Origin of the sequence: Comamonas sp. MYb69, from assembly GCF_037479315.1 — a bacterium.
In the GTDB taxonomy this organism is placed as follows: domain Bacteria; phylum Pseudomonadota; class Gammaproteobacteria; order Burkholderiales; family Burkholderiaceae_C; genus Comamonas.
This window is the reverse complement of record NZ_JBBGZG010000003.1, coordinates 55697-113367: the sequence shown is the minus strand read 5'-3', so window position 1 is coordinate 113367 and position 57671 is coordinate 55697. Positions and strand designations below refer to the sequence as shown.

General features: G+C 64.2%; 47 protein-coding genes (2 of these 47 running past the window's edge). 19 read left to right on the top strand and 28 right to left on the bottom strand.

Going from position 1 to position 57671, the window contains the following annotated elements:
• Positions 1–1758 carry the 5' portion of an Hsp70 family protein gene (locus WH303_RS04810; protein ID WP_339517228.1) on the bottom strand. Its footprint begins 1116 nt before the window's first position, so 1758 of the gene's 2874 nt are visible here — the first part of the coding sequence; the start codon lies at positions 1756–1758; the stop codon falls past the left edge of the window.
• A gap of 468 nt (positions 1759–2226) precedes the next feature.
• Between WH303_RS04810 and WH303_RS04805 the strand changes: the two genes are divergently transcribed.
• Positions 2227–2688 carry a hypothetical protein gene (locus tag WH303_RS04805; protein ID WP_339517227.1) on the top strand — a complete coding sequence of 154 codons (462 nt, stop codon included), beginning with the start codon at positions 2227–2229 and terminating at the stop codon, positions 2686–2688.
• Positions 2689–2806: 118 nt separating this feature from the next.
• Here the strand turns inward: WH303_RS04805 and WH303_RS04800 are convergent, their stop codons facing one another.
• The 13 genes from WH303_RS04800 to WH303_RS04740 all read right to left on the bottom strand — a co-directional run bounded on the left by WH303_RS04800 (position 2807) and on the right by WH303_RS04740 (position 17643).
• On the bottom strand, positions 2807–3073 hold the full coding sequence (locus WH303_RS04800) for a hypothetical protein (RefSeq protein ID WP_339517226.1): 267 nt from the start codon (positions 3071–3073) through the stop codon (positions 2807–2809).
• A gap of 59 nt (positions 3074–3132) precedes the next feature.
• Entirely contained in the window at positions 3133–3342 is a 210-nt protein-coding gene (locus WH303_RS04795; protein WP_116924526.1) for a DUF4287 domain-containing protein, read from the bottom strand.
• Positions 3343–4081: 739 nt separating this feature from the next.
• On the bottom strand, positions 4082–4573 hold the full coding sequence (locus WH303_RS04790; protein ID WP_339517225.1) for a hypothetical protein: 492 nt from the start codon (positions 4571–4573) through the stop codon (positions 4082–4084).
• A 91-nt stretch (positions 4574–4664) separates the two neighbouring features.
• Complete coding sequence (locus tag WH303_RS04785) at positions 4665–5249, bottom strand: TetR/AcrR family transcriptional regulator (protein WP_339517224.1); 585 nt, start codon at positions 5247–5249, stop codon at positions 4665–4667.
• Between the two features lie 107 nt (positions 5250–5356).
• Positions 5357–6133, bottom strand: a complete 777-nt coding sequence (locus tag WH303_RS04780; protein ID WP_339517223.1) for a hypothetical protein — start codon at positions 6131–6133, stop codon at positions 5357–5359.
• 295 nt (positions 6134–6428) lie between these two features.
• Positions 6429–7307, bottom strand: a complete 879-nt coding sequence (locus WH303_RS04775) for an alpha/beta hydrolase (RefSeq protein ID WP_339517222.1) — start codon at positions 7305–7307, stop codon at positions 6429–6431.
• A 990-nt stretch (positions 7308–8297) separates the two neighbouring features.
• Positions 8298–9194, bottom strand: coding sequence for an NAD(P)H-binding protein (locus WH303_RS04770; RefSeq protein WP_339517221.1), 897 nt, complete (start codon positions 9192–9194; stop codon positions 8298–8300).
• Entirely contained in the window at positions 9191–10291 is a 1101-nt protein-coding gene (locus tag WH303_RS04765; protein ID WP_339517220.1) for an ABC transporter substrate-binding protein, read from the bottom strand. The genes WH303_RS04770 and WH303_RS04765 overlap by 4 nt, the downstream gene beginning before the upstream one ends.
• A gap of 22 nt (positions 10292–10313) precedes the next feature.
• Positions 10314–11936 (bottom strand): ABC transporter substrate-binding protein, encoded by a 1623-nt coding sequence (locus WH303_RS04760; RefSeq protein WP_339517219.1) that lies wholly within the window; start codon positions 11934–11936, stop codon positions 10314–10316.
• A 34-nt stretch (positions 11937–11970) separates the two neighbouring features.
• Entirely contained in the window at positions 11971–13200 is a 1230-nt protein-coding gene (locus tag WH303_RS04755; RefSeq protein ID WP_339517218.1) for an acyl-CoA dehydrogenase family protein, read from the bottom strand.
• The gene (locus WH303_RS04750) at positions 13197–14750 is read right to left on the bottom strand and encodes an amidase (RefSeq protein WP_339517217.1); all 1554 of its coding nucleotides are present in this window, start codon (positions 14748–14750) and stop codon (positions 13197–13199) included. Before WH303_RS04750 ends, WH303_RS04755 begins: the two co-directional genes overlap by 4 nt.
• Positions 14747–16336, bottom strand: coding sequence for an ABC transporter substrate-binding protein (locus WH303_RS04745; protein ID WP_339517216.1), 1590 nt, complete (start codon positions 16334–16336; stop codon positions 14747–14749). The genes WH303_RS04750 and WH303_RS04745 overlap by 4 nt, the downstream gene beginning before the upstream one ends.
• Positions 16337–16458: 122 nt before the next feature.
• Positions 16459–17643: an LLM class flavin-dependent oxidoreductase gene (locus WH303_RS04740; RefSeq protein ID WP_339517215.1), complete on the bottom strand. Its 1185-nt coding sequence runs from the start codon at positions 17641–17643 to the stop codon at positions 16459–16461.
• Between the two features lie 88 nt (positions 17644–17731).
• Here WH303_RS04740 and WH303_RS04735 point away from each other — a divergent pair, with 88 nt between their 5' ends.
• The 8 genes from WH303_RS04735 (at position 17732) to WH303_RS04700 (ending at position 26723) form a co-directional block, all read left to right on the top strand.
• On the top strand, positions 17732–17980 hold the full coding sequence (locus tag WH303_RS04735) for a hypothetical protein (RefSeq protein WP_339517214.1): 249 nt from the start codon (positions 17732–17734) through the stop codon (positions 17978–17980).
• 99 nt (positions 17981–18079) lie between these two features.
• Positions 18080–19066, top strand: a complete 987-nt coding sequence (locus tag WH303_RS04730; RefSeq protein WP_116924882.1) for an ABC transporter permease — start codon at positions 18080–18082, stop codon at positions 19064–19066.
• Positions 19066–20091 (top strand): ABC transporter permease, encoded by a 1026-nt coding sequence (locus tag WH303_RS04725; RefSeq protein ID WP_339517213.1) that lies wholly within the window; start codon positions 19066–19068, stop codon positions 20089–20091. Before WH303_RS04730 ends, WH303_RS04725 begins: the two co-directional genes overlap by 1 nt.
• A complete protein-coding gene (locus tag WH303_RS04720) occupies positions 20092–21087 on the top strand; it encodes an ABC transporter ATP-binding protein (RefSeq protein WP_339517212.1) in 996 nt (331 codons plus the stop codon). It begins immediately after the preceding gene.
• A gap of 7 nt (positions 21088–21094) precedes the next feature.
• Entirely contained in the window at positions 21095–22075 is a 981-nt protein-coding gene (locus WH303_RS04715; protein ID WP_339517211.1) for an ABC transporter ATP-binding protein, read from the top strand.
• 21 nt (positions 22076–22096) lie between these two features.
• Complete coding sequence (locus tag WH303_RS04710; protein ID WP_339517210.1) at positions 22097–23137, top strand: aldo/keto reductase; 1041 nt, start codon at positions 22097–22099, stop codon at positions 23135–23137.
• Positions 23138–23156: 19 nt separating this feature from the next.
• A complete protein-coding gene (locus tag WH303_RS04705; RefSeq protein WP_339517209.1) occupies positions 23157–24383 on the top strand; it encodes an acyl-CoA dehydrogenase family protein in 1227 nt (408 codons plus the stop codon).
• A gap of 540 nt (positions 24384–24923) precedes the next feature.
• Entirely contained in the window at positions 24924–26723 is a 1800-nt protein-coding gene (locus tag WH303_RS04700; protein WP_339517208.1) for a DUF5979 domain-containing protein, read from the top strand.
• 87 nt (positions 26724–26810) lie between these two features.
• On the opposite strand, the gene WH303_RS04695 is transcribed toward WH303_RS04700, so the two are convergent.
• From WH303_RS04695 to WH303_RS04675, 5 genes are all read right to left on the bottom strand, one after another.
• On the bottom strand, positions 26811–28667 hold the full coding sequence (locus WH303_RS04695) for an Hsp70 family protein (RefSeq protein ID WP_339517207.1): 1857 nt from the start codon (positions 28665–28667) through the stop codon (positions 26811–26813).
• 3 nt (positions 28668–28670) lie between these two features.
• Entirely contained in the window at positions 28671–29345 is a 675-nt protein-coding gene (locus WH303_RS04690; protein ID WP_339517206.1) for a DUF2760 domain-containing protein, read from the bottom strand.
• A gap of 366 nt (positions 29346–29711) precedes the next feature.
• Positions 29712–31856 (bottom strand): TonB-dependent receptor family protein, encoded by a 2145-nt coding sequence (locus WH303_RS04685; protein WP_339517205.1) that lies wholly within the window; start codon positions 31854–31856, stop codon positions 29712–29714.
• An 82-nt stretch (positions 31857–31938) separates the two neighbouring features.
• Complete coding sequence (locus tag WH303_RS04680; RefSeq protein WP_339517204.1) at positions 31939–34269, bottom strand: ATP-dependent DNA helicase; 2331 nt, start codon at positions 34267–34269, stop codon at positions 31939–31941.
• Positions 34266–36065 carry a VRR-NUC domain-containing protein gene (locus tag WH303_RS04675; RefSeq protein WP_339517203.1) on the bottom strand — a complete coding sequence of 600 codons (1800 nt, stop codon included), beginning with the start codon at positions 36063–36065 and terminating at the stop codon, positions 34266–34268. The genes WH303_RS04680 and WH303_RS04675 overlap by 4 nt, the downstream gene beginning before the upstream one ends.
• A 301-nt stretch (positions 36066–36366) precedes the next feature.
• Between WH303_RS04675 and WH303_RS04670 the strand changes: the two genes are divergently transcribed.
• From WH303_RS04670 to WH303_RS04655, 4 genes are read left to right on the top strand one after another with little or no spacing between them, the layout of a single operon-like run.
• Positions 36367–36852, top strand: coding sequence for a hypothetical protein (locus tag WH303_RS04670; RefSeq protein ID WP_423936475.1), 486 nt, complete (start codon positions 36367–36369; stop codon positions 36850–36852).
• Entirely contained in the window at positions 36849–37343 is a 495-nt protein-coding gene (locus WH303_RS04665) for a hypothetical protein (RefSeq protein ID WP_021028932.1), read from the top strand. Before WH303_RS04670 ends, WH303_RS04665 begins: the two co-directional genes overlap by 4 nt.
• Before the next feature lie 56 nt (positions 37344–37399).
• Positions 37400–38026 carry a superoxide dismutase gene (locus tag WH303_RS04660; RefSeq protein WP_339517201.1) on the top strand — a complete coding sequence of 209 codons (627 nt, stop codon included), beginning with the start codon at positions 37400–37402 and terminating at the stop codon, positions 38024–38026.
• Positions 38027–38086: 60 nt separating this feature from the next.
• Positions 38087–39025 (top strand): ZIP family metal transporter, encoded by a 939-nt coding sequence (locus WH303_RS04655; RefSeq protein WP_445228068.1) that lies wholly within the window; start codon positions 38087–38089, stop codon positions 39023–39025.
• Between the two features lie 362 nt (positions 39026–39387).
• Here the strand turns inward: WH303_RS04655 and WH303_RS04650 are convergent, their stop codons facing one another.
• The 9 genes from WH303_RS04650 to WH303_RS04610 all read right to left on the bottom strand — a co-directional run bounded on the left by WH303_RS04650 (position 39388) and on the right by WH303_RS04610 (position 54309).
• Entirely contained in the window at positions 39388–40878 is a 1491-nt protein-coding gene (locus WH303_RS04650) for a DUF2357 domain-containing protein (RefSeq protein WP_339517199.1), read from the bottom strand.
• A gap of 90 nt (positions 40879–40968) precedes the next feature.
• Positions 40969–43233, bottom strand: a complete 2265-nt coding sequence (locus tag WH303_RS04645) for an McrB family protein (protein WP_339517198.1) — start codon at positions 43231–43233, stop codon at positions 40969–40971.
• A 1361-nt stretch (positions 43234–44594) separates the two neighbouring features.
• The gene (locus WH303_RS04640) at positions 44595–46877 is read right to left on the bottom strand and encodes a TonB-dependent receptor (RefSeq protein WP_339517197.1); all 2283 of its coding nucleotides are present in this window, start codon (positions 46875–46877) and stop codon (positions 44595–44597) included.
• Positions 46878–47053: 176 nt separating this feature from the next.
• Positions 47054–48094, bottom strand: a complete 1041-nt coding sequence (locus WH303_RS04635; RefSeq protein ID WP_339517196.1) for a siderophore ABC transporter substrate-binding protein — start codon at positions 48092–48094, stop codon at positions 47054–47056.
• 12 nt (positions 48095–48106) lie between these two features.
• Positions 48107–48868, bottom strand: coding sequence for an iron ABC transporter ATP-binding protein (locus WH303_RS04630; protein WP_339517195.1), 762 nt, complete (start codon positions 48866–48868; stop codon positions 48107–48109).
• Positions 48865–49833, bottom strand: coding sequence for an iron chelate uptake ABC transporter family permease subunit (locus WH303_RS04625; protein WP_339517194.1), 969 nt, complete (start codon positions 49831–49833; stop codon positions 48865–48867). The genes WH303_RS04630 and WH303_RS04625 overlap by 4 nt, the downstream gene beginning before the upstream one ends.
• Positions 49830–50780 (bottom strand): ABC transporter permease, encoded by a 951-nt coding sequence (locus WH303_RS04620; protein ID WP_339517193.1) that lies wholly within the window; start codon positions 50778–50780, stop codon positions 49830–49832. Before WH303_RS04620 ends, WH303_RS04625 begins: the two co-directional genes overlap by 4 nt.
• The gene (locus tag WH303_RS04615; RefSeq protein WP_339517192.1) at positions 50780–52540 is read right to left on the bottom strand and encodes an ABC transporter ATP-binding protein; all 1761 of its coding nucleotides are present in this window, start codon (positions 52538–52540) and stop codon (positions 50780–50782) included. Before WH303_RS04615 ends, WH303_RS04620 begins: the two co-directional genes overlap by 1 nt.
• Positions 52534–54309 (bottom strand): ABC transporter ATP-binding protein, encoded by a 1776-nt coding sequence (locus WH303_RS04610; protein ID WP_339517191.1) that lies wholly within the window; start codon positions 54307–54309, stop codon positions 52534–52536. The genes WH303_RS04615 and WH303_RS04610 overlap by 7 nt, the downstream gene beginning before the upstream one ends.
• 235 nt (positions 54310–54544) lie before the next feature.
• Here WH303_RS04610 and WH303_RS04605 point away from each other — a divergent pair, with 235 nt between their 5' ends.
• From WH303_RS04605 to WH303_RS04580, 6 genes are all read left to right on the top strand, one after another.
• The gene (locus WH303_RS04605) at positions 54545–55168 is read left to right on the top strand and encodes a TetR/AcrR family transcriptional regulator (RefSeq protein ID WP_339517190.1); all 624 of its coding nucleotides are present in this window, start codon (positions 54545–54547) and stop codon (positions 55166–55168) included.
• A 397-nt stretch (positions 55169–55565) separates the two neighbouring features.
• The gene (locus tag WH303_RS04600; RefSeq protein WP_021028919.1) at positions 55566–55793 is read left to right on the top strand and encodes a hypothetical protein; all 228 of its coding nucleotides are present in this window, start codon (positions 55566–55568) and stop codon (positions 55791–55793) included.
• Positions 55794–55871: 78 nt separating this feature from the next.
• Positions 55872–56204, top strand: coding sequence for a DUF4148 domain-containing protein (locus WH303_RS04595; RefSeq protein WP_339517189.1), 333 nt, complete (start codon positions 55872–55874; stop codon positions 56202–56204).
• A gap of 56 nt (positions 56205–56260) precedes the next feature.
• Entirely contained in the window at positions 56261–57043 is a 783-nt protein-coding gene (locus tag WH303_RS04590) for a multinuclear nonheme iron-dependent oxidase (protein WP_339517188.1), read from the top strand.
• A complete protein-coding gene (locus tag WH303_RS04585) occupies positions 57016–57297 on the top strand; it encodes an HvfC/BufC N-terminal domain-containing protein (RefSeq protein ID WP_021028916.1) in 282 nt (93 codons plus the stop codon). Before WH303_RS04590 ends, WH303_RS04585 begins: the two co-directional genes overlap by 28 nt.
• Positions 57251–57671 carry the 5' portion of a DoxX family protein gene (locus WH303_RS04580; protein ID WP_312988189.1) on the top strand. The gene runs 44 nt beyond the window's last position, so only the first 421 of its 465 coding nucleotides appear in the window; its start codon is at positions 57251–57253; its stop codon lies beyond the right edge, outside the window. The genes WH303_RS04585 and WH303_RS04580 overlap by 47 nt, the downstream gene beginning before the upstream one ends.

Genomic DNA, 57671 nt, shown 5'->3' with positions numbered 1-57671 from the left:
CAGCTGCACCTCGATCTGGGCCTTGTGCTGGCCTTCGGGCGCGGGCAGCACGGTGGCGAGCGGTGGCAGCTCTACCCAACCGTCCCCCTGCAGAGGCGCCAGTTGCCCGGCCTGGGCCGGCAGGCTGGGCAGGCTGTTGGCCAGCAGGTCAAAGCGCACCGCCTGCCCAAGCTTGAGTGCAAAGCGCCGGCCCGATAAAACAATCCGCACCCCTTCCTGCGTGCCGCGTGGCAGCAGGCACAGGCCCTGGGGCGCTGCGCCTTGGGCGCCGGGCAGCAGCAGCCAGTAACTGCGGGCCGAGCCGCCGCCAATCTGCGGCAAACGGCTGCGCAGGCTGGCCGCAGGTGGCGCTGCTGCATCAGCCGCTGCGGGTAGCGCTGCGGCGGGCTCAGGCTCAGGCGCAAAACGGGTCAGGCCATAGGCGGCCGCGCCCCGGGCCACGGCCCAGTCGGGGTGCGGGTTGTGCAGCACGCGCACCGGCGCGCCGCGCCAGGCTGACAGCTGCTGCGTCAGCCGCTCCACCACCGCATGCGCATGGAACACGCCGCCATTGAGCAGCACGGTATCGGGCAGCGCTTGCGCGCCCCCGTTGTCCGTATGCTGCGCCAAGAACTGCGCCAGATGCCGCGTAATGGCCGCATCGGCCGGGTAGGGCAGGCCAAAGCCGCGCAAGGCGCCCTGGCGTTTGCTGGGCACCGCGCTGCGCTCGGCCAGCGGCAAAAATCCTTCGACCACCCATTGCTGCACCTGGGTGCGGCTCAGGTGGGCGGTCTTGCTTTGGGCCAGCAGGCGGCTGCCGCCACCCAGCAGCGTCACCGCCACTTGCTCGGGCGCATCGGCTGCCAGCAACTGCTCCTTGGCGATACGGCAGCGCTGCACCAGCTGCGCAAAACGGGCAGCGGGCAGACGCTGGCCCTCGGGTGCAAACTGGGGTTCGAGCTGATGCGCCAGGGCCAGGTCCATGTTGTCGCCGCCCAGCATCAGGTGCTCGCCCACGGCCGTGCGCGTCAGGCTGGGCAGGCCGCCATCGGCGGCGGGCTCGACCTGGATCAAGGTCAGATCGGTCGTGCCACCGCCCACATCGACCACCAGCACCAGCCGGCTATCGGCCAGCCGTGCGGCCAGCTGCTCACCCTGCAGCACCAGCCAGTCGTGGAAAGCGGCCTTGGGCTCTTCAAGCAAATGCACCTGGGGCAGGCCCGCCAGCTGGGCGGCCTCCAAGGTCAATGCGCGCGCGCCCTCGTCAAACGAGGCCGGCACCGTCAGCACCACGATCTGGGCGCCCAGCGGCGCCTCTGGATGCGCCTGCTCCCAGGCCGCCTTGACATGGGCCAGGTACGAGGCCGATGCCGCCAGCGGCGAGATTTTGGCGACCTCGTCACCCGCGCCCCAGGGCAGGATGGCCGCGCTGCGGTCCACCCCCGTGTGCGACAGCCAGCTTTTGGCACTGGCCACCAGGCGGCTAGGCACCGCCGTGCCCAAATCCCGGGCCCAGCGGCCCACCACAGCAGGCGCTGCATCGCTCGCGCCTTGCGGCGGCCAGGGCTGCTGCCAGGCATCACCCAGCTCGCCCGCTGCGGCCTGGTAGCGCACCGAGGGCAATAGCGTTTGGGCCTGTATCTCTCCGGCACTGCTGCGCTGGGGAATGGCCAGCAGCGCAATCTCGTCCCCCTCCCCCGTCAGTGGTGCATAGGCCACCACCGTGTGGCTGGTGCCCAGATCGATACCAATGACATAGGAGAGAGACGAAGAATTCATAAACGGCCAAGCGAGACGGCAACACCCGGCAAAGGCCTGCCGGGTAGGCGAATCGTAACAATTCCTGCAAAGACCTGGGGGCCTCTGCAGAACCCTGGCTCATGGGATGGGCGCGGATCGGGATGTGCCGCCACGGGGGCCGCACAGAGAGAGGCGGAGATCGGTGCGGTGAAGGCTGATGGCGTGGGGGCTCAATCCCCGTAGCCCTATGGGTTGCTTCTGACGGTCTCTGAACGACCCACAACAGACTTATCCATCAACCGCATAGCGGTCGGTCATACTCCATGAACAACTATGCCAGCTAGCATGCCGGGTTTCATGGAATTTATACCTGTGTTTTTAAACAGAACCCCAAATACTAACCAGAGCTGCAAGCCGCTTTACAGAGAGAATCATGCCCCAAATATCCCGCACCACCCAGTTTATCCCGCAGGTTCTGTTGAACGCATTGCGTTAGGCGCACCTCTCATGAGCGCTCATCTGCCGACAAAGGAACTCTACGATTCGTTCTCGGAGTTCACAAAGCCTGCTTATTCAACAAACCATGTCCATTGTCCAGAGTGTGCCGAATATGATTCGTTGCTGGAGCACGTGAGACGCGAGGATCTATCAATCGAGCAGATCGGTACAGTGTGTTGGGGGCCTGTAGCATTCCTAGTACCCGATGCCATGGCGTACTACCTTCCACGATTAATGGAGTTGGCTTTAGTCGGGTCCTCCAACAAGGATGGCAAGCCATTCTTCACGCAATTTCTAGTTCAGATTGGCCTACATGCACCAAGCGAACCTCAGTTCTCGCGTCTCAAACCACGGCACGTTGCTCTGGTGCATCGCTGCATTGAGGCAATTGGTAAATCGTATGGAAAAGAGATAGAAGAAGAGTGCTGGGAAGACTGGCTCGAAGAAGCTCTTGGCAAGTGGCGCGCCTAACAATTCATTCAAGTCGCTGCTTCGCGGCGCAGCTTAATTTATCGTGTTGAACGTCAGCATTGGCATTTAGCCAGTGATTGCTTCTAGCCGGATGCAGCCGTGCCCGCAACGCTTGGACTCATGCCCCTATTGGCACAATTAACGCCTGTTGGAGCTGCTCCATCCGCATATGGCTGGTTCCATAGGCTGTAGCAAGCACCTTGAATGCTTTCCGCTTCTCAGTCGCCCAAGAAACGCTTATCTCCAACAACAAATCTTGCCCACTGGCGTGAACCACACGTTCAGTCACTGGTTGATTGATCGCCGCGAGCAGATCCGCGTGCGAAAGCGCACCCCATGACTCCAACTCGGCAGCGAGTGCGGCATAAGCAGTGGCGCGATGCATGTGTGGTGGAAGGGTCCGTTTGTGGCCCAGATGCAGCCTGGTACACGTTTCTTGTCGTGCTACTTCTTCATGAGGAACGCTGCAACCAGGGCATTCGCGTGCCCATGACCGATCTGGTGCTGGGTCTTGAGGCAATTGACCAGCTCCATGTGCTTCAACGGACCCGCATTCTGAAGAATCTCCATCCAATGCGTTATTGGCTTGGCGTAGGTCTTTTCGATGGAAGGAAAGTAAGAGGCAGGTCCTTTTACCTTGGATGTCTCGGCCATGGAGCGCTCCTTTGAAGGGTGAGGGTAGTGTCCCCGTGCAATGCCTAGTTCGGCATTCTGACCGAGTTGCATGAACCTGCCTAGATAACGAAGTTTGGCCAGTTTCTGCCGCAGTGACAAAGAGCCGCTCCTGGCTGGCCGTAGACGCGCTGAACGTCTGTTCGGCCCACCCTCTCCGCTTAATCTCCACCATGTGCACAGTCCGTGGGGACTGCGCTGAAAACGGTTGCGCGAGGGCCCGCGCACCATCGGGTGCTTTATCCTTGTGATGTGCACCAGGAACCATGCAGCAGGGGTTCGACCCGGCACCGACAGCAAGGCACCGTTCCCAATCCATAGCCAGCCATTGGCAAGCCAGACGGGCAACGCAGCCGCCCGCCCATCCCGCATCATCCCCCTCAAGCGGCCACCGCCAGTGCGCTCAGCGCCTCCGCCAAAAGCGCTCCGTCGTCCGGGGATCGCGCTCCAGCACCTGGCGCGCCGTGGCCGTCACCGCAGCCGCATACCGCGCGCATCAGCGCAAACTCGCCATGCAACTGGGCGATAAAGGGCCGATCACCGCTGCAGCCCCGCCCCAGGCGCGGCAGCGGTGATCGGCCGGCCCAACAGGCGCGATGTGATCTCGGCCACACGCAGCGCGCCGGGCTGGTGAGAGAGCAGTAACAGCCGAACGATGCCAACAAGGGCCTGCCTATCGCAAGTCAAGCAAGACAAGCAAGACAAAAAATGCGCTGCCTATTCAGCGCTTGCGTTGTGACCGCATCCACCACATTTGCCATGCGGCCCCCACCACAAAAATCGCCAGCCAAGCGAGCACCGTGCCGCGTACCAGAGGCGATTCAGGGCCTGAGGCCAGAGGATGGCTGACCGGTAGCCGCGTCAAGGTCTCACCGATGGCAGGCACCAGCAACAGAAAGAAGCTGAACGAAAAGCCGAACTGCGACAGGTAGGGAACCAGGCGAGGGAACAGCGGCAGCTGCCGGATGAGCAGTGACCCGCCGATCACCAACAGCGCCAGAATGCCCAAGGCATGGCCGGCGTTGAATCCTCCGGTACTGGACAGGCCGAACGCCGTCAGCACCGACAGCAGCATGCCGACCAGGTACAACTGACCCGAGCGTTTGGCCGGCTCAATGGCGCGGTAGCGGATAAAGCTGTACAAGCCCGCAGCGAGCGGCAGCACACTGATGGCGGTATGGAAGGCGCCAAGCGTGGAGATGGGATGTGGCATGGGGTGGTCTTTCTAAAAACAACCGACTAGTTGATTGTCTGCATGGATAAAAAAATAGAGGGCCCGACACGCTGGGTGATCGGGCCATTCTTCAAGCTGCCAGCCGATGTATCGCCACGCGCACGATCGTCTGGAAAGCATCGGGATCACCCAAGGCGCGGGCCGTCAGCATGGCGCCATGCACGGTGGACATCAAGGCGAGCGCCTCTACCGGCGCGTTCGCTTCTGGCTTGAACTGCGCTTTGGCCTGGCCTTGCGAGATCACCGCTGCCAGCCACTGGGTCAGATCCTGGAAATAGCCACGCACTTCAGCCGCTATTTCTGGCGGGATCATCGGCGCTTCAGCAGCCAACATCGCACAGATGCACATCGTCGATGAACCGTCGCGTATGCAGCGCGCCCAGTAATCCACATAAGCGTTCAATTGGGCTTGCGGGTCATCGCCCAAATGCTGCTGCATCGCTGCCAAGCCCTCCACAGATTGCTGACGATGCCGTTGGACCACCGTCAATACCAAGTCCGCCTTGCTGGGGAAATGGTGGTGGATGCTGGCCTTGCCAATACCGACCTTTTCGGAGAGATCCGCATAGCTGAAGCCGTTGTAGCCGCCAGCGGCCAGCAGTTGCCGGGCATGTTCCGCCAATTCGGTGGCGCGGGGGGAGAGTTCAACAGTCATCGGGTGGGCAGCTAGCGCTTTCGGAGATGAGCCATTCTACTAGTTGATCGATTGACGTCAAGCGCTCAGTTTTGATGGGCGAACCACACTGTCGCAGCGGGTCTGCCTCAGGTAGAAGCGCGTAAAAGCCGCTCGGACAAGGCAGAAAAGCGCACGCTGGGCAGCAGAAAGCAGAGCGCCTCCGGGTCCGCATCCAGCCTCTGCAGCAAAGGGCAGTCCAGGGTTTGCGTGTCCAGCAGCAAGGGCTCCACCGAGGCGACATCCACTGGCAAGTCAATTGTGGCCAAGGCCGACCTGCCAGGGGCGCCCTCCACTGTTGGCACCTCCACCACCGCAGCGTCCTGGGAGGCCAGGCGCACGATAGCATCCGACCAGCCATGGAACATCACGGACCAGGGCGGCGACAAAACGGCCTCCCCTGCCCTCACCGCCCTCGCCGCCAATCTTGGCGCGCTTCCATCGCCGGGCGCGATGTCGACAATGGCCTCATTGGAAGTCACGCAGAAATCAAAGCTTGCTGGCCAATGGGATGGCAAGGCATCACTGAACAAGCGCGTCCCGGCCACATGGGCCAGGCTGTCCATCACGTTGTAGACAAAGGCGACGGTGGGAATGGGCGGCGCATCAGCCAGCGGCTCTGCCAGGTACAGGCGCCAGTTGCTCTGCAATGGCGAAGGCATCAAGCGCCTCAAGGGCCCCATCCACCGAGGACCAAAATGGCCATGCCGATAGGTCAGCACCGTAAGAGGCGTGCGGCCTTGGTAAGACCAGAGGCGCGCGCCCGGTGGGGCAAAGGGTGCTGCCAGGGCTTCGTCCACCAGCCATGTCATGTAGACCACATCGACCACATCGCTGTCCAAGGTCATGAAGGGCAGACGAGACATCAGCGCTCGCCGATAGCTGGCAAAGCGACGCGAATTGAGCAGCTTGGCCAGGCCATTGCCAAACCTGCCCTGGTAGGGGTGTGTGTAGAGGTGATGCATGGAAGCGGTAGACAGCAGCGCTGGCTGGCACCGTTGCGTGGTGATGGCTAAAGGCCGGTTCTGGCCGAAAGCGCCATATTAGCGCCAGCAGCCAGCCACCATGCGACTCTCGCCACGATGGATCAACCGAGGGACCGGCTGCTAAGCAAACTTGTCGCCGCGACACAACCGGCCACGGCTGCTATCACTTGAGGGGTCATTGCACCCGTTTCGGATCCCCGCGTACAAAGCCCACCACCGTCGGCAGCACCGGGGCTAACCAGTCCAGCGGCCGGGCCAGCGCGGCAACGGTCGTCACGTGGCTGAGGTGGTCAAAGATCCGCATATCCACGTCGGTACCGGCAGCCCGTAAGCGGTTTGCCAGGCCGACGGTGTTGCGCTGCGTATCAACGACCTTGTCGTTGCGTGCGGCCAGCAGCAGGGTGCGGGGGGCTTTGGCGTCGGCGTAGAAGAGGGGCTGGGAATCGGCCGGGGTGTGCGGCCAGTTAAAAGCAAGCTGAACCTGGGGGTCCACAATCGGCAAAAAGTCGTAGGGCCCGGCCAGCCCTATCCAGCCCGCAAGCCGATCGGGGGTCAGGCCCAAAGGCGCCAGCCAACGCGGGTCCAGTGCCAGCATCGCTGCGTTATAAGCCCCGGCCGAATGGCCCATCACCATCACCCGCGCCGGGTCGCCACCCAGGCTGGCGGCATGCGCCAAGGTCCACTGCAGCGCCAAGGCGCAATCGCCCAGAAAGCCCTCGAACTGCACCTGGGGGCTCAGCCGGTAGTCAGCCACCACCGCGATGATGCCGTTGGCTGCCAGCGCCTCGCCGACAAATCGGTACTCCGCCCGCTCGCCGCTGGTCCAGTTGCCGCCGTAAAAAAACAGCACCACCGGTGCATGGCCAGGCACCGTGCCAGTCTTTGGCTGGTACACATCCAGCAAATGACGCGGATCGGGCCCATAGCGCACACCGGAGGGGCCGTGGTAAGTGTCATGTGCCACCAGGCGGTCCAGCACCTGGGCACCAGAACACCCGGACAGCAGCGCTGCGATGGCGGAACCGATACCGAGAAGGCTTAGGCGGCGGCTCATGGGGGTGGATAGTTTGGAAAAAATGGGCATGTGCGCTATACGCCGCTCACCGTCTTTTGGATTCATTCCGTTGAATGTGCGGAACTCGCTGTCAACGGCAGTTACTTCAAGCAGTCATTTCCACCAGTCTGCGTTGAAGCTAGGTTCTACGCCTCTCAGCGGGTACCGGAAACTTATGTAGGCCGAATGACTGCTTTGGGAGGGGTTGACGCGGGCCCATCTACACCCATCACAACCATTCGTGCGAAGCGCCGCGCGACGCCAAACGCCAGGCGAATTAATGGCGTGAAAACGCGAGTGCAATTGGTTTGGCCACAGCGATGACTTTGGGAACGCTAACGCTCAAAGCCGTCGCTGCGGAGCCAACAGGTCAGGCAGCACTCGCTCCCTCAGCGTAAAAGCGCCTTCCCAAAATTACACACACTCCGGCGAAGAGGAGCGGAAGCACGCAGAGGAGCGACTGCGGTATGGCTTCCGCAAGCCTTTCCATAGCGATGGCGTCCCTGTAGTCGGTACGGAAAATGAGAAATGACATCACAAAACAGTAGCCAATCAATATTGTCGGGCGTCTGTTGGGTCGTCTAATTTCGCTTAAAAAATACAAGGCTGCGAGGATGTGCAGAACCCACAAGGGATGAACCGTGGCGCCTCCAATAGCTGACCATGCGACGTACGCCGAATACACCGCAATATGGAATGCGAAAAGCACGAATGCTGCTTTGATTAAACGAGGCAATTCGCCAAGCTGTACGGTTCCCGAGATCATTGGTGCTGCCTAACTAGATTTAGAAGACATGCAACCAGCATGTCTAGATCGGCAGATACTGTATGAGCTCTCAATGCATAAGGCAAACTAGCTGTTGCCTCCTTTAGACAAACCTAAAAGTATTGGTCTCACTCTTTGGTGAGTACAAAAGATCAGTGACCCAATGGCCGTAATCCGCCGGCCTAACCTCGGACGACCCGGCCCACTGCCCGCCCACTGTGGCCTCAAACCGCCACAGCCAAAGCCCCCAGCTCCTCCGCCAAAAACCCCTCCACCGTCCGTGCCTCCCGCCCCAGCACCTGCCGCACCGTCGCAGTCACCGCAGCCGCATGCCCCGCACGCATCAGTGCAAAAAACTCGCCATGCACCTGGGCGATAAACGGGTCGGCGGCGGCGGCGGCGGCAGCCACAGGCGCGGCGGCGGTAATGGGCCGGCCCAGCAGGCGCGATGCAATCTCGGCCAGTTTTTGCGGGCGCAGCGCCTGGCTGCCGGTCAGCACCCAGGGGCCTGTCGCCGTGCCCAGCCGCTGCTGGACGGCTTCGGGATTAAGCAGCGCCTCCACGGCGACATCGGCGATGTCGCGGGCATCGATGTAGGAGACACCAGCGCCCAGGTGCTGGGAGCGGATCACATCGCCGCTGCGCAGGTCAGCGGCGATGCGCGACAGGCCCACCTGCATCCAGGCATTGGGGCGCAGCACCGTGTGGGAAATGCCGCTGGCCTGCAGTCCCTCTTCGATGCGGCCATGCGCATCGCCGGACAGCGAATGGCCGGGTGGGGCTATAGTCCAGTCCGAGCCGGAGAGTTTGACGATGTGCTGCACACCGGCTGCGCGCGCGGCCGCCACCACGCGCAGTTGCTGCTCGGCCAGTGCCGGGGTGATAGGAGAGAGCAGGAAAAGGCGCTCAATGCCGACGAGGGCTTGGCCCAAGGCCGCCGCATCCTCAAAACTGCCCTGCGCTATCTCGACCGTATCGCCCCAGAGCGCCTGCGCGGTTGCGGCCTGGCGCACCAGCACCCGGGGCCGTGCTTGCCGGGCCAGCAGGCGCGGCACCAGCAGCTGGCCCAGGCGACCGCTGGCACCGCAGACCAGCACGCGGGGATGCGGGTGCGCACTCATGCCCGCAGTGCATCTGGCTGCGCCGCGCTTTGCGCGGGCGCATTCTCGGCCAGCAGGCGGTTCAGCGGCCGGGCATCGACCCAGTCGGCCACCGAGAAATCGGCTGGCAAAAAGCCCCACTCCAGCAAAAAGTCCTTGAAGTAGCCGATCGCATCGACCAGCTCGGGCTCCAGGCTGATGCCCAGGTGATGGTGCAGATCGGCGCCGTTGGAGGCCAGGATGGCCTCTTCGCTGGTGGCGATCTCGCGGGCCACAAAGCGCAGCGTCTCGTCCGGGTGGGCCTGGGCCCAGCGGCCGGCGCGCTGCACCACGCGCAGCAGCGCCAGCACCAGGTCCGGGCGCTGCTCGGCCAGTGCGGCGTCCACCGTCAGGGTGCGCGGCGTGCCATTGTTGATGCGCACGCGCGGGTCGGGGTGGCGGCCAAACTCGCTGACCAGCTGCGCGCCAATCAGGTTGGCCACCAGGAGGCCCTCGGCGCCTTTGACAAAGATCGCATCGACCTCGCCGCGCACGAGGGCATCGGCCTCGCGGAAATACGGGTGGCGGCGGCGCAGCCCGAACAGGCTGGGCGTGCCATGCTGCTGGATCACCGACTCCTCGATCACCAGATCGACCAGCTGCACATCGCTGTGCTGCAGGCCCACCAGGGACAGGCCCGAGACCAGGCCCTTGAGGGCAGTCGCGCGGTGGAAGTCGATCAGGTCATTGACGCGCTGGGGCACGCCAAAGCGCTTGCCCGCCAGGTCCTCGGGCTTGTCAATGCCCCGGCCCGGCAGGGTCACCAGCGCCTGGAACTCATCCGTCCAGGTGATGGCAACCAGGCGCGTATCGCGGCCCTTGGCGCGTGCCCAGATCGGCGGAATATTGCCGCCCTGGCGGAAGGACCAGGGCAGGCTGTGGTCGAAATGGCTCTCGCGCACCTTGCGGTCCTTGGAGTCAAAGATGGACTCCACGCCAATGCCCAGCGCCGCAAAGGCCTCTTGCAGCCAGCCTTGCTGCGCGGCAATGCCCAGTGGCGACGGCACCGGGCAGCGGGTGTACCAGAGGGAGCTGGGTTGTTGACCTGGTACGTTCGATGTTTCGGAAGGGCTTGTCATCGGTTTCTCCTAGGCAAAGGGATCAGGACGCGGCCAGCCAGACGCCGGCCAGGTTGCCGGCCACGCCATCCGCACCCACGGTGTGGTTGCGCACGCGCTTGTCGGCGATGGTGTAGATGTCGGGGGCGACCAGGGTGATGTCGGGCAGGTCGGTGGCGATGTGCTTCTGGAACTCGGCCACCTCACGGATGCGCTGGGCCTCGTTCATCTCGACGGCGGCGGACTCCAGCAGGCGGTCCACCTCGGGGCTGGCGTAATGCGCGCCGTTGGAGAACGGCAGCCCGCGCTGAAAGCTCTTGGACCAGTACAGCCGCTGGATGCCCACCGTCGGGTCAAAGGTGTTGCTCATCGCGCTCACATGCAGGTCAAAGGCCCGGTCGGTGTAGATGCGCTTGATGTAGGTGGCAAAGTCCTGGCTATTGATCTGCACATCGATGCCGATGCGGCCCAGCGCCTGCTTGAGGAAGTCGCCCGTGCGCTGGCCGCCCTCGTTGGGGATGGGTGTCAGGTTCAGCCGCGCACGCCACTGGCCGCCGGCCTTGCCGCGCGTCAGGCCGGCCTCATCCAGCAGCTTCTCGGCGCGCTTCAAGTCATAGGGCAGCACCGGCAGATCGGGCACATAGAATTTTTTGAGCGCCGGGTGCACCGGCCCGGTGGTCAGCTTGCCCTGGCCGTACCAGGCCACCTTGAGCAGGTTTTCGCGCTGCAGCGCGTGGGCAATGGCCTGGCGCACGCGCAGGTCCTTGAGCAAGTCGCTCTCCAGGTTGAACTCCAGCCGGTAGACGCTGTTGATGTACTCATAGCCCCGGGTCTCGAACTGCAGGCCCGGCTTGGCGCGCAGGCGCTCCACCTCGGCAAAGGGCACTGGCGAGCTGGGCGCAATCTGCACCTGTCCGCTTTCGATGGCCGCCGTGCGCGCGGCGGCATCGGGGATAAAGCGCACCACCAGCCGGTCGATATAGGGCTTGTCGCCATCCCAGTAATGGGGGTTGCGCTCGTAGATCACATGGCTGCCGCGCACCCATTCCTTGAACACAAAGGGGCCCGTGCCCACCGGCGCATTGTTGGCCGGATTGGTATCGGCCCGGCCGCTGGAATACAGATGCTTGGGCACGATGGGCGACTCCGAGGCCGCCAGCGCCGTGATCAGGTAGGGGATGGGGCGGCTCAGCTTGAGCACCACGGTGTGGGCATCGGGGGCCTGCACCTCGGCCACGCCGGCAAAGGTGGCGCGGCCCCGGGGGTGGAACTCCTTGAGCAGCGCAATCGAGTGCACCACATCGGCCGAGGTGAAAGGCTTGCCGTCATGCCATTTGACGCCCTGGCGCAGCTGGAAGCGGTAGACCAGGCCATCGGGGCTGATCGACCAGGCAACGGCCAGCTGCGGCTGCGGGTTGAGGTTGAAGTCATAGGTCAGCAGCCCCTCGGTCACCTTGCCCGAGATCGTCACCGACGAGCCGGCGGTGTGCGCAATCGTCGTCAGGGTTGGCGGCTCGGGAAACAGCAGCAGGTTCAGGGTGCCGCCTTTTTGCGGCTTGTCCTGGGCCCAGGCCAGGCTGGGGACTGCCGTGCCGATGCCGGTGGCAGCAGCGGCCAGCATAAAGTGGCGGCGCGTGGCGAGCGAGAAATCGGAATCAATAGACATGCGAGGTACCAAGGAGAGGAAACAAGGATGGCGCTCAGGCAGTGGCCTGGTGCCGCTGCAAGGCCGCGCGGCCGCTGTTGCTGCGGATCAGGCTGTTGGAGGGTGAATGGATCTGGCTGCACAGCACATTGCGCAGATGGCGCTCCAGCGGATTGCGCCGCGCCAGTCCGTGGTTGCCGGCCAGCTCCAGCGCCAGCTGCACCACGCGCAGCGCGTTGTCCACCGCCACATGCTTGGCCACGGCGACCAGGCCATCGGGTGCGGCGCCGCTGTCATAGGCGCGGGCATGGCTGTCCAGCAGCCAGTCGCTGGTCTGCAGCAGCAGCTCGATCTCGCCAAACTTTTCCTGCACGGTGGCGAGCGATGCCAGGCTGGCACCGCCCAGTGCGCTGGGGCGGCGCTGGTTCAAAAAGGCGCCCAGCCAGTCGCGCGCCGAGCGCGCCGCGCCGTCATAGACCGTGGCCACCAGGCTGAAGTACCAGGCAATGCCATGGGCCTCGCGCTGCAGGCCCAGGCTGGCCGGGCGCAGGCCTACCGCATGGTGCTCGGGCACCCAGGCGCCATCGAGCACCAGGTCCTGGCTCGCGGTGGCGCGCATGCCCAGGGGGTTCCAGGTATCGACCAGGCGCGCGCCGGCCGTGCCCCGCGGCAGCACAAAACTGCCCAGGCGCGGCTCGGGCTCATCGGTCACCGCCAGCACGCTGATCCAGGCCAGCAGCGGCCCGCCGGTCACATAGACCTTGTGGCCGCTCAGCTGCCAGCCGCCGGCCACGTGCCTGGCCCGCGCTGCGGGCAGGCCGCCGTGCGAGGGCGAGCCCAGCTCCGGCTCCACCTGGGCGGCGTTGAGCAAGGCGGGGCCTTGCAGGCTGGCTGCGATCAACTCGTCCGCCAGCGCTGCCGTCCACTCACCCTGCCCCGCGCGCTGCGAGCGGGCAATCGCCGCATGGTTGCTGTAGTGCATAGCCAAAATCAAGGCCACCGCTGGGTCGCCCTGGGCAATGGCCCCCACCACTGCACGCGCGCTGGCCAGGCCGGCGCCATGGCCACCGGCCTCGCGGGCAATGGTCAGCCGCAGCAAGTCGGCTTGGTGCAGCAGCGCAAACTGCGGCGCGGGCGCTGCGCCACTGGCGTCATGCACCTCCGTCAAAGCCGCCAGCTCGCCGATCAGCGCCTGGGCGCGGGTCAGCAAGCTGGCCTCGTCCAAGGCTGGGCCCGGGCTGGGCGCTTCCCGTGGCTGCTGCAGCACTTGCAGCACGGCGCTCATGCATCCCCCTGCGCATAGCGGGGCGGCACCACATAGCCGCCCTGGGCCTGCTCCCAGGCATGGGCAAAGGCGATGGTGGTGCGGTCTTCCAGATAGGGGCCGACCACCTGGGCGCTGATCGGCAGGCCCTCGTCATCCAGCCCGACCGGAAAGCTGGTCGCAGGCAGGCCCGGCAGCACCGGCAAGCCGGCCCAGTAAAACAGTTCGCGAAAGCCGATATGGCGCACGCCATCGGCATAGGCCACGGGAAAGCGGCGCTCCTCCTTGTGGCCCTGCTGCTGGTGCGCAAAGGCAGGGGTGGGCGCCACGGGGGTCAGCACCACGTCATAGTCCTTGAACAGCTGCTCCCACTGGTGGCTCAGCGCATGGCGGTGCTCGTTGTCCTGCAGCCAGGTGGCATGGGGCAGGCTGGGCGCGCGCAGCAAGGCGGCCTCGGCGCTGCGGTCATCGGGCTCCAGCTCGGCCAGGCGCTGCTGCTGCGCCTCGGTCAGCGGGGCGGCGTTAGCCACCGACGAGCCCAGCAGGCTGCGGTAGGTGCGGTGCTGCTCGCTCAGATCAGGGCGCTGGGCGGGCGGCAGATCGCGCCACTGCGTGGTCTTCACGCCCTGGGCCTGCAAGGCGCTGACAACGCGCGCGATCACCAGCTGCTCGGACAGGCTCGCCTCCTGGCCCGGCCAGGCATCCAGCACCAGCACCCGAAAATCCGGCAGCCGCTGGTGGCGGGCTGCAGGCAGGCTCACCCGCCAGCCCTTGGCCTGCAGCGGATCGAGGTTGAGCAGCTGCTCCAGCGCCAGCTCCAGGTCGAGTGCGCTGCGCGCCAGCGGCCCGGCCACCGACAGATCCCGCGCGCTAAAGCGCCCCTGCGGCGCGCCAGTGCCGCGCATCGATATCAGCCCATAGCTGGTCTTGTGGCCAAACACGCCGTTGAAGTGCGCGGGGATGCGTACCGAGCCACCAATGTCGGTGCCCAGCTCCAGCGCCACAAAGCCCGCCGCCACGGCCGCTGCGCTGCCGCCCGATGAGCCACCGGGCGTACGCTGCAGATCCCAGGGGTTGCTGCTGCTGCCGTACACGGCGTTGTAGCTTTGCAGATCGCTCAGCGCCAGCGGCACATTGCTTTTGCCGATGAGCACCGCGCCCGCCGCGCGCAAGGCCGCCACCGCCGGCGCATCCTGCCGGGCGATATTGCTGCGGTAGTCCGGGTTGCCCACGGTGGTGGGCAGGCCGGCCACATCAAAGTTTTCCTTCACGGTGATTGGCAGGCCCAGCAGCGGCTTGCGCTCGCCCCGCTGCAAGGCGGCGTCTGCTGCCTGGGCATCGCGCCGGGCCTGTTCAATCGCCCGCACCGGGATCGCGTTGAGCTCACCATCATGGCGTTCGATGCGGGCCAGCGCCTGCTCCAGCAGCTCCACCGCGCTGACGCGGCCATCGGCCAGCGCTTGCAACTGCTCGCGGGCACTGGCAAAGGCTAGGCTGGCAGCAACGCCGGGCGCCGCTACTGCGGCCTCGCTCAGCGTGGTTTCGTTGGGAAAGTCGATGGTCGTCGTCATTTGCTAGCCTCCAGCCACAGGTCAGAAAAGTCTCCAGACGTCAGGTCAATGCTGTTGTTGAGCCCATGCACCCGCGTGCTGTGTACCCGCAGCGCAGAGGGCACGGTGGCGATCGGGTAGACGGGCAGATCACGGCCGACGATCTGCTGGATCTCGCGGAACTGCGCGGCACGCTTGGCCTCGTCGACCTCGACAGCGGCCTGGCGGAACAGGTTGTCGACCTGTGGGTTGTTGTAGTGCGAGGCATTGATCCAGATCAGCGGGTTCTTGATGCCGTCGGACCAGTAGATGCGCTGCACGCCCACCGATGGATCAAACAAGCGGCCCAGGCCGTTGAGGTTCAGGTCAAACTCGCGCGCGGTGTAGGCGCGCTTGAGGAAGGTGGGCAGGTCACCATCCAGAATGTCCACCTTGATGCCCACGCGGTTCAGCGCCGAGCGCAGGTACTCGGCCGTCTGCTTGAACTGCGCGCCGGGGATGTAGGTGAGCTTGAGCGCAAAGCGCTGGCCATTGGCCTGGCGCGGGTAGCCGGCGCTGTCGAGCAGCTGGTTGGCGCGGGCCACATCAAAGCCGTAGTTGAACTGGCTGTCGTCGTAGTAGGCGCCCAGCACCTTGGGGATGGGCGAGTTCACCAGCTCGGCCTGCTTGTAGTAGACGTTGTTGACGATGAAGTTGCGGTCCACCGCATGGGCAATCGCATGGCGCACCTCGGGCTTGGCCAGCACCGGGTTCTCCACGTTGAACTCCAGGAAGGAGGCATTGTTCAGGAACGCGTCATAGTTGGCATCGAGCTTGAGGTTAGGCTTTTGCAGCAAGCGGCCCAGGTCGGCCAAGGCCAGGTTCTGCGCCACATCGGCCTCGCCGGTTTCGATGGCGGCCGAGATGGCTGCCGGATCGCGCACAAAGCGGATCACCACCCGGTCCACATGGGGCACGCCCGGGCGCCAGTAGTGGGGGTTGCGCTTGAGGATCACATGGCTGCCGCGCACCCACTGCTCAAAAATGAAGGGGCCCGTGCCCACCGGCGCATTGGCGTTGGGGCTGCCCAGCGGATCGCCATCGCCATAGCGGTGCGCCGGCACGATGGGCAGCTCCGCCGATGACAGCGACTTGAGCAAAAACGGCGCGGGCTTGGACAGCACCAGCACTGCGGTATGCGCGTCAGGCGTATCGACCCGCTCCAGGTTCTGCAAGGTGATGCGGCCGCGCGGGCCCTGCTTCTTTTGGGTCAGGAAGGAATAGCGCACATCGGCCGAGCTGAAGTCGCGCCCATCATGGAACTTGACGCCCTCGCGCAGCTTGAAGCGGTACTGCAGGCCATCGGGGCTGACCGTCCAGGATGTTGCCAGCAAGGGCTGGGGCTGGAACTTGGCGTCATAGCGCAGCAGGCCTTCGGTGATCTTGGCGCTGACATCGCGGTTGTCGGTCTTGGTGTCGAGAAAGGACACCAGCGAGGTCGGCTCTTGCGCGACCACGGACGTGACCGTGCCGCCCTTGACGGGCGTGGCTGGTGCCTGGGCGTTGGCAGCCCCAAAGCTGCTGGCAGCCAGCAGGCCCCAGGCCAGGTTTTTGTAGAGAGTTCGCATGGGCAATGGTCCAGGAGAGAAGGCGCAGACAAGGCGCGGGTAGCACGCAAAAAGCGCAAAGGAAAAACGGGAGGGGCGGAGAAAGTCTGTGGATAAAGCTGTGCGCAGCGCAGGTGCTACTGCTAGAAGCGCAGCCCTGCCTGCTTCATCAGCGGCAGAATGCGGTCGCCAAAAAATTCCAGGTCGGGCTTGAAGTCGAAGAAGCTCAGTTGCAGCCCATCGATGCCGGCGCGCTTGAGCTGCACAAACTGCTCCACCACCTGCTCGGGCGTGCCGATCACTTCGATATTGCCGCCAATGGCGCGGCGCTTGGGGGCATCGAGGGCGGTGCGGCCGCGCCAGGCATGGGCGTCGCTCTTCAAGCTGCTAAAGCCCTCGGGCGTGCGCTGGTCCTGATGGGCGACGATGGCATCGTGGTAGGCCCAGGTCTCGGCCTCGGTGTCGCGGCTGATGACCATCGGGTTGAGCAAGGTGCGCACCGTGCGGCCGGCATTGCGCGCCTCTTGCTTGACGCGGGCCGCATGGGCGGGCAGCACCTCGATGGCGCGGGCAAAGTCGGATGCGCCGGGGCTGGTGATAAAGACCAGGTCCGAATGCCGGGCCGCAAAGGCAATGCCGGCGTCCGAGCCGGTGGCATTGACCAGCGCGGGCCGGCCAAAGCGCGGCTTGGGGCTGACAAATCCTCCCCCCAGCTTCCAGGGCGAGATGCCTTCAAACGAGTAGTTCTCGTCGTACGACCACAGACGCTGCACCACCTCGATGAACTCGGAGGCCAGGTCATAGCGACGGTCATGCTCGATCTGGTCCCAGCCAAACATCTTGTGCTCCACCTCGCGGTGGCCGGTGACGATATTGATGCCCCAGCGCCCGCCCGAGATATGGTCCAGGGTGGCGCCCCACTTGGCCAGGTGCAGCGGGTGCAAAGGGCCGTAGAGCACATGGATGGTCGAGATCAGCATGATGCGGCTCGTGACCGAGGTCAGCGCCGCCGTGGTGGCGAAGGAGTCCAGCGCGTCGCCATTGAACACGCCGCCATAGCCGCCCTTGGGCAGCCACTGCGACAGCGCAAACACCAGATCGAACCCAAGGCTCTCGGCCTTCAGCACCAGGTCCTTGTTGTAGTCAAAGCGCCAGTCGGTGCTGCGCGGCAGGGTCGAGGCGCTCCAGCCTCCCGCCTGGATCGGCAGAAACAGGCCCAGCAGAATCGGCTGCGCAAAAGCCTGCGACAGGGGGCTGTCCGGAAATGCCAGCGGCGAGGCGAATGTCTCTCTATCAGCGATTTTTTCCAGCGGTATTGCAGAGTTCATGGAGCGGCCAAGGTTGTCAATACAAAGGATGCCAAACCAGCCTTGAGATAACCAGCCATTCAGCATCCGCATTGGCTTGAATAATCCCATGAATCACTACCCCGCTCTTGCGCCGATTTTGCATTTGCATATTAAAAAATCAGCCATCGGCGCCGATATGCAAACAGAGCCGCAAGTGCGGTGCCAGCGCCCTGCGCAGCGTCCACCCGCGCTTATAGCTTGCGGCCATATGCAGCAAGCCAAACAAAATATGCTGCCTCAGGTTCAAATCACCACGAAAAACTTTGGCGAGCAGCCACCAACCGATAAAAATCAGATACCGATATTTGTTATTTAATTTGCGCCTTTTGATATATGAAATGGCATGCTGCAAATACCGGCGATAACACAGGAACGCTCCTATCATGCACAGGTCACCTCCCGATGAATAATGCGCATGAATACCACCCCACGTTTATTGCGATCGCTCTGGTTCAATGCCAAATATGCAGTGCCGACGGTACTGGGCGTCGCGATTTTGAACTTTTTGCTGCTGCAACTCACACCCGGTGATGCGGCCGATGTGATGGCCGGCGAATCGGGGGCGGCGACGGCCGAGACCCTGGCGGCACTGCGCACACGCTTTGGACTGGATCTGAGCGTGCTTGAGCAACTGCAGGCCTACCTGGGCAACCTGGCGCATTTCAGCCTGGGCTTCTCGCCCCGCTACAACATGCCGGTGATGGAGCTGATCGGCCAGCGCCTGCCCAGCACCTTGCTGCTGATGGGGCTGGCGCTGGCGATTGCACTGAGCCTGGGCATTGCGCTGGGCACGGCGATGGCCTATTTTGCCGGCCGCCTGCCCGACCGCCTGCTGTCGGTTCTGTCGCTGCTGTTCTATTCGGTGCCGGGCTTTTGGACCGGGCTGATGCTGATCGTGCTGTTCTCGGTCAAGCTTGGCTGGCTGCCCAGTGGCGGCTCGGCCAGCATTGGCTCGCAGCTGAGCGGCCTGGCCGCCGTGCTCGACCAGCTGCGCTACATGGTGCTGCCGGCCACGTCGCTGGCGCTCTTCTATGTGGCGATCTATGCCCGCCTCACCCGCGCGGCGATGCTGGAGGTGCAGTCGCAGGACTTTGTGCGCACCGCCGCCGCCAAAGGCCTTTCGCCCTGGCGCATCACGGTGCGCCATGTGCTGCGCAATGCGCTGCTGCCCGTCACCACGATGGCCGGCATGCACCTGGGCGGCATGCTCGGCGGCGCGGTCGTCGTCGAGACCGTCTACAGCTGGCCCGGCCTGGGGCGCCTGGCCTTTGAGGCCGTGCTGAGCCGCGATTTCAGCGTGCTGATGGGTGTGCTGTTTCTCTCTTCCCTGCTCGTGATCGCCGCCAATGTGCTGGTCGATCTGCTGCATGCCTGGCTGGATCCCCGAATCGAGGTGCGCTGATGTCTTTGTCTTCTTCGTCCCAGGCGCTGCCGATCCCCCCGGCCGCCGCCCACCCGCTGGCGGCCGCGCAAGCGGCGCACAGTACCACCAGCAATGCCGAGCCCGATGCCGCGCCCTGGCCCAATCTGCATGCGCCCGATGCGGTGCGCACCAGCACCAGTGCCGCCAACGCCGGTAGTGGCAGCCAGGGCTACCGCGCACTGCGCGTGTTTCTGCGCAACCCCACGGCCATGCTGGGCTGCGGCTTTTTGCTGGCCGTGCTGCTGCTGGCGCTGACCGCCCCCTGGCTCTTTCCCGGCGATCCGCTGGACATGGTGGCCCAGCCCTTTCTCTGGCCCGGCCAGGATGGGGCCTATTTGCTCGGCACCGACTCGATGGGCCGCGATGTGGCCGCCGGCATTGCCCATGGCGCGCGCGTGTCGCTGCTGGTCGGCGTGTCGGCCACCTTGATCGGCCTGAGCCTGGGCATTGGCATTGGCGCCGTCAGCGGCTACTTTGGCGGCTGGGTCGATGACCTGCTGCAGCGCGTGGTGGTGCTGTTTCAGACGATACCCAGCTTTATCTTGCTGGTGGTGCTGGTGGCGATTGCCCAGCCTGCGATCAGCACCATCGTCGTGGCCATTGGCCTGGTGACCTGGCCGACGGTGGCGCGCCTGGTGCGGGCCGAGTTCCGCGCGCTGCGCCACAAGGAGTTTGTGCTGGCCGCCCGTGCGCTGGGCTACTCGCACAGCCGCATCATCCTGCGGGAGATGCTGCCCAATGCGCTGCCGCCCATCATCGTCACCTCGTCGGTGATGGTGGCCTCGGCCATCCTGCTGGAATCGGCGCTGTCCTTCATGGGCATGGGCGACCCGAACGTCGTCAGCTGGGGCAGCATGATCGGCATGGGCCGTGACCTGCTGCGCACCGCCTGGTACCTGACTGCGGCTCCGGGCCTGGCCATCGTGTTTGCCGTGCTCGCCTTCAACCTGATTGGCGATGGCTTGAACGACGCCCTCAACCCCCGTCTGTCGCAGGAGCGCTGAATGTCCGAAACCTCTTTGTTGGATGTGCGCGGGCTGAGCATCCGTTTTCCGCAGCTCGATCCGGTGCGTGGGCTGAGCTTCAGCGTGCAGGCGGGCGAGACCTTGGCGATTGTTGGCGAATCGGGCTCGGGCAAATCGCTCACCGCCCTCGCGCTGATGCGCCTGCTGCCCCGAGCGGCCCGCATTGCGCAGGGCGAGGTCTGGTTCAACGGCCAGAACCTGCTGGACCTGAGCGAGCCGGCGATGCGCCAGCTGCGCGGGCGCGAGATCGGCATGATCTTCCAGGAGCCGATGACCTCGCTGAACCCGGTCTACACCATCGGCTGGCAGATTGCCGAGGTGCTGCGCCAGCACGAGGGCCTGAGCGCCAAGGCCGCGCGGCTGCGTGCCATCGAGCTGCTCGATACCGTGCGCATCCCCGATCCGCAGCGCCGGGTCGATGATTTTCCGCACCAGCTCTCGGGCGGCATGCGCCAGCGCGTGATGATTGCGATGGCCATTGCCTGCCGCCCGCGCCTGCTGATCGCCGACGAGCCCACCACCGCACTCGATGTGACCATCCAGGCACAGGTGCTGGACCTGCTCGACCGGCTGCGCAAGGACTTGTCGATGGGCCTGATCCTGATCACGCACGACCTGGGCGTGGTCTCGCAGTGGGCCGACCGCGTGGTGGTGATGTATGCCGGCCGCGAGGTGGAGCAGGCCCGCCCGGGCCCGCTGTTTGACGAGCCCCTGCACCCCTACACCCAGGGCCTGCTGGCGGCATCGCCCCGGCTGCAGCCCGGCGCGCACTACCTCGATGGGCCGCTGACCGAGATTCGCGGCAGCATCACCTCGGCCATTGGCCAGGCCGGCTGCGCCTTTGCGCCGCGCTGCCCGCGTGCCCAGGCCTATTGCCACAGCGTTGTGCCGCCCTTGCAAGTCGCCGGCCCGCAACGCCTGAGCGCCTGCCCCATCACCCTGCCTGCGTCTGCACGCAGCGCCCACCTTGCCTAGGACTGCCATGAGCCTGCTGACTGTCAGCGATCTTCAGACCCATTTCAAACTGCCCAAGGGCGTGCTGCGCGCCGTCGATGGCGTGTCGTTCAGCATTGCCAAGGGCGAGACCGTCGGCCTGGTGGGCGAATCGGGCTGCGGAAAATCGACGCTGGGCCGCAGCCTGCTGCGGCTGGAGACGCCCACCACCGGCCAGGTGGCGCTGGACGGCGAAGACATTCTGCCCTTGCAAGGCGCGCGGCTGCGCAGCCTGCGCAAGCGCATGCAGATGATCTTCCAGGACCCGTTTGCCTCGCTCAACCCGCGCCACAGCATCGGCACGATCTTGGAGACGCCTTTGCAGGTGCATGGCCTAGGTGACCGCGCCCAGCGCCGCCGCCAGGTCGAGCGCCTGCTCGACCGCGTGGGCCTGCCGCGCAGCGCGCTGGGCCGCTACCCGCATGAATTCTCCGGCGGCCAGCGCCAGCGCCTGGGCATTGCCCGCGCGCTGATGCTGCAGCCCGATCTGGTGGTCTGCGACGAGCCGGTCTCGGCGCTCGATTTGTCGATCCAGGCGCAGATCCTGAACCTGCTCGTTGAGATGAAGCGCGAGTTCGGCCTGTCCTATTTGTTCATCTCGCATGACCTGTCGGTCGTGCAGTACTTTGCCGACCGGGTGCTGGTGATGTACCTGGGCCGCATCGTCGAGAGCGCCGACCGCCGCAGCTTGTGGAGCAGCCCACGCCACCCCTACACCCAGGCGCTGCTCGATGCCGTGCCTGACCCCACACGCCACCGCCAGGCTGCCCCCTTGGGCGGCGACCTGCCCAGCCCGCAGAACCTGCCCAGCGGCTGCCGCTTTCACCCGCGCTGCCCGCGCGCGACGGCGCTGTGTACTGCGCAGGAACCGCTGCTCAGCGACAGCGGCAACGGCCATCTGGTCGCTTGCCACCATCCGCAGCTGCCACAGACCGCTGGCACGCAAACCTCCGTGATTTCCTTTCACTAACCCTTCGTTTTTTCTTTTGCCATGACCTACCGTTATCTCGGCCGCAGCGGCCTCAAAGTCTCCCGCCTCGCACTGGGCACCATGATGTTTGGCGGGCCCACCGACGAGCAGACCGCGCACGCGATCATCGCCAAGGCCAAGTCCCAGGGCATCAACTTCATCGACACGGCCGACGTCTACCAAAAGGGCCTGACCGAGCAAGTCGTGGGCCGGGCGCTGGCAAAGGATCGCCATGACTGGGTGCTGGCCACCAAGTTCGGCAACCCGCTGGGCGAGGGCCCGAACCGGCGCGGCACCTCGCGCAAATGGATCATCGAGTCGGTCGACAACAGCCTGCGCCGCCTGGGCACCGACTACATCGACCTGCTCTACTTTCACCGCGCCGATTTTGATGCGCCGCTGGGCGAGGCGGTGCGCGCGATTGGCGACCTGGTACGCGCCGGCAAACTGCGCTATTTTGGGCTGTCCAACTTTCGCGGTTGGCGCATTGCCGAGGTGGCCCACCTGGCAGACGCCGAAGGCATTGACCGGCCCATCGCCAGCCAGCCGCTCTACAACATCGTCAACCGCACGGCCGAGGCCGAGCAACTGCCCGCTGCCGCCGCCTATGGCCTGGGCGTGGTCTCGTACAGCCCGCTGGCCCGGGGCGTGCTGACCGCCAAGTACCCGAATGTGGAAGCGGCCGAGCCCGGCTCGCGCGCCGCGCGGCTGGACAAGCGCATGCTCGAGACCGAGTGGCGCCCCGAGTCCCTCGACATTGCCGCCGAGATCAAAAAGCACACCGACGCGCGCGGCATCAGCCCGGTGGACTTTGCGCTGGCCTGGGTGCTGAACAACCGCCTGGTGACCGCCGCCATCGCCGGCCCGCGCACGCCGGAGCAATGGGATGGCTATATCCGCGCGCTGGACTACCAGTTCACTGCTGATGACGAGGCCCTGGTCAACCGCCTGGTGGCCGCCGGCCACCCCTCGACCCTGGGTTTTACCGACCCCGGCCACCCGGTCGAAGGCCGTGTGCCCTATGTGGCAGCTACGCAGGCCCCCGCGTCAGCGGCCGCTTAAACCCAACAGGTGCACCGCCATGAATGCCTCGGTTCCTCCCCTGCGCTCCCGCCACCCCAGCCGCGATGACCTGCTGGCCCGCCTGCCCCAGCTGGCTGCCGATATCGGCCAAGGCGCCGCGCAGCGCGAGCTGCAGCGCGAGCCGCCCTGGGCGGCGTTTGACCTGCTGCGCGCTTCGGGCCTGGGGGGGCTGCGCATTGGCCGCGAACAGGGCGGGCCGGGCGGATCGGTCGCCGATGTGGTCGAGGTGGTCAGCACCCTGGCCGCAGCGGACTCCAACGTGGCCCATGCGCTGCGCACCCACTTCAACACCACCGAGCTGCTGCGGCTGGATACCAAGCCCTCGCCCCTGGCCCAGCGCCAGAACGCCTGGGCCCTGCAGGGCAAGCTGTTTGGTGGCGCCTTTACCGAGCTGGGCACGGCGCGCGCCGGCATCAGCACCTCGACCCTGCTGCGCGAGGGGCTGCACCACCGCTTGAATGGCAAGAAGTACTACGCCACCGGCACGGCCTATGCGGATTACTTCAATGTCTTTGCCACCAATGACGAGGGCCAGGGCGTCAATGCCGTGATCCCCGTGCAGCGCGAAGGTGTGCGGGTGCTGGACGACTGGGACGGCATGGGCCAGCGGCTGACCGCCAGCGGCAGCCTGGAGCTGAACAATGTGCTGGTCTATGACGACGAAATCAGCCCCGGCGCGCGCGACAACTTGGCGGGCCGCCATGCGTCTGCGCTGCGCCAGCTGATCCTGGTGGCCACTGCCGCCGGCATTGTGCGCAACATCCTGGCCGATGCGCGCCACTATGTGCTGCAGCTGGGCCGGCCTGCGATGCACAGCCCGGCCGAGCGCTCACGCGACGACCACTTTGTGCAGGCCGTCGTCGGCGAGCTGGCCGCCGCCAGCTATGCGATCGATGCCTTGATCACCGCCAACGCCCGCCAGCTGGACCAGGGCGCCTATGCCATCGTGCATGCGCCGCAAAGCGCGGACGATGTCGTCCTGCAAGGCGCGCTGGCCACCGCCCAGACCCAGCTGGTCGTCAGCCGCCTGGCGCTGAATGCCGGCGAGCGCCTGTTTGAAGTAGGCGGCGCCTCCGCCACCTCGCGCCAGCTGAACCTGGACCGGCATTGGCGCAACCTGCGCACGATCTTTAGCCACAACCCGCTGCTGCACAAAACCCGGGTGGTGGGGGACTATGTGCTCAATGGCACGCGGACGCATTTGGAGGAAGGGCGGGTGTTTTAGCCGTGCATGGCGCCAGCGTTGCTGGATGTAGGCCGGTGACAATGCCTGCAACGTCGGCTTCTCTGCCATGGGGTAGCGCCAAAACAGGGTTGCCATGGCGCTTGTCTACACATATCAATTGAAAAATCAATAAATATATTGATTTCAAGAAAATTCACATTCTTTCCGTGCTTTTCCGGAAAAGCGATCTAGCTAAATTAAATTGTTGCGTATATCTTGTAAAAATTACCTATTAAGTAAATTTTTACAAACGCCATGCACCTCGCTTCTGAATCTGCGACTTCGCATCTGAGTTATCCCCTTGCGGGCACACCGTTGGGCAAGGCCACCCTGCGCGGCAGCTTGATTGCCGGCCTGTTTGTAGTGCCTCAGCTGGCTCTGGCCGCCTGTCCTGCCAATCTGGCAGCCTCCTCCTATACCTCGCCCATCCAGGACGGAGGCTCCACCTGCGTTTACACCGCGGACCCGATAGCAGTGACCGTTAACGGACTGGGGGGGTCAGGCTTGGTACAGGCATCAGGCAACACAACGGTCAATGGTGTGCTGACCGTTACCGACACCAACGGAAATAACAGCCGTGGCATCTATGTCACCGGTGCCGGCATTGCTAACTTCCTGAAAGATGTCACCGTCAACAAGCCCAGTGGCTCCAACAATGCAGCGGGTATTGAAAAAGCAGGAACGGGCGTGGTGACCTTCCAGGGAAATACCACGGTGACTTCTAACACGGTGCCGCCTTCCAGCGCCAACACCCGTGACGGGGTCCGTAACAACGCAGGCACCTCCGATTACCAGCAAAACCTCAGCATCACCAGCCAAGGCGGCACCCGTTCAGGCCTGTATGTGGGTGCAGGCGTGGTCACCGTGGGTGGCAATTTAACACTGGATTTCCAGTCCAACTACTACAGCAGCAACTTCGCACCGCTATGGAGCCAGGGCGGAACCACCACCGTTACAGGTACCACCACGGTCAACACGGCAGCCGCCTCGGGCCTCACGCCAGGCGTCGTGGTGACGAATTCCCAAGTCACCCTGAATGGTGCCACCAGCGTGACGGTGGCAGGCGCGGGTGCTGCAGCCGTGGATATCCGCATCGGCGGCGTTGCTGGGTGGCCGCTGGCGGGCAACACCATCACCGCATCGGGTGCCGCAGGCATTGGCCTGCAACTGCGCAGCAATGGCAGCTTTAGCGCAGGCTCGGGCCTTGTCGTCAACGCGCAGGGCAGCTCTTTCAACTACCTCTCGGCCAGCGGAAGTACCAGCCTGGATGCAGTCACCGCCACGACGGCCCCGGTGGTCTGGAACGCCGATGCCACCAGCACGGCCACCTACACCGGCAACGAAGGCCACTACAAGGGCAGCAGCCAGTTGGCGAGCGGCGGTCAGCTGACCTTGAACCTGAACCGCGCCGCCTTGTGGGAGGCCACCGCCGCCTCGTCCTTTACGGTGCTGAACCTGCAAAGCGATGCGCTGCTCGATGCCTCCTTGCTGCCCAGCCTGGCAGCCACGGGCAACCTGAGCAATGCCGGGGGCATCGTGTCGCTCGCTCGCAGCGATGCCAGCCCCAACAACACCCTGGCCTTGGCGGGTACCTACACCGCCAATGGCGGCAGCCTGGTGCTCAACACCGTGCTCAACGATGGCTCCACCTCGGTGAGTGATGTGCTGCAGGTGAATGCGACAGCGGCAGGTGGCAGCCCCACCCTGCTCTCGGTGCTGCCCGATGCGGCCAGCGCGCCGGCCTTCACCACCGGCAAAGGCATTTTGGTGGTGCGCGTGACCGGCGGCGCAGCCAGCTCGGCGGCCAGTGTCTTTGCGCTGCCAGACGGTTTCCTGGACGCCGGCGGCATCCGCTACGAACTGGTGCGTGACGCAGACGATGGCAACTGGTACCTGCGCTCTGTCGCCGCTGCGCAGCTGACCGTGAACAAGGTAGTCACCGGACCCGCAGGCGCGGCGCCCTTTGCCGGTGAGATTCCGTTTACCGTGAGCTGCACCGGCCCGGCAACGTCCTTCAGCGGCAGCCTGGTGGTGGCGGCCAACCAGGGCAGCGCTGCCCCCATCACCATCCAGCAAGGCAGCGCCTGCACGGTGGCCGAAGGCGCGCTGCCCACTGCCCCTGCGGGCTACCGTTGGGCCGAACCCAGCTACACCCAGCCTGCGGCCATTGCCGCCGGTGCCAACACCGCAACCATCACCAACACCTTGGTCTCAACCGCCACCCCCACCGATACGGGGACGCTCAAGCAAGTGCCAAGCCTGGGCACCTGGGCCGTCAGCGCACTGTCGCTGGGCATGGCGCTGATGGGTATGCGCCGCACGCGCCGTCGCACGGTGTGACCACGCCGCACGCCACTGCCCTCACGTAAAAATGCCACCTCGCGGTGGCATTTTTTCTGGGGGCTGCGCTGGGCAGAAGAGCGCTGCTTACTGCTCAGCCGTCACCTGCGCCCGCACATCCAACTCCACCTTCCAGCGCTCGCTGCCACCCACCGGCACGGCATTGAGCTCCAGGGTGCCGATGTCGGTGACGCGGGCAAGCAGGGTGACGGGGACGACCTCGCCCTTGGCGCGGCCTTCGGCGGGCAGGTTCAGCTCGATCTCCTGCAGTTCCAGCAGTTCTTCGGGGCCCCAGAAGTCGAGCATGGTGCCGACGGCATCGCTGCGGCGCACGCTGGAGCCAAAGAAGCGCATGCGCACCGGCTCGCCCACGACGAGGCCAAACTCCTGCGTATCGAGGGCTGCCTCGCTGCCCTCTTCCATGCCAAACGGTGCCAGGCACAGCGCAGACATGGGTGGCTCCATGCCGGGGATCGCAGGCATGTTGGACTCGACGCCGACGTAGTAGGACTGCGCGGTGCCGCCCCGGATGCGCACACCTCGGCCTTCGCGCACATGGCCGTAGTAGGCGGCGCCACGGGCGACAGCCAGGTCCAGGTTGGCGCCCTCCAGCAGGCGTGCGGGCGCGGCGCCTTCGGCAGCCAGCCAGCTGTTCAGCACCTCGGTGATGCGCTGCTCGATCTGCGGGGCCTTGAGCACGCCGCCGTTGAACAGGATCGCCGTGGGGTGCAAAAAGCTCGCGCCTTCGGGCTGGGTGCCCTGCAGGCCGTCGATCTGCTCGGTCACGCCGGCCTGGCGCGACAGGAAGGCGGCCAGGTGGCGGGTGACGGCGGCGTCTTGCGCATAGGGCAAACCCAGCTGGGTCAGCGCGCCGCGCGCGCGGCTGATGGGCTTGTCGCTGACGGCCACTTGGGGGAAGAAGCCTTCGACCAGGGTGGCCAGCACTTCGCTGCGGGTCACCTCGGTGCGGATGCTGCCGCCGATCAGCTTGGCGCCCCGGCTGGGCACCACCACGGGCACGGATTGCAGTGCCTCATCGGACAGCAGTTGCTCCTTGGCGGCGCGGCAGCCATGGGCCAGTGCGCGGGTTTGCCAGGCGTCGAGCTGCTTGCCCTCTTGCGCCAGCTTGCGCGCCACGGCATAGGCCAGGGCCAGGTCCATGTTGTCGCCACCCAGCAGGATGTGCTCGCCCACGGCCACGCGCTGCAAGGCCAGGTTGCCATCGCGCTCGAGCACCGCAATCAGCGACAGGTCGGTGGTGCCACCGCCCACGTCGACGACAAGGATCACATCGCCGCTTTGCACTTGCTTGCGCCAGTCGCCACCGCTGGCCTGGATCCAGCTGTAGAGCGCCGCTTGCGGCTCTTCGAGCAAGCTAAGCTTCTGAAAGCCCGCCGCCTTGCAGGCCTCGGCCGTCAGCTCGCGTGCGGCCGGGTCAAAGGATGCGGGGATGGTGACGGTGATGTCCTGCGCATCAAACGGCGCCTCGGGGTGGGCCTGCTCCCAGGCCCAGCGCAGGTGCGACAGGTAGCGGATGGAGGCCGTCAGCGGCGATACGCGGTGCACCTCGGCCGGTGCGTCGGCCGGCAGCAGCGGGCTGCGGCGGTTCACACCGGGGTGGCAGAGCCAGCTCTTGGCGCTGGAGACCAGGCGGATCGGCGTGGCCGCGCCGCGCGAACGGGCAAACTCGCCGACGACAAAATCCTGCTGCGCGCCCCAGGGCAGCGCCATGTCGGCGGCGCTCAGCTCGCTCTCATGGGGCAGGTACAAGAACGAGGGCAGCAAAGGCCGCGCCTCGATGCTGGCGGGCGCCGTGAGCTGGGGAATGGCCAGCATATGCTGGACCAGGTGCTCGCCATCGCTGGCGCTTTTGTCCACATAGGACAGCGCGCAGTGCGTGGTCCCCAGGTCGATACCGATGCTGAATTGGGCAGGTGCTTGCATGGTTTAGAGCTCCACCTCGGCCTGGGCCAGCACCTTGGCTGCCGCTGTGTCGGTGAGCTGGGGCAGCTTGACCTCGGTCACCTGCCAGCCCCGGTGGCCCAGGGTGCCGGTGAACGGGGCCTGGCCCACCACATGGCCGGTCAGGCGCACGGCTGCGGCATCAAAGCCGGCCTGCAAGGTGATGCGGCTGCCTTCTGCCTCGGCACGCACAGGGGCCAGCGCAAAATGCTCGCGCAGCACCTTGCGGCAGCCTTCGTGCACCACGCGGGCGGCGGCGCCAATCTCGGCATCGGTGTAGGGCGCCACGTCTTCCTGGATAAAGTCGACAAAGCGGGCCTCACGCTGGAGCAGGCCCAGCAGCTGCAAAGCAGCGGTCTCGGTGGGCAGTTGCACGGTCTTTTCCACGAGCTTCTCGACCAGCTTTTCCACCGGTACTTCGACCCGCTTTTCTACCGTCTTCTCGACGATTTTCTCGACAGGCACTTCGATGCGGACTTCGACGATCTTCTCGACCGGGACTTCGACACGCACTTCCTGGGGCGGCACATCGGCCGCCAGGCGCTCACCGCCGCGCACGCGCTGCACATCAGCCGCCAGGCGGCCATTGCCCAAAATGGCGAAAAAGCTGCCGATCGCAATGGCGATACGGCTGAAAAAAGATGGGGGGGTGTTGTTCATGGAGGCACCAACAGACACCCGCCAGAACGCTGGCGCGCTGCGCGGCCAGGGCCGGGCAACTGCACCGCGCAGGCGGGTGGTTTTAAAAATGGGGTTTGCGGCAAGCACTGGGCCCGGCATCTACAGCCAGCGGCCAGCCCGCAAAACCGGGGATTTTACCGGCTGGCCCTATGTCCCCGTGCGATGCACCAGCAAGCCGGGAGCGCCGGCGGGGCGGTGGATGGACGCTCAAAGCCGCTAACACGGCCCAGCAAACCAAAGGTTTGCGGTTGAGACTAGGCGTCCCCGACTAGGCGCCAAGCCGCAGACAGTACTTTAGTACGGCAAGGCTTGGCAACGACGTATCAAGGGTCGTGTTAGTGGCGCTTAGAACTGGTAGCTGACGTTGACACCACTGGCCCAGTTACGCCCCATTGCGCTTTCAAAATAGCGCTGGTTGCCGTCATTGACGATGACCGAGCCGATGTAGTTCTTGTCGAACACATTGTTGACCCGTGCAAAGGCGGCCAGGGTCCAGCGCGGGGCGATCTGCGCGCGGTAGCCCAGGCTGAGCGCGGTGGTGGCGTAGCCCGGGGCGGCCTGGGTATTGGCATCGTTGGCCTGCACATTGGAGCTGGCCTGCACACCCATGCCGACGGTCCAGGCCGGGGCAAAGTGCCAGTCAGCGCCCAGGTAGGCGTTGTGGCGTGCCAGGCCGGGCAGGCGCTGGCCGGCGATGCCGCTGCCCGAATCCTCGCGAAAGCGCGCATCCAGCCAGGTGTAGGCGGCGCGCAGCTGCCAGTCACGCATGAGATCCAGCTGGGCCGACAGCTCCAGGCCCTGGCGCCGGGTCTTGCCGGCATTGCGGTAGGTGGTGCGGCCGCCAGCGCTCTGGTCGGTCACGATCTCGTCACTGCTGTGCGACTGGAACAGTGCCGCGCTCCAGAGCCCGCGCAGCGCATCGCCACGCAGCTGCTGGCGGTAGCCCAGCTCCCACTGCGTGCTGCTGGTGGGCCGCAGATCGGTGTTCAGGCCCGAGCCGCTGTTGCGGTAGGACATCTCGGTGATGCTCGGTGTCTCAAACCCGCGCCCCACGCTGGCGTAGACGGTTTGCTGCGGGCTGAGCTGGTAGGAGAGCGAAGCCACCGGCAGCAGCTTGCTGTGGCGGCTGCTGCCGCTGTCGTCGCCATTGCCAGGGGTAATGTAGTAGTCGTCCGAGCTAAAGCGCACGCGGCTGTAGCGCAGGCCGGTGTCCAGGCTCCAGCGGGGCGCCAGCTGCCAGCGCGCCTGCACAAAGGGGTCGGTGCTGCTGACCTTGTTTTTCTCATCCCGGCGCAGCTGGCCGCGCAGCCCATAGGTGTCGCCGACAAAGTTCTCGTAGCCCTGGCGGTTCTCGGTCATCTGCTGCAGATCCAGCCCGGCGCTCAGTTGCAGCGGCACGATGGTGTCGAACTCACCCACCCAGACCAGACGGGCACCGGCATAGTCGCGCGCCATGTCGATCACGCCGCCGGCATGGCCGGGCGCCAGCTGTGGCGCCTTGGGGATGGACTGGTACTGCAGCATGCTGCGGTGGCCGTAGTAGGCCGACAGGCTCAGGCTTTGCTGGGCGTTGATGCGCAGGTCATAGGTGGCGCCCAGCTGCTGCTGCTCCAGCGATTTGCGCGTGTTGTACTGCTCGGCCACGCTGCTGGCCTGGCGCGGATCGGCCTGCCACTGCGCCATGGTCAGGCCCTGCGCGTCCTGCGCATCGCCCCGGGTGTGGTTGGCCACCAGGGTCAGCTTGTCGTCATGCGCCAGCGGAATCACCAGCTTGGCATTGAGCAGGTTGCGGTCGGCCGCGCTGTGCTCGCGGTAGCCATCGGTCATGAAGCGGCTGGTGCTCAGCACATAGCCCATGCCGCCCTCCGTCTGGCCGCTGGCCTTCAGGCTGTAGCGCTGTTGGCCATCGCTGCCCACGCTCACACCGGTCTCCAGCTTCAGCGGGCCTTGCGGGTCTTCAGTGTAAAAGCTCAGCACACCGCCCGAGGCATTGCCGTACAGCGCCGAGTACGGGCCGCGCAGCACCTCCACCCGCTCCAGGCTGGAGATATCGACATTCGAGGTCTGGCCCTGGCCATCAGGCATGGTCGCCGGTATGCCATCGACATACAGGCGCACGCCGCGCACACCAAAGGTGGAGCGTGCGCCATAGCCGCGCACGCTCAGCTGCAGATCCTGGGCGTAGTTGTTGCGGTTGTTCAGGGTGAGGCCCGGCACGCTGCCCAGCGCTTCGGACAGGTTGACCTGCATCTGCCGATCCTGCAGCTCGCGGCCTTCCACCACATTGGCCGATGCCGGCAATTGCAGCAGATCGGCAGTGCCAACGGCTGAGCGCACCGACACCGTCGGCAAGGTGGCTTCAGCAGCGGGGGTTTCAGCGGTGGAGGGGGTTGCTGGTGCGGTCTGCGCAGCGGCGGACAGGGCGCACAGCAGCGCAGCAGCCCCGGCCACAGGGCGCAGGGGCGAGAGAGAAAAGGCTTGGATCGGCATAGAGGCCGCTATTCTCTTACAGCGTCTCAAGCTATGGGAAATTTGGTACATAAACCCCTGCTCTCCTCTGAGAAACCCCAATCTACCACCGTTGCGGCTGCCACCAGCTGGGCAGCAGCGCGCGCACCTGGGCACGGTGAAAGCGGTCATCGATCAGCACCACCACGCCCCGGTCATCCTCACTGCGAATCACCCGCCCAGCAGCCTGCACCACCTTGCGCAGCCCCGGGTAGAGGTAGGTGTAGTCATAGGCCTTGGCAGCGCCAAAGCGCTGGGCCATGGCCTGCTGCATATGCGTGTTGATGGGGTTGACCTGGGGCAGGCCCAGGGTGGCAATAAAGGCGCCAATCAGCCGGTTGCCCGGCAAGTCCACCCCTTCTGAAAACGCCCCGCCCAGCACGGCCAGGCCAATGCCCTGCCCAGCCTCGTCAAAGCGCGCCAAAAAGGCGGCGCGCCCGGCGTCGTCCATGGCCGAGGTCTGGCAGAACAGCGGCAGCTGGGGCTGCAGGCGCTGCATGCATTCGGCCGCACGCTGCAAATAATCAAAACTGCTGAAAAAGCACAGGTAGTTGCCCGGCTGGCGCGCAAACTGCGCCGCCACCACTTCGGCAATCGGCACCAGCGACTGCGCCCGGTCCTGGTAGCGGGTGGAGATATGCCCCGCAATCTGCACCTGCAGCTGCGCGGCCAGGAAGGGCGACGGCACATCGACCCAGTGCGTGGCGGGCGGCAGGCCCAGCAGATCCTGGTAGAAGGCCTGCGGTCCCAGCGTGCCGGAGAACAGAACCGACGCACAGGCGGCGCTATGGCGCGCAGCCAGGTGCGGCGCGGGCACCACATTGCGGATGCAGAGCGTGGACATCGGCCCCCGGCGGCCGGAGGCTGCGCTGCCCAACCCGTTGCCCCACAGGCTGATATCAAACAGCGCATGCGGCCCCAGCTGCTCGGCCAGGTTCAGCCAGGACAGGGCCTCCAGGTAAAAGCCCAGTACCGCGTCGCCCGGCAGCATGGGGCTGTCGCCCTGGGCCTGGGCAATGGCGGCCACGGCGCGCTGCACGGCGCCCAGCAGGCCGGGCGGCAGCTCGGCATAGACCTGGTAGTCCTGGCCGCCCTCGTGCTGGGCCTTGTTCAGGGCCGCCCATTGGCGGTTCAAGGCATCCAGCGATTTCTTGACCGGGCCGGTTGCCGCCTTGCGCGCCGCAGCCAGGGTGTGCTGCGGCAGCTCGGCCGTGTACATGCGTCGCGCGCGTTCGAGCAGGTTGTGGGCCTCGTCCACCAGCACGCCCACCTTCCACTGGTGCGCCTGGGTCAGCGCATACAGCATCGCTGCGCTGTCGTAAAAGTAGTGGTAGTCGCCAACGACCACATCGCTCCAGCGCGCCAGCTCCTGGGTCAGGTAATAGGGGCAGACCTGGTGCTGCAGCGCCAGGCTGCGCACCTTGTCGGGCGTCAGCATCGGCTCTTGCGCCAGGGCCTGGGCGCGGGCGGCGGGCAGCCGGTCATAAAAGCCCTGGGCCAGCGGGCAGGATTCGCCATGGCAGGCCTTGTCCGGGTGCTCGCAGCTTTTGTCGCGCGCCTGCAGATCGACCACGCGCAGCGGCACCGCGCCCGTCTGGCCCTGCAACGCCGTCTGCAACAGGCCCAGCGCATGCAAGGCCAGGCGGTGGCCGGTGGTCTTGGCGGTCAGAAAAAACAGCTTGTCCAGCCCCTCTTGCGCACTGGCCTTGAGCATGGGGAAGATCGTGGCCACGGTCTTGCCAATGCCGGTGGGCGCCTGCGCCATCAAACAGCTGCCGCCACCCGCCTGCAAGCCCGCCTGGGCCGTGCGGTACACCGCCACCGACAGCGCCCGCTGCCCGGTGCGGAACTGCGCAAACGGAAAGCGCAGCGCGGTGAGCGCCGCATCCCGCGCGCTGCGGTGCGCGGCCTCGCTGCGCGCCCAGTCCAAAAACAAGCGGCACTGCTGCTCAAAAAATGCCTGCAGCTCGGGGGCGCTGTAATGTTCGACCAGCACCGTCTCCTGCTGCGTGCCGACATTGAAGTAGACCAGCGCTACCTTCAAGCGGGGCAGGCCCCGCTCCAGGCACAGCAGGTGGCCGTAGACCTTGGCCTGCGCCCAGTGCAAGGCGCGGTGGTTGTCGCGCACGCTGTCGATCTGGCCCCGGTAGGTCTTGATTTCTTCGAGCTGACCCAGGGCCGGGTCAAAGCCATCGGCGCGGCCACGCACCTGCAGGTCTTCAAAGCGGCCTGCCAGGCGCAGCTCCGCCTCATAGCCAACACCCCGGCGGGCGCGCACCAGGCCATGGCCTTCTATGCCTTCCAGTGCCGATGGCGCCGGCGTAAAGCGCAAATCCAGATCGCCCGCGCGGGCAGTGAACTCGCACAAGGCGCGCACCGCCACGGTGTAGCTCATGCGCCCGCCTCGCGCCACTGCACATGGCAGACGCCCACGGGGATGCCATGGGCGGCGCAGTATTCCAGCCAGCGGATCTGGTTGTCCTGCAGCTTGTCGCCAGGGCCTTTGACCTCCACCAGCTGGTAGCGCCTCTCTTGCGGCCAAAAGCGCACCAGGTCCGGAAAGCCCGTGCGGTTGGCCTGCAGGTTGCCGAGCAAGCGCTGGAACAGAAGTTGGAGGTGGGCCGCCGGTATGCAGGCCAGCGCATGGTCCAGCAGCGCCTCCGTCAACGTGCTCCAAAACACAAAGGGCGATTGCAGGCCGGCTTTGTCGGCAAAGCGCTGGCGGATTACATCGGCGTAGCTGCCGTCGTCCAAGGTCGCCAGACAAGCCTCAAACAGCGCCGCACGCCGCGCGACAAAATCGGGCGCATAGACATCAGCCGGCCCCGCCTGGAACGGATGAAAAAACGCCCCCGGCAATGGCGCAAAAATCGCCGGCCAGCACAGCAGGCCAAACAGCGAATTGACGAGCGCGTTCTCGACATAAAACACCGGCGCATCGTCGCGGTGCCAGTGGTCGCGCAAGGCGTATTCCACCGGCATCAGGCGCAGACCTTCGGTGGCCTCGGCGGCGTTCATGGCCTCGCCTGCGCGCAAGGCGGCCTCCAGGGCAGCCGCATCGCTCAACGCATCCATCGCCGCCAGACCGGGCGCTGTGCGTGGCATGCGCAGCACCCGGTCCAGGGCCACATCCTCGCGCAGCTGCGCCACCTCGGGTTTCAACGCGCGGCGGCTGGCGCTGCCCTGGCCCAGGTGGCGGCGCAGGCGCGGCAGCATGCGGGCCAGGCGCTGGCTTTCTTCATCGCTTTCGGGCTGCTGCGCGGCGGCGCTGGCCAAGGCCAGGGCCTCGTCAAAGCGCTCCATGCGTTCGAGCACGCGCATGCGGCGGTGGCGCGCGCCCGGATAGCGGCTGGCGGCATAGGCCTGCTCGGCCAGCGCCCAGCTTTGGCTGCGCTCGCAGGCCTGGCCCAGGCGCAGCAGCACCTTGGCATGGCGCTGCTGCAGCCAGGGGTTGGCGCTGCGCCAGGCGGTCAGCGCGTCCATCAAGGCCTGGCGGTCTTCGTCCTCATCCACCGCCTGGCGCCACTGCTGCAGCTGGCGGTAGCCCTGCACATCGGCACGGGTCTGGAAGGCGCGCGACTGCGCATCAAAGGCCACCGTCTCGTATTTGAAGATGCCCAGGTCGGCCAGCACAAACTCTGACCAGTCCTGGTGCAAATTGCCAAAGAACATCAGACGCAGGCCCTCGGCCAGCTCGCCGACGGTGACGCGCCAGGCGGCATGCTCGGCATGCGGGTGCCAGCGGTGGTAGGGCTGCAGCTGCTCTTGGGCTTCTTGCTCGGTACCTGGATCAGACTGCTGAACTAGTTGGGCCAGCATCTCCGCCTTGCGCAGCGAGCGCGCCAAGCCGGCGTTGGCAAAGATCTGCAGAAGCTCGGGCTTGGTGTGCAGCGCAAACAGCTCGGCCAACGCCATGTCGGCATCGGCATCGATCCAGCCCAGCGCCAGCAAGGGCTGTGCGGCGGCATGCACATCGGGGATTTCGTCGTAGACCAGCTTGTCGGCGCGGAACCAGGGCCCGCGCCGCATCAGCATGCGCACCATCAGCGCCTGCGACGGCATGGGGGCCTGGGCAAAGTCCGCCAGAAACTGCTGCTCCTGCGCGTCCAGCACATCGCCATAGCGCTGCCCCAGCCACTGCAGCGCGCGCTCGAAGTTGTGCAGGTAGTAGTAGCGGTGGGGGGCCAGCATGGGGGGTCGGATGCGGTGTGGGTGAGTGATAGCTTATCTGTATTTTTATACAGCTATTTTAACTTTGCCGCCATGTCCCCTTCTGGCCGTCAGGCTCGCGCAGCCGATAGCACTATTCCACTGCTTGCAGGCAGGCCATATACAAATGAGTTTGCGAATAGAAACGATTCTCATTTATTATGTTTTTATTTGACGCTGCCTTGATGCCGAGCAAAGTGTTTTCCGTTTATCCCGTGGAGGCGAGCCAACCGTGCCAAACCCAGACAGTGACATCCATCCGTTGGTGCAGGAGCACGGTGTGATGCTGCGCCACTATGCTGCACTGCAAGCGCGCTGCACGGCCCAGGTCGATGCACTGCGCGCGGAAGTCGAGGCGCTGCGCGCCCAGGTCACCCAGCTGCGGGCCCAGGTCATCATGCGCGACAGCGCCCTCATCTGGGAGCGCGAGGACCGCCTGGTGCACCTGTCGGCCATCGCCAACCGCGCGGCCGTCACGGCCGTGCGCCGCTGTGTGGACCCGGCCGCGACGATGGAAGTGGCCGCCGTGCCCCCGCCCCCGCCTGATGCCTATCTGCAAGAGCTGGGCCAGCATGCCACCAACCTGGTGATCTGCCAGACCGGCTGCATCAGCCACGGCGGCTACTGGCGCGAGCATGACCAGTGCAAGCGTCTGGGCAGCACCTGCCTGCTGGAAGACCCCCAGGCCTTTGTCCCCACAGAAACCGCCAAGGCCTCGCACGCCTGGGTGATGACGGCGGCCAGCGTGCCCGCCAAGGAGCTGCCATGAGCTCGCGTTTTCCGTCCTCCGTATCGGGTCCGCTGCTGCTGCGCGAATGGGAGCGCCTGACCCAGACCGGCGTGGAAGCCAGCCGCGACAACCGCCCCGAGCAGGCGCTGGCCTGGCATGAGCATGCGCTGCGCGTGGCGCACCAACTGTTCCACGATGCACCGGCCGGCGTTTGCGCCGATGACCGCCTGGCCGCCTTTGTGGTCGCGCACCTGAACTTGGCCGACTGCTTCAACACCTTGAGCCAGCCAATATCGGCGGGCGAGTGCATCAACTGCGCCCACCACCAGCTCTTGGCCTTGACGCGTGACGACCATGCCAGCGCCGATCTGCGATCGGCCGCCTGCAAGCACCTGCACCACACCTTTGCCGCCTTGACCGAGCACCACAACCGCTGCGCCGCCCGCGAGCGCGAGGATGCGATGGAGCGGCAGGCCCACAGCGTTCCCATGCCTTCGGGCAACCCGCCGCCGGGCACGCTGCTGCACTGACAGCCGCCGCACCGGCATTGACCTCCCTGTTCTCCACTCAACGACTAACACACGATATGTCCTATACCCTGCCCAAGCTGGCCTATGCCTACGATGCCCTGGAGCCCAATATTGACGCCCAGACGATGGAGATCCATTACAGCAAGCACCACCAGACCTATGTGAACAACCTCAATGCGGCGGTTGAAGGCACGGAGTTTGCCAACCTGTCCATCGAAGCGCTGGTGGCCCAGGTGGAATCGCTGCCCGAGAAGCTGCGCCTGCCCGTGCGCAACAACGGCGGCGGCCATGCCAACCACAGCCTGTTCTGGGAAGTGATGTCGCCCAGCGGCGGCGGCCTGCCCCAAGGCGATGTGGCCAAGGCCATCGATGCCGATCTGGGTGGTTTTGACGCATTCAAGGACGCCTTCACCAAGGCCGCACTGAGCCGTTTTGGCAGCGGCTGGGCTTGGCTGACCGTGACCCCTGAAGGCAAGCTGGCGGTGGAGAGCAGCGCCAACCAGGACTCGCCACTGATGAAGGGCATTGGCTCGGGCAACACCCCGATCCTGGGCCTGGATGTGTGGGAGCACGCCTACTACCTGAAGTACCAGAACCGCCGCCCTGAATACATTGCCGCTTTTTACAATGTGGTGGACTGGGGCACCGTTGCCCGCAAGTACGCCGCAGCACTGGGCAAGTAAGCCACTCCCTTTTTCGAGCACGCGAGCACGCACATGACCCCAGGCAACCAACCGATGGAAATGGACAACCAGCCCGACCCGCGCGATGACGCATCGCGCAGCACCGCCAGCCCTGCGCCCAAACCGGCGCTCAAGCTGCGAACCCGCATCGGTCTGCTGATCTGTGGTCTGGGGGTATTTGCGCTCGGCGCGCTCATCTGGGATGGCCTCAAAAACGAGCCCTCCGTGCGCAATGCGCTGCTGGGCGGCTGCATGGCCGCCCTGGCCACTGCGCTGGGCACCCTGCCCGTGCTGCTGGCCCAGCGCCCGTCGGAGCGCACACGGGATACCTTGTTTGGCTTTGGCGCTGGCGTGATGCTGGCCGCCTGCGCGTTCTCGCTGGTCATCCCCGCACTGGATGCCGCACGCGCCTCGAATATCTTTGGCGGCAGCGCCTGGGCTGCTGGCGGCGTCGTCGGCACCTCCATCCTGCTGGGCGGCATGGCCCTCCTGGTGATGGACCGCCTGCTGCCCCACGAACATTTCATCAAAGGCCGGGAAGGCGCCAGCGCCCAGCAGCTGCGCCGCACCTGGCTCTTTGTGTTTGCAATCATCCTGCACAACCTGCCAGAAGGCCTGGCCATTGGCGTGGGCTACGCGGGCAATGAAGGCATGCGCGCCAATGCGCTCGCTATCGGCATCTCCATCCAAGATGTGCCCGAAGGCTTTGTCGTCGCCGCCGCGCTGCTCGCTGTCGGCTACAGCCGAGGCTTCTCCGTCCTGCTGGGCATCGCCTCCGGCTTGGTCGAACCCCTGGGCGCCGTCGCCGGCGCCGCCATCATCGGCAGCTCCGCCCTGCTCCTCCCCTGGGGCCTGGGCTTCGCCGCCGGCGCCATGCTCTTCGTCATCAGCCACGAGATCATTCCGGAATCACACCGCAAGGGGCATGAGTTTTTTGCGACTACGGGGTTGATGGTGGGGTTTGTTTTGATGATGGTGTTGGATACGGCGCTGGGGTGAGGGGGTGGACGTTTCGGATGTGCTAAAGCCCCGAACAGTTTATTCTCCGGCTGACAAACTAAGGGTACACGACTGCTTTGTCGCGGTTGCTGCAGCTCATGACCTGATCGTGTGAGTTAAGTTATTACCTCTTAGAGGTAACCCGAGCGCCTAGGTTAGAGCCGGGCCCGTGACAAGCTCCGGGTTGGACGCAGCTGCTGGCCGTGAAGACACGTCAAGTGACCGCTAAATTTTCGCTTGTTGATTGCAGTCCACTAATCCTTACTGGGTCAGGTTGCGTAAAAGCGAAAGCTGTAGCTTTAGTGGGTGGAAGGCATACTGAAGTGTGAGTATGAGCTTATACCGATATATCAGTAGATTCATTAATCTGAATTTTTATTTGCGTCGGCATCGGCTTGGATTAGCCACCCGCGTAAATCAGCAGCCAAACTCGAAGAACCCTTTCCATCGACGCGAAAGTTGTAGACTGCTCCGATAGCATGGGTCTGAATAAATTCGATTGCTTCAAACTCGGGGACTTCGCTAGCACCTGGCAGGAGGAGCAGGGAGAACGTCGGGGCACGATTGTCCATACGTAGCGCGTCGTGATAAATGTGCGCTGATTCCATTGCATCGAGCACATTCGACCGGCCACTTCTCCATTTGGCGTCGAGCACGAATGTCTGACGTTCGCCTTTGCAGTGATAAACAAGAATAAGGTCCGGTCGTCGCTCTTTGGAGAGACTCCAGCCGAGTCGCTTGCTCGAGGGCTTGAGAGAAGGGAACGTTGCCTGAAAAAGAACCTCGAGTGAGGAGCCGTTATCGAGCGAGAACGAGATGCACCGCTCAGCTGCTACCGTAATTGCATTCGCTTCTATTGCCTGCTTTTGAGTGATTTCTCTTACCGCCTGCACCACCTGTATAAAGCACCAAGTCTCATAGATGCCCCAGGATGGCGGAATGTGAAGTTTATCGGCCGAGTTGTCCCCTTGTATGCCCGTGTCCAGCGCTCGACATCCGATGCGATACGCCCGGCTGTACGTTGGCAATGCTGCAATTTGCGTGAGGCCGGCTGAGGTCGTCTCGCTGCTAGAGACTTCTGAAAAGAGCGTGCCTATCAGCAATGTATGGGAACGGATTTCGAGTTTGTGAAGGTCTTCGAGTCGTCGCTCGATACGAAGGATCTGCTCCTCACGAGGGCTGCCGAGCTTGAGATCCCTGACACAGTCCTGCATAGCCGTCACTGCTGCGCGAAACCTGCGAAGAAGACTTAGTAGCGCTCGATTTGCGGGAGTATCGAAGGTGGGCGCTGAAGTCTGACTATTGACCTGCAGAGAGTCGACTGCATCTATGGCTTGTGCATACCCTAAAGCAAGTGAAGCCAATCTACGATCCTGCAAAGACGACGGGTGTAATCGGCGGACTCGAGAGAGCGGAAGACGACGAGCCTCTGCAGCCAGTGCGCGATGTGGAGAGTTGGCAATTGACTCTACGGTGTTCAAGAACTTCGGACCATGGACTCGCAACCGCGAGAGCAGTATGTCCAGCTCGTAGCGCCCGGTTCTACCGCTATGCCCAAACTCCATGGACGCTGAAGAAGTCCCGTTTAAAAGCGATTGGTCAAACGCTCTGATGTCGGAAATCATCTCTTCATATGCTGCTTGGCCAGATTTTGACGAGGTGGGACTCACGTCGAGAAAGTAGCAGGCCCGCTCACCGGGAGCGACAACTTCGAGGGCGACCTGGCCAGCATAGAAGCTTGGACGCCACTTGTGGAGCCCGGACAGGTCTTTGATGAGTTCAACATCGTCTACGTAAATTCGCGTCCCAGGTTTCGTGCCGGCGTCCAGCAAGTAGTCGTTGTCTTCATTCAACCCCCGTCCGATCTCAGATGGATGAAGGTCGATCCATGCCTCCGCTAAGGAGGTTCTGGCATTACGAATCCGAAGCATTGCAGTCGTGTCTTATCGCCAGAAGCGTGCGGAGCCGGTGATGGTGAGGTCATCTTGCATGCTCTTGACCTTGGCACAGCATCTTGTGAGTCCGTGGTCTGCTAGGGACTTGTGAGCATCCTTCAACGCCTGCTGAAACTTCATCGACGTCTCGCCTCTCAGCTTCGGAAGGACTTTGGCGTAGATGACGTCGTCGAGGGCTGCAGCGTCATTTGGCGCAATGCTTGCGTAAAAGGTCAGGTAACTCAGTACGTCGTCAATAGTCCGCCATCCAAAGTGTTGGCGAACCGGCGAGAGCGCTTCAACAAGGGCGGTGAGAACTGCTTGGGTTTTTTCCTTCAACGGCACTGCCAGTGATGTAGATGCCCAACCAGGGAAGTCTTGAACGCTAATGTTCCAAAACTCCAGTGTGAATGCTCGGTCTAGAACCTTGTCAGATAACCCGTGGGTAGTCTCATCCATGTTCAGTGTGCCGATGATTGCGAGATTAGCTGGGTATTTCACACGCCTCGGTACAGGAACGGTTTCTTCTCCAAGTTGGTGGAGGTCTAACCACCCATGAGTCTCCATGGCTGATAGCACTGGCGCCAAGTATTGTTCTGGGTGAGATAGATTCATCTCGTCCAGTATGGCCACGTAGGGCCGCTCAGGGTCGGCAGCGGCGCGCAGCAGCAGGTCAAGAAATGGAGCGGTTCGATAGGACGATTCTTGAATCGGGTTAACGTAGCCGAGGAGTGGACTTGGGTCATACCAACCTGGTTGAACCGGGATGACCCTGACTCGCTCTTGGTCATCATGCTGGTTCTCGCTGGTGCATAGCGCCATCGCGTAGTTTTGGGCGAGCTGTGTCTTGCCTGAGCCCGAGATGCCAGTTAGCACTGCGAAGTGCCGAATTGGATGAAACCAGAGGCCCGCATGTAATTGCTGCACCAATGAGGGATTAAGCACCAATTTCCCGGCAACGCGCTCCGTGAGGCGGGTTGTCAGTTCAGCGAAGGGCGGAGGTTTTACGAATTCCATCGCCTCTGCTTTGATCTCTGCCACCGTATCTGCCTGCTTGGGCATGCTTTCGGGAGTCCATGTGACTAATTCGGCCCAATGTTTCCCTCGCTCGGTCAGGCGCAACTGTTTCTTGCTTGCGATGTCAGCAACCTCGATGAGACCAAGGCTGCTTAACCAGCCAAGAAGTGAAGTTGGTATGTAGCCGGACATCCATCCTGGATAGACTTCTTGAAGGAAGGAAACCAAATTAGACTTTGTCTCAGGAGCCTTCTCCAGTGCCTTTAATACGTGGTCAAAGCCTAAAATCTTGGTAAGCAGATGGTCGGCGAGTTCGTCAGGGTCCTGTGTTTGCAAAAGGTTAATGCCGCGGGCGCTAAGACGATATGTGTCTCCATCGCGCTTGCAAAGGTCAAACTCGCGGGAGACTACGTTGATGTTTGTGCTGATGCTGCTCGCAGCGAGCTCGGGATTGGCCTGCCTAATGATGTCCGTAAACTCTTCTCTTGAGACTCCTTCGCTGAGCTCGGGGAGAAACCCTAACAAGGTCTGGAAGGAGCCCTTTATGGGCGTGAGACCTTTGCGTCTCATAGTTGCGGGGAGAGGTTTTAATGTGGACGTTGTATTGATTGGGTCCGCAGTCGTATCAGAGTCATCCTCAGAAATACGTTCGTATAGCGCCCATGGCAAGCAAAGCCGTCGCACCGGTTCAAGAGGGTCCTGTCCAACTGGTCCGAGCGCCAAATCAATGCGAGTACGAATGGCTTTGTGCGCTCTTACAGGGTGATCGCTTCCTCGGCCCCCCATTTCTTTATGCAAGTAAAGGAGCTTGCCCCGGTCGGCAATAGTCGTGAAGTGGTCGGGATATAACGAGCAGAGCACTCGATTAAGTTTCAGGATTGGTGTGCGGTCACAGAGTGCTTTTGTTCGGTCGTGCAAGCCGTTGTAGAACTCTGTCAGATGCGCTTCCGCTGCCACTGGGTCAGCAGGCAGAGGTTTCATTACCTCTTCAGCGAACCAGTCTCGAAAACCCTGATCCGTGAGCGCTGGTGCGGTCTTCACTGAACCCATGCCAAGAGCAGCAACCGGGTTATCGTCCCAGTACTTTTTCAGGTAGTCGACATCCTGCAGCTTGGTGGGCAGAACTGTCTTAGCTTCTATTAGGAAGGCTGCGAGTCGATGGAGCCATTCTTGGGCCCCTTTGGAGGCCGCAGCGTCAGATTGAGCAGCATCTAGTTGAAATTTCAGCGTTACGTCGTTTTCCAATTTCCCAGCCATACCAATCCCTCTTTAGCAATTTGTTGTTTCGACGCTCTTGCAGTCAGAAATTAACCGATCATTTTTGCACAAATAGAGTTTTAGCGTAGCGCTATCCTGACGGGCAGAGCACCCGTCAATTCCAGCGGGAAGCCGCCACCCTATTTAGACTACGCTCCGTGGAACTAACAATTCACTATTGGCCAAAAGCAGGCCTCCGGCTGAACCTGAGGCGAGCGCTGAAGCGACTGCTCCCCTCCATACCCCGCTGGATGAAGTACATCGGCATCGTGCTGTAGCCGACGTTCATGCTCAACGAAAAGCAAGACTTCGATGTCACAGCCTTCAGTCTCTCAACACAGTTGCAATCAGATCAGCAGCGTTCCCGAATGCGATCAAGCACAGGTTAGCCGTCAAATGTTTCCATATTATTGGTATGTGCTGGTGCGGGCGCTAGTTCAACTTGGACAAGGTGTTAATGGGAAAAAAGTAGGACTCTCTACCCGCTCGTCTCAATTTCATGTCATAGGAAACCTATATCTACGAATATCCATTTTGTGTCGACATTAGCCTGTCCGAGCACGCAGACGCAGTCGGTTCAATGCGACAAGTCGATGACCAAGCAGCCGCATGACGGGTACTGAAGGTTGGAGTGGACTTTCCGAATATGCGCAGCTGAACGACCAATGTGGACGGTTGCTGCCGTTCAGCCGTTGGATCGCGAATGGCGCAGCTCATCCTAGATAAGCTATCAAAGCAGGAGCACTGCCAACCAGCCCTCAAAACCCGTTGCAATACATCGTCCACGCTCCTGTATGGCTCCCGGCCTCCGCCAACCCGAACTCCAAGAATTGCGGTTTACGACTCACCGACTCTCAACACCCCAATCCCCCACAACCCCAAAGCTTATTTGCGAATGATTCTCAATTGAGCGTATACTGCACCCATGGCGTAGCAATTGCGGCTACTCCAAGGTTCATCGTGGGGCGACTTACCGGAACTGTCCGGAAGTCGTTTTTGCCAGCCAATGGTTCACACTAGCCACGCATTTTTTTGCGATGAACACCGGCTTCGATAGCGCCATTGCAGCGCAGCGACCTTCTCTCCGACAGCGCCTTTGCCCTTAGCCACCGACCGTTGGCAAGCAAGCACCACCAGGCCTTCTGTCCACCCTCCCCCTGATTTTTCTCTGTCTACACACATGCCAACGGCATGTTTTTTGCGTCTGCACAGTGCTTAGCGTTGACTGCATCTGCGCGTCTCAGCCCCAACTCAACCCAACAAAAAAGCCCAGATCACCCCTGCCAACGGCAGCAGCAATCTGGGCCTACTCACCACGCCCACCGCAGCGGCAAGCGCTGCAGCGGGCTAGCTACTACGACTTAAAAATCCACCGACGCCGACAGCGCAAACGTACGCGGCGCGCCCAGTGCCAGGCTGGACAGCTGGGGCATGCCCCAGTAAGCCTTGTTGGTGGCATTCAGGACAGACGCCCGCAAGGTAACAGGCTTGTCGGCCACCTTGGTGCTGTAGCGGGCGCCCAGGTCATAGGTGGTGCGGCCGGCGGCCCAGAGGCTGTTGTCGGCGCTGATGTACTGGCGGGATACAGCGGTGGCGTTGGCGTTGAGGGCCAGGCCTTGCACGCCGGGGACATCCCACTCCGCACCCAGTTTGCCTTGCCACTTGGGGGTGCCGGTGGCGAGCTTGCCTTGGTTGACGCCGCCAGCGGTTTGCGTCAGCTTCGGCGCAGTGTAAGCCACGCCGCCCATCAGGCGCAGGCCGTGCATGGCGTTGCCGAAGAAGCTCCACTCAATGCCACGGTTGCGCTGCTCGCCGCCGAACGAGTAGACGTTGGTGACGGGGTCGGTATAGCTGCTGGGCCGGGTGATCTCAAACAGGCTGACGGTGTGGGCGAAGTCGCCCAGGTCGAGCTTGAGGCCCATTTCCTTTTGCTTGCTCTTGTAGGGGGCAAACACTTCGCCGGCGTTGGCAGCGGTCATGGGTGCGGTGGCGCCCTGGCTCAGGCCTTCGATGTAGTTGGCGTAGAGCGAGAGGTTGTCGCTGGCCTTGACCAGCAGCGCAGCGGCGGGCGAGGTGGCGCTTTCGTCATAGCGCGAGGTGCGCGCGCCCGAGGTGATGTTGTAGGTATCGCTGATCACCTGCTGCCGGCGCACGCCCAGGGTCAGCTGCACGCGGTCTTGCGCCATCGACAAGGTATCGGCCACGCCATAGCTGGCCAGGCGCACCTCGGTGTGTGAGATGTGGGGCGCGACAAAGTCGGCCGCCGGACCCCATACGGGGTTGTAGATATTGGTGGTCCAGTCGGCGCCGGGCACGCTGCGGCGGCCGTAGTCGTTTTGCTTGTGGGCGTAGTGGGTGGCGTTGACGGCCCACTGGTGGCCGACTGGGCCGGTTTGGCTGCGGCCCTTGATACCGACCTCGCCCGACTGCTTTTTCACATCAAAGGCGAGCTGGCCCATCGTTGTGCGGAAGTCGCCTGCGCTGTTCAGCACCAGGGCCGACATCGCGCCGTTGTACTGGTAGTCGGTCTTGCTCATGCCAAAGGCGGCATAGGCCATGACCTGGTCGTTCAGGTCGTACTCGCCGCGCAGGATGGCGGCCTTGTCCTTGGTGCGCACGGTGGACCAATCGGGGTTCAGCAAGGTATCGCCCTTGGGCGCCTTGGGGATAGGCAAACCGGGCGACAGGCTGATACCCCGGTTGACGCCGTTGACCCGGTCGTCGCTGGCATAGAAGTCGGCCGAGAGGCGGGCGCGGTCGCCGCGCCAATCCAGCGCCAGCGATCCCAGCTGCACTTTTTTCTGCTGGTCTTTGATGGAGCCATCGCCATCGCGGTAGACGCCGTTAAAGCGCACGCCCAGTTGCTGGCGGTCGCCAAAGCGGCGGCCCATGTCCAGGTGGCCACCCAACTGCGCATCGGACATGTAGGTGGTGGTAAAGCGGGTCAGCGGATCGTTGCCGGCGCGCTTGGGCACCAGGTTGACGGCACCGCCCACCGAGCCGCCCGGCGGCATGCCGTTGAGCAGCGCCGATGGGCCCTTGAGCACTTCGATGCGCTCAAACATCTCGGGCGAGGTGCGGTAGTACGGCGCCATGCCGTAGAGGCCGCCAAAGGTCATGTCGGTGGAGCTCGATGCGAAACCCCGGATCGAATAGTTCTCGGCCCAGGCACCCGATACGCCATTGCTGAACACCGTTGGGTCGGTCGCGGCAATCACATCGGTGATGTTCTGCGCCTGGCGGTCTTCGATGTACTTCTCGGTGTAGCCGATGGTGCTGAACGGGGTTTCCATAAAGTCTTTGTCGCCCAACAGGCCCACGCGGCCGCCGGTGGTGACCTGGCCGCCGGCATAGGGCGCCGCGACCTGGGCGGCCTTTTCTTGTACGGTGATCGGCGCCAGGGTGACGGCGTTGTCAGCGCCTGCGGATGCAGGATCTGCTGCGCTGCTGGTTTGCGCGTTGGCCAGCGGCGCTGCGACCAGCATGGCGCCAATCGTCAGGCCCAGCAGCACCTGGGGGCTGAGGGGGCAGAGCGCATCGATGGCGCTGCTGCGCAGTGCAAACGGGGCCGCATGCTGGGCGGCGGGGCCCGCGCGGCGCAAGGCGCTGGCGGCGGGGCGGTTGGGTTGAAGGCGTTGAGACATGCCTGGTTCCTTAAGTGTTATGGATACAGAAAAAGCAAGGGTGGCGCGCAGGCGGGCGCCGGTGCTTGGCGCACGGCGGTGCCCAGCGCAATGCGCCTGGAGGTTTTTTGGCTGGGTCGGAACCTGGCTACAACGGGAGGGGAAAAGAGAAGCTGGGCCTGGTGGCTGGCGGGCGATCAGCCTGGATAGCCGCGCAGCACGTCGTCAATCAGCAGGCTGAGCGAGGTGGGGCTGGCGCCGGTGGTGTACCAGGCGTCGGCATCGACAAAGACGACGCGGCCGCTCTTCCAGGCCTTGGTCTCGCGCAGCAAGGGGTTGGCCAGTTGGTCGGCGGTCATCACGGCGTGGCGCTCCATCACGGCAGTGCGGTCCACCACATAGAGGATGTCGGGGTTGGCCTGCTGGATGAACTCGCTGGAGATGGGCTGGCCATGCAGGCTGCCCTCGGCATCGGTGCTGGCGGGCTTGACGCCCAGATCGCTGAACACAAAGCCGTAGCGCGACTGCGGGCCAAAGGAGCTGAAGGCGCCGTTGTTGTGCAGGACGATCAAGGCCTTGTCGTTGCTGCCGGCAATGCGCTGGCGCGCCTGCGCCAGCTTGGCATCCAAGGCGGCCACCTTTTGTGCGGCCAGCGCCTCCTTGTCAAAGATGCGGCCCAGGGTCAGCAGATGCTCCTTGACGACGGCAATGTGCTTGGCACGGCTGTCCTTGAAATCCACATCCAGGTGGAGGGTCGGCGCGATCTCGCTGAGCGCCTGGTAGTGGTTGGCCTGCAGGGGCGTGATCAGGATCAGGTCGGGCTTGAGCGCATGCACGCGCTCCAGGTTGGGCTGCACGATGGCGCCCAGGTCTTGCACCGCGGCATCGGCTTTGTACTTGGCCAGAAAGTGCGGCACATAGTCCTTGACCATGCCGGCAATCGGCACACCGAGCTGATCGAGAAAGTCAGCCTCGTTCATCTCCAGCGCAGCCACCCGCTGCGGGGTGCGTGTGATGACGGTGCTGCCCAGTTGGTGCTGCACGGTGATGGGCGCGGCGGCCGGCGGGCTGCTGGCTGCCGCGCTGGCCGATGGCGCATCAGCGGCCGAGGTGGATGCGCGGTCGCAGCCGCTCAGGGCCAGGGCGATGGTGACTGCGGCGGCTGCGGCGATGGCCGTAGACAGGGGCCGCAGAAAGGTGCGGGCGCAGGTGTGAGTGCAGATGCGGGTGCGTTGCATGGCAAAGGTTTCCTAGGTCTTGAAGTAGTTGCACAGGCATCCCTGCGCGGTGCGGCTGATGTCAAACCGCAGCTCGAACAGCTGCGACAGATTGGCTTCGGAGATGACGTCATCGGTGGGGCCGCTAAAGCACAGCATTCCGCCTTTGAGCGCGACGATGTGGTCCGAGTAATTGGCGGCAAAGTTGATGTCGTGGATGACGAGGATCACCGTGCGCCCGGCCTCATCGCAAAGCCTGCGCAGCGCGCGCATGATCTGCACGGCATGCTTCATGTCCAGGTTGTTCAGGGGCTCGTCGAGCAGCAGCACATCGGTCTGCTGGGCAATGGTCATCGCCAAAAAGGCCATCTGCCGCTGGCCGCCACTGATCTCGTCGATATAGGCGTGGCGCAGGGGCTCCAGCGATAAAAAGGCAATCGCCTCATCGACGGCCTGCTGGTCTTTGCTCGTCAAGGTGCCCCGGTGGTGCGGAAAGCGGCCAAAGCCGACCAGCTCTTCGACCGTCAAGCGCATCTGAAAACCGGGCGACTGGCGCAAGGTGGCAATGCGCAGCGCATAGTGGGCCACCGAGATGGTGGCAATGCTGCGGCCATCGAGCTGGATCTCGCCACTGCTGGGCGCCAGCAGGCGGGCAATCATCATCAGCAAGGTGGATTTGCCGGCACCATTGGGGCCTATGAGCGAGGTGATGCGCCCGGCCGGGAAGGCGGTGCTGACGCCCGACAGCACGGCGCGGCTGCCATAGGATTTATGGAGGTTGCTGACAATGATCATGAGAGAGCCCGGCCGCGCACCGTCAGCGCCAGAAAGTAAGCACCACAGACCAGATTGACCAGGATGCTGACGGTGGTCTTGTAGTTGAAAACATGCTCCACCAGCAGCTGCGCTACCAGGAAGATGGCGATGGCCACTGCGCAGCCCATCGGCAAGGTGCTGCGGTGGCGCCATTGCGGTGCCAGCGCATAGACGATGTTGGCCACGAAAATGCCCATGAAGGCCGTCGGCCCGATCAGGCTGGTGGACACCGCCACCAGCACCGCCACCAAGGCCAGGTAGAGGCGCATGCAGCGCGCATGGGGCACGCCCAGCGATATGGCCTGCTCGCGGCCCAGCGCCATCACATCCAGCACCGCCAGAGTTTTGTGCAGCACCAGGCATACCGCACCCACGGCCAGCGCCGCATAGGCCAGGGTATCGGGCCGGGCGCGGTGAAAGGACGCATAGCTCATGCCTTGGAAGACGGCGAACTCGCCCGGACTGATGCGCAGCTGCACAAACTGCGTGAAGGTGCCGATCATCATGGTCAGCACCAGGCCAACGAGCAGCAGCACATAGATATCGCCCTGCCCGCGGCGCAGCAGCCAGCGCTGCAAGCCCCAGGAATACACCAGCATTAGCGCCACCGACACGAAGAAATTGCCGCGCTCGCCCAGCATGCCCATGCCCTGCGCGCCCAGCACCAGCAGCAGCAAGGCCTGCCACAGCAAAAAGACGGCCTCGTAGCCCATGATGGCGGGCGTCAGAATGCGGTTGCCCATCAGGGTCTGGAACACGATGGCCGACACCGCCACGCAGATGCCGCCCAGCGCAATAGTGGCCAGGCGCAGCAAACGCCGGGGGATGACATAGCCCATGTCCAGCCCTGAGCCCAGCAGCACAAAGCCCAGGGCCAGCACGGCGATGCCCAGCCACAGCGCATGGCTGCTGCGGAATGCATTCAGGGTGATAGCGCGCTTCATCGCCGCCCCCGCAAAATCAGCACCAGAAACACCACGCCGCCCAAGGCGCCTGCTGTAAGGCCAATGGGCACCTCAAAGGGATAGATCAGCAGGCGCCCCGCGATATCGCAAACCAGCAACAGGCTGGCACCGCCCAGGGCGACCAGCGGCAGGGAGCGGGCCAGGTGGTCGCCCTTGTACAAGGCCACCAGCTGCGGCACGACCAGGCCGACAAAGGGAATGGCGCCGACGGCAATGACGGTGGCCGAGACAGTGACCGCTACCAGCACCAACCCCAAGGTGGCGGTGGCGGCATAACCCATGCCAAGGCTGGTGGCCATCTCCTCCCCCATGCCCAGCACAGTAAAACGCTGCGCATACAGATACGCCAGCGCCACCACCGGCAGGATGATGTAGAGCATCTCGTAATGGCCTTGCACGATGCGCGAAAAATCGCCCAGCAGCCAGCCCTGCATGCTTTGCAGGATGTTGTGGCGGTAGGCATAGAACTCGGCCACGGCGCTGAGCACGCTGCCGTACATCAGCCCGATCACGGGCACCAGGACGGTGTTCTTGAAGCGGATGCGCGCGATGATGGCGACATAGAGCAGGCTGGATGCAAAGCAGAACAGCAGCGCCAGCGCCATGCGGCCCGGGGCACCGGCAGAGGGCACCGCCGTCATCGCGATCAGAATGCCAAGCTTGGCGGCATCGAGCCCGCCCGAGGTGCCAGGCTCGACAAACTTGTTGCGCACAATGTGCTGCAGGATCACCCCGCAGACGGCCAGGCCTGCCCCGGTCAGCACCAGCGCGGCCAGGCGCGGCAGGCGGCTGGCCGTCAAGGTGAGCCAGGCATCACCGGAACCGCCCGAAAACGCCCAGAGCTGCGACCAGGCCATCTGGCGCGCCCCCACCAACAGGGACGCCAGGCACAGCAGCGCAAAGCCCAAGCACCAGCGCAGCCGCATCAGCCGTGCTCCCCAGCTGCGGCAATGCGCCAGCCCTGGGCGTAAGCTCGCTGGGCCAGCCACTGTGCATAGCGGCCCGATTGCGCTGCCAGCTGCGCAGGCGTGCCTTGCTCCTCCACCTGGCCTCCCTCCAGCACCAGCACCTGGTCGGCCATGGCAATGGTTGACAGCTGGTGCGCAATGACCACCACCGTGCGCTGGCCACGCAGGCGCGCCAGGGTCTGGGCAATCAGCGCCTGGTTCTCGGTATCGAGCGCGGCGGTGGCCTCGTCCACTAGCAGGATGGGCGCATCCTTGATAAGGGCGCGCGCAATCGCAATGCGTTGGCGCTCACCGCCCGAGAGCTGGGCGCCACCCTCGCCCACGGGGCTGTCCAGCACGCCGGGCAGGCGCTGCGCGATGCTGTCCACGCCCGCTTGCTGGGCGGCTTGCCATACCTGGGCATCACTGGCGCCGGGCCGGCCGATGCGGATGTTGTCGGCAATGCTGCCGGCAAACAAATAGCTGTCCTGAAAGATCTGGCTGATCTGCGCGGCCAGTTGCGCCTCATCCATCTGCCGCACATCAGTGCCGCCTACCAGTACGCCCCCCTGGTCCACATCCCAAAAGCGCGCCATCAGCCGCACCAGCGTGCTTTTGCCGGAGCCCGATGCCCCCACCAAGGCCGTCATGCTGCCGGGTGGCACATGCAGGTTGATGCCACGCAGCACGGCGGGCTGGTCTGCGCCATAGGAGAAATGCACATCACGCAGAGTGATCGATGCATCGCGCGGCAGCTGCGGGTGCTGCGGCTGCGGCAGGGGCTGCTGCGCCAACAGCGCGTCCATCGCATCCAACTGGCCGCGCGCGCTGCGCAGCGCCTCGGCATAGCCCACCAGCTCCAACAGCGGCTCGACAAAGCGGCTGATCAGCAGTATGGACAGCACGGCGCCGATGACCTCTCCAGGCGCCAGCGCCTGGGCGCTGTGCTGATCGATGCCGATCACAACGGCGACCAGCAAGGCTGCCAACACCGCCTGCACGGCCCAGACATTCAGCACCGACGACAGCGCGGACACCGCAATCAAGCGCCCGGCCGACTGGCGCTGCTGGTCCATCGCCTGCGCCACAAAGCGGGTGCTCTGACCGCCGCCTTGGAAGGCGCGCAAGACCGACTGCGCCTGCGCAAACTCCACGATGCGCTGGCCGGTCTGGGCAAAGTCGCGCTGAAACGCGGCATCGGCCCAGCGGCCCATGCGGGCGGTCAATACCAGCACGCCCAGCAGCAAGGGCAAGGCCAGCAGGCCGATAAGGCCCTGGCGCGCGTCCTGCGCAAACAGCAGCGCCAGCACCACCAGCGGCGCCACCACGCCGCTGATGACGGGTGTGAGCACATGGGCCGGCAGCTGGGCCACGGCCATCATCCCTTGGGTGACCAGGTGGCTGACCTTGGCGGTGTTCTGCGCGTTGAACCAGCCCATGGGCAGGCGCGCCACATGGGCGCCCAGCCGGTGGCGGCCGGTTTGCAAGATCGCAACACCAACGCCCACCCCCGCCTGCTCCACCCGGCCGCGCCACCACCAGGCCAGCACCACGGCGGCCAACATGGCCAGCAGCCAAATGCCAGATGCACGCCACTGGGCCTGCAGCAGCTGGGCCATCAGCGGCAGCAGCAGGCCCGTACACAGGCCGCAGAGCGCGCCATACCAGGCCGCCATCCAGGCATAGCGGCGCAGCAAAGGGGCCTGTTCGCCCAGCAGCAGGTTCAAGGTTTTCAGCATGGCGCGGCCTCCTGCACGGCGGCATAGCCCCCTTCGCGCCACAGGCGGGCATAGCGCCCGCCTTGGGCCAGCAGATCGGCGTGGCGCCCCTGCTCCACCAGGCGCCCCTCGTCGATCACCAGGATCTGGTCGGCCTGCATGACGGTATCGAGCCGGTGGGCAATCACCAGCACCGTGCGGCCTTGCGCAAAGCGCGACAGCGCGCGCTGAATGGCGGCTTCGCTGTCGGCATCCGCAGCGGCGGTGGCCTCGTCCAGCACCAAAATCGGTGCATCCATCAGCACGGCGCGGGCAATGCTGATGCGCTGGCGCTCGCCGCCGGAGAGCTGCGCGTCCTCGCCCAGCACCGCGTCATAGCTGCGTGGCAGCGCGCTGATGCAGCCATGCACATCGGCTGCGCGCGCGGCGGCTTCCACCTCGGCCTGGCTGGCGCCGGGCCGGCCCAGCGCTATGTTGTCGCGCAGGCTGGCATGGATCAGGCGCACATCCTGCAGCACAAAGCCGATGCGCTGGTAGAGCGCTGCGCTGCCGATGGCGCGCAGGTCCGCGCCGCCCAGCGTGATGCGGCCCTCGGTCGGGTCAAAAAAGCGCAGCAGCAAGCGCGCGATCGTGGTTTTGCCGGCGCCCGAGGGGCCGACGATGGCGGTGACAGTGCCCGGCTGGAGCTGGAAGCTGATGCCCTGCAGCACCTGCTGGCCCGGCGCATAGGCATAGCCCACCTGGTCAAAACGGAGCTGGTGGTTCAGCGGTGACAGCTGCTCGCTGGGCGCCGGTTGCGGCAGCACGGGCGTATCGAGCAGCGCCAGCACGCGCTGGGCCGCTGCGGTGGCGCCCTGCAGGTCATGCAGCAAGGTGTGCAGCAGCAGCACCGGCGCGCAGATGCCCGGGGCGACCAGCACAAAGGGCAGCAGATCCAGAGGCGCTAGCGCACCCTGGCTGCCCAGCAGCCAGCCACCGGCCAGCACAAAGCCCAATACGGTGACCGGGGCGGCCATGCCATGGGCATGGGCCATGGCGCCAACGAGGGGGCGCACAAAATCCCTAAAGGCCTGCGCAAACGCATCGACCGCGCCCTGGTAGCTGGCCTGGCCTTGGCCGCTGTTGCCAAAGGCCTTGATGACCGGCATGCCGGCAACAAAGGCCACCGCGGCCGATTGGATGCGGCCCATGTGGCCGGCAAACACGCCCATCTGCGTGCCGCTGGAGCGCAGCGCCCGGCGCAGAAACCAGACATAGCCGGGAAACGGCAGCAAGGCGATCAAGGCCATGCGCCAGTCCTGCGCCAGCAGGTAGGCCACTGCCACCAGCATCGCGCCTCCCGCGCGCGCCACCGAGGTGTAGAAATGCGCGCTGAGGCTGTGCAAGGTGGCCATGTCGTCCTGCAGCACCTGCTTGACCTCGCCCGACGAGCGGCTGCTGAACCAGCCCAGCGGCACCTGGCCCAGCCGCTGCACGGCGGCGCGGCGCAGGCCGTGGGTGAGCTGGTTGTCTGCCCTATGGGCCAGTACCTCGCCGGCCAGCATCAGCAATGCCCCGGTAAAGAGGCAGGCCAGTGCCCCCCATAGCAGCGGCCAGATGCTGCCGGTGCCCGGCTCCCCCAGGCTAAGCTGGGCCATGCGCACCATTGCCGCCAGCGGCACCAGGCTGAGCATGGCCCCCAGGCCCGACAGCAGCGCGGCCACGGTCAAACGCCCGCGAATGGGGTGGAGCACCCGCCTGATCGGACCGGGCCCTGGGGCTGCGGCAGCCGCCGCGTCATCTGCATGCATGGGAGCAAGACCTAGAGAAAAACGGATGCGCTCGCGTGCAGACGGCGCCGTCGCGCTACAGCGCCCGGCGGCGTGACTGCGCTGCGCCGGGCCTGCGATAGACAGCCCGCCCCAACGCGAAACGCAATAGGAACAATAATTAGTTGCATCATACTAAACTAATAAATTACCGTACATCTTTTACAGCTATCGCAGCAGCGGTTTGGCCGACAATGGCCTGGTACCTGGAGAGAACATGGACCCCGAGAAAAAAGCAGCCCCGCGCGGGCGACCGCGCCTGATCACGCAAGAGCGCATCGCCGATGCAGGTATCGAGATGGGCTTGCCCAACATCACCTTTGTGGGCGTGGCCAGTGCGCTGGGCGTGACGCATATGGCGCTGTACAAGCATGTGCCCAGCCTGGCCGAGCTCAAGCACATAGTGGCCGAGGAGATTTTTCAGCGCTGGGAGTTTTCTCTGCCCAAGGTGGGCGAGCAAGAGGGCCTGCAGAACTACCTGGTCCGCTTCAGCGATTCGGTGCGCCAGTTCGCCAAGACCTACCCGGGCGTGACGCCCTATGTGATCCGCAGACTCGTCGCCACCCCGGCGATGCTCGAGAAGATCGATACCCACCAGGAAGAAGTGGCGCAGGCCTACCGCATCGGCAAGGAGCAGTCGCGCTGGCTGCTGGCGACCATCGCCTTCCACGGCCTGGCCGCTGCCGACTCGGTCTACTCAGCCGCACGCCAGGAGAGCGTGGTGCCCACCAGCTATGAGGCTGAGACCGCCGAGATGGAAGGCGATCTGGCCCAGGGCATGCATGCGCTGATCGCCGGCGCGCTGCTGCAACTGCAGCTCGACCCGCAGCTGCAGCCCTGACGCTCTCGGGTCTGCCCCAGGCGCCCTCTGCCATGCGCCCTGCTGCAGTCTGAACGCAGGGCCCGCTGACCCGCTGCATGGTCAGCCTTGGCAATTACTACGGCTCGCCTTGCAAAGACGCCTTGCGCCTCATCGCTATCCGCGTCCATGCCACGGGCGCGAGCTCTGCAGCCACTAGGTAGTTACGAGCCCGCAGCACCAGCAGCACTCACTCTCCCTGAAAGCACCCACACCCTGGCCACTTTGGCAGGGCGGGCGCAGCCTTGCGCCTGCTTTTTTTGGCGGTCTCGATAAATATTTTCAAAAAGATGTCAGGAATCGATCAGGTCGAACGACTTCATCAACGTGGCAGCGCTGTGCTGTGCACTTTCAACCTTTCATCACCAGGAACTACACCATGAACATCAAGACCCTCACCACCTTGGCCGCTGCTGTGCTCGCAACCTCCGCCTGGGCCGCTGGCAGCCAGGACAGCAAATGCGGCGCAGGCAGCTGCGGCAAGAAGGAATCGAGCACCAAGGACGCCAACTGTTCCAAGAAGGACGGCGGCTGCTCGAAGAAGGATGGCGGTTGCTCCAAGAAGGACGGCGGCTGCTCCAAGAAGGATGGCGCAGCCACCCCTTAATCCTTGCATCACCAAACACAACACCCGGGGTGGGCGCGACGCGCTCACCCGCCCCCCACCACAGAAAGGGCTCCCACCATGTTGACCACCACCACGATCACCACCCGTCTTCTTCTGGCTGCCAGCCTGGCCTTTGCCGGCAGCGCCCAGGCCATGAGCACCGCCCCCGTGGGCAATGGCTCGGACTACCCGGCTTACGCCAACTCCGGCAGCAGCCTCACCCGCGACCAGGTCCGGGCAGAGCTCAGCCAGGCCCGTATGGACCATGTGCGGCAGTTCGACGGCAATTTTGATGCGCCGCAGTTCAAAGGCCAATCCGGCATGGGCTTGAGCCGTGCGCAGGTCATCGAGGCCGCATCCCAGGCCCGCATGGCTGGCACCTTGCCACAGGGTGAAAACTTTGGTGGCTAACGTTGGCGGCGGGTTGGCCAAGCGCCAACTCGCGCCTGCACAGAAATGAGGACACCATGATTGGCCTTGGCTTTCGACGTGAAATGCTCGACTGGGACATGTCCGCCGTGCATGCCGACTTCTTCGAGGTCGCACCCGAGAACTGGGTGCGCCGGGATCTGGCGCCGCTGCAGGCGCTGATCGACTCGGGCCGCCCGGTCCACCTGCATGGGGTGGCCCTCAACCTGGGCGGCGCCGCGCCGCTGGACAGGTCTTTTCTGCGCGATCTGCGCCAGCTGATTGATGACCTGGACACCCCGCTGTACTCCGACCACCTGGCCGCAAGCGGCGACAGCTTCCAGCTCTACGACCTGTTTGCCGTGCCCTTTACCGAGTTACATGCGCGCCGCGTCGCCGACCGTATCCGTGCGGTGCAAGATGCCTTGGGCATGCGCATCTCGGTCGAGAACACGACCTGGTACACCAATGTGGGGGCGATGCCTGAAGCGGATTTTCTCGGCATGGTCCTCGACCTGGCGGACTGCCATCTGCTGCTGGACCTGAACAACCTGTCGGTCAACCACAAGAACCATGGCGGCCCCAGCCCCAGCGACTTTGTGCAGGGTCTGGACATGGGCCGCGTGAGCTACATGCATGTGGCCGGCCATGAATTCGATGCGCGCTTTGACCTGTTCATGGACACGCACAGCCAGCCGGTGGAGGCACATACCCAGCAGCTCGCACGCAGCCTTGCCGAGCGCCATGGCACCCCCGTGCTGCTGGAATGGGACAACGATGTCCCCGGCATGGAGGTCATCAACCAGGAGCTGGCATGTCTGCGCACTTCTACGACTATGTAAGAGGCCTGTCCGACCAGGTGCCCCCGGGCTACAGCGACAACGGCATGCGTGCCTACCGCCACCTGGTCTACCTGGGGGCCAGCCAGATGGTGGAGGCCCATTTTCCGGAACTGCGCGAGCAACTGGGCGACGAGGCCTGGCGGGAATTGATCACCGCCTTTGTGCGCGACTCGCGCTGGAGCTCGCCCTACTATGGAGATATGAAAGATGCATTCCTTGAATTCATTGCGCGTGAAAGCACGCGAGAAGATTGATGGCCTGGGCCTGCTGCTGCTGCGCCTGTGGGTGGGGCAGGAGTTTGTGCTGGCAGGTTTTCGTAAACTGTCATCGGGCTGGGAGGCACCGGCCTGGTTTGCCGGCCTGGACTTTCCCATCCCAGTGAGCTGGCTGCCCGCGAGCTTAAATTGGGGCATTGCAGGCCTTACCGAGCTGGTGCTGGGCGTGGCGCTGATCATCGGGCTGGCATCGCGCATTGCCGCGCTGGGGCTGATCTTCATCACCTATGTGGCGGTGTACAGCGTGCACTTTGACCTGGGTTGGGCCGGCTGGAACCAGATCGACAGCGATGACGGCCTGGGCTTCAAGGTGCCCTTGATGCTGGGCATCATGCTGGTCGCCATTGTCAGCC

Excerpts from the sequence above, each read along its gene's own strand:
- WH303_RS04805 (WP_339517227.1), top strand. The coding sequence starts at position 2,227 with ATGAGCGCTCATCTGCCGACAAAGGAACTCTACGATTCGTTCTCGGAG.
- WH303_RS04800 (WP_339517226.1), bottom strand. The coding sequence starts at position 3,073 with ATGCATCGCGCCACTGCTTATGCCGCACTCGCTGCCGAGTTGGAGTCA.
- WH303_RS04795 (WP_116924526.1), bottom strand. The coding sequence starts at position 3,342 with ATGGCCGAGACATCCAAGGTAAAAGGACCTGCCTCTTACTTTCCTTCC.
- WH303_RS04790 (WP_339517225.1), bottom strand. The coding sequence starts at position 4,573 with ATGCCACATCCCATCTCCACGCTTGGCGCCTTCCATACCGCCATCAGT.
- WH303_RS04785 (WP_339517224.1), bottom strand. The coding sequence starts at position 5,249 with ATGACTGTTGAACTCTCCCCCCGCGCCACCGAATTGGCGGAACATGCC.
- WH303_RS04780 (WP_339517223.1), bottom strand. The coding sequence starts at position 6,133 with ATGTCTCGTCTGCCCTTCATGACCTTGGACAGCGATGTGGTCGATGTG.
- WH303_RS04775 (WP_339517222.1), bottom strand. The coding sequence starts at position 7,307 with ATGAGCCGCCGCCTAAGCCTTCTCGGTATCGGTTCCGCCATCGCAGCG.
- WH303_RS04770 (WP_339517221.1), bottom strand. The coding sequence starts at position 9,194 with ATGAGTGCGCACCCGCATCCCCGCGTGCTGGTCTGCGGTGCCAGCGGT.
- WH303_RS04765 (WP_339517220.1), bottom strand. The coding sequence starts at position 10,291 with ATGACAAGCCCTTCCGAAACATCGAACGTACCAGGTCAACAACCCAGC.
- WH303_RS04760 (WP_339517219.1), bottom strand. The coding sequence starts at position 11,936 with ATGTCTATTGATTCCGATTTCTCGCTCGCCACGCGCCGCCACTTTATG.
- WH303_RS04755 (WP_339517218.1), bottom strand. The coding sequence starts at position 13,200 with ATGAGCGCCGTGCTGCAAGTGCTGCAGCAGCCACGGGAAGCGCCCAGC.
- WH303_RS04750 (WP_339517217.1), bottom strand. The coding sequence starts at position 14,750 with ATGACGACGACCATCGACTTTCCCAACGAAACCACGCTGAGCGAGGCC.
- WH303_RS04745 (WP_339517216.1), bottom strand. The coding sequence starts at position 16,336 with ATGCGAACTCTCTACAAAAACCTGGCCTGGGGCCTGCTGGCTGCCAGC.
- WH303_RS04740 (WP_339517215.1), bottom strand. The coding sequence starts at position 17,643 with ATGAACTCTGCAATACCGCTGGAAAAAATCGCTGATAGAGAGACATTC.
- WH303_RS04735 (WP_339517214.1), top strand. The coding sequence starts at position 17,732 with ATGAATCACTACCCCGCTCTTGCGCCGATTTTGCATTTGCATATTAAA.
- WH303_RS04730 (WP_116924882.1), top strand. The coding sequence starts at position 18,080 with ATGAATACCACCCCACGTTTATTGCGATCGCTCTGGTTCAATGCCAAA.
- WH303_RS04725 (WP_339517213.1), top strand. The coding sequence starts at position 19,066 with ATGTCTTTGTCTTCTTCGTCCCAGGCGCTGCCGATCCCCCCGGCCGCC.
- WH303_RS04720 (WP_339517212.1), top strand. The coding sequence starts at position 20,092 with ATGTCCGAAACCTCTTTGTTGGATGTGCGCGGGCTGAGCATCCGTTTT.
- WH303_RS04715 (WP_339517211.1), top strand. The coding sequence starts at position 21,095 with ATGAGCCTGCTGACTGTCAGCGATCTTCAGACCCATTTCAAACTGCCC.
- WH303_RS04710 (WP_339517210.1), top strand. The coding sequence starts at position 22,097 with ATGACCTACCGTTATCTCGGCCGCAGCGGCCTCAAAGTCTCCCGCCTC.
- WH303_RS04705 (WP_339517209.1), top strand. The coding sequence starts at position 23,157 with ATGAATGCCTCGGTTCCTCCCCTGCGCTCCCGCCACCCCAGCCGCGAT.
- WH303_RS04695 (WP_339517207.1), bottom strand. The coding sequence starts at position 28,667 with ATGCAAGCACCTGCCCAATTCAGCATCGGTATCGACCTGGGGACCACG.
- WH303_RS04690 (WP_339517206.1), bottom strand. The coding sequence starts at position 29,345 with ATGAACAACACCCCCCCATCTTTTTTCAGCCGTATCGCCATTGCGATC.
- WH303_RS04685 (WP_339517205.1), bottom strand. The coding sequence starts at position 31,856 with ATGCCGATCCAAGCCTTTTCTCTCTCGCCCCTGCGCCCTGTGGCCGGG.
- WH303_RS04680 (WP_339517204.1), bottom strand. The coding sequence starts at position 34,269 with ATGAGCTACACCGTGGCGGTGCGCGCCTTGTGCGAGTTCACTGCCCGC.
- WH303_RS04675 (WP_339517203.1), bottom strand. The coding sequence starts at position 36,065 with ATGCTGGCCCCCCACCGCTACTACTACCTGCACAACTTCGAGCGCGCG.
- WH303_RS04670 (WP_423936475.1), top strand. The coding sequence starts at position 36,367 with ATGCTGCGCCACTATGCTGCACTGCAAGCGCGCTGCACGGCCCAGGTC.
- WH303_RS04665 (WP_021028932.1), top strand. The coding sequence starts at position 36,849 with ATGAGCTCGCGTTTTCCGTCCTCCGTATCGGGTCCGCTGCTGCTGCGC.
- WH303_RS04660 (WP_339517201.1), top strand. The coding sequence starts at position 37,400 with ATGTCCTATACCCTGCCCAAGCTGGCCTATGCCTACGATGCCCTGGAG.
- WH303_RS04655 (WP_445228068.1), top strand. The coding sequence starts at position 38,087 with ATGGACAACCAGCCCGACCCGCGCGATGACGCATCGCGCAGCACCGCC.
- WH303_RS04645 (WP_339517198.1), bottom strand. The coding sequence starts at position 43,233 with ATGGCTGGGAAATTGGAAAACGACGTAACGCTGAAATTTCAACTAGAT.
- WH303_RS04640 (WP_339517197.1), bottom strand. The coding sequence starts at position 46,877 with ATGTCTCAACGCCTTCAACCCAACCGCCCCGCCGCCAGCGCCTTGCGC.
- WH303_RS04635 (WP_339517196.1), bottom strand. The coding sequence starts at position 48,094 with ATGCAACGCACCCGCATCTGCACTCACACCTGCGCCCGCACCTTTCTG.
- WH303_RS04630 (WP_339517195.1), bottom strand. The coding sequence starts at position 48,868 with ATGATCATTGTCAGCAACCTCCATAAATCCTATGGCAGCCGCGCCGTG.
- WH303_RS04625 (WP_339517194.1), bottom strand. The coding sequence starts at position 49,833 with ATGAAGCGCGCTATCACCCTGAATGCATTCCGCAGCAGCCATGCGCTG.
- WH303_RS04620 (WP_339517193.1), bottom strand. The coding sequence starts at position 50,780 with ATGCGGCTGCGCTGGTGCTTGGGCTTTGCGCTGCTGTGCCTGGCGTCC.
- WH303_RS04615 (WP_339517192.1), bottom strand. The coding sequence starts at position 52,540 with ATGCTGAAAACCTTGAACCTGCTGCTGGGCGAACAGGCCCCTTTGCTG.
- WH303_RS04610 (WP_339517191.1), bottom strand. The coding sequence starts at position 54,309 with ATGCATGCAGATGACGCGGCGGCTGCCGCAGCCCCAGGGCCCGGTCCG.
- WH303_RS04605 (WP_339517190.1), top strand. The coding sequence starts at position 54,545 with ATGGACCCCGAGAAAAAAGCAGCCCCGCGCGGGCGACCGCGCCTGATC.
- WH303_RS04600 (WP_021028919.1), top strand. The coding sequence starts at position 55,566 with ATGAACATCAAGACCCTCACCACCTTGGCCGCTGCTGTGCTCGCAACC.
- WH303_RS04595 (WP_339517189.1), top strand. The coding sequence starts at position 55,872 with ATGTTGACCACCACCACGATCACCACCCGTCTTCTTCTGGCTGCCAGC.
- WH303_RS04590 (WP_339517188.1), top strand. The coding sequence starts at position 56,261 with ATGATTGGCCTTGGCTTTCGACGTGAAATGCTCGACTGGGACATGTCC.
- WH303_RS04585 (WP_021028916.1), top strand. The coding sequence starts at position 57,016 with ATGTCTGCGCACTTCTACGACTATGTAAGAGGCCTGTCCGACCAGGTG.